Below are 55038 nucleotides of genomic sequence, written 5' to 3' on the forward strand. Positions count from 1 at the left end.
CGTCGGCCGCGCCCCGGCCGTAGAGGCGGCCGTCGCGCTCCACCGGCTCGAACGGGTCGGACTCCCACAGCGCCAGGTCGCCGACCGGCTGCACGTCGTGGTGGGCGTAGAGCAGCACGGTGGGCGCGCCGGCCGGGGCCGCCTTCGTCCCGATCACCGCCGGCTGGCCGCCGGAGCGGACGATCCGGGTGTCCAGGCCGCAGCCGCGCAGCAGTTCCGCCACCGCCTCGGCGGAGCGCTCCACGTGCGAGTGGTCGAAGCCCTCGAAGGCGATGCCCGGGATGCGGACGAGTCGCTCCAGGTCGGCACGGACACCTGGTAGTTCGCGCGCGACGGCGGCCCGTACCTCGGACTCGGAGATGATCGGAGTGGTCATGACCGGAATCGTATGCCGGCCTTACCCGGCCACACCGTCCGAGCCCGGTCGCCGCCCGGCCACGCCGTCCGAGCCCGGTCGCCGCCCGGCCCGCACGTAGTAGCGGTCCGGATCGTGCGGCACGTCGGGGGCGCCGTCGACGATCAGGTCCACCGCGGCCCGCGTACCGTCGGCGGCGAAGTGCGCCCGCTCCCCGGCGTGCCAGCGGCGCAGCTCGGGCAGCACCTGCGCGCCGTCGCGGGCGAGCGCCCGGGACAGCCGCAGCCCGGCCGGCGCGGTGACCAGCACGGCAAGCGTCAGCTCCGGGCGTACCGCGGCGCGCGCCGCGCTCACCCCCTCGACGATCAGCACCGGCGCGGCCGGCACCGGCACCACCCGGTCGGCGAAGCGGCGGCGGACCCAGCTGTACCGGCGGTAGCCGCCCGCCCGGCCGGCGCGCACCGGCCCGAGCACCCACTCCTCCAGGCGGTCCCAGAACGTGAGCTGGTCGTCCCAGCCGTCGAGCAGGTCGTCGGTGCGGACCAGCGGCGGCCGGCCGCCGCCCGGCACCGCCGCGAGCGCGTCCGCGAGGCGCGTCGCGAACACGCTCTTGCCCGCGCCGCTCGGCCCGTCGACCGCCACCAGTCGGGTACGCCCCAACCGTGCCGGCCCGGCCAGCACCCGGCGGGCCAACCCGGTGTACGCCTCGACCACCGCCACGTTCACCCGACCGACGTTAACGTTCCCCCGTCCGCTGGATCCTGCGACCCGGGCGGGCCGTTTCGCCAGGCGACGTGGCGGTGCCGCGGGCATGATCTGGGGGTGCTCCATGACGTGATGTGTCCGGGCGTCGACGCCCTTCTGGAACAGGCCCGCGCCGGTCTCCGCCGGCTCACTCCACACGAGACGGTCGAGGCGGTACGCGGCGGCGCGCTGCTGATCGACACGCGCACCGAGACGCAGCGTCGCGAGGAGGGTGAGCTGCCCGGCGCGATCGTCATCGACCGCACGGTGCTGGAGTGGCGGCTCGACCCGGCGAGCGCGTGGCGCATCCCGGAGGCGACCGGGTACGACCGGGAGATCGTGGTGGTGTGCCGGCAGGGCTACAGCTCCAGCCTGGCCGCCGCCAGCCTCCAGACGCTCGGCCTGCGCCACGCCACCGACATGATCGGCGGCGTGCAGGGCTGGCGGGAAGCGGGGCTGCCGATGTCCGACCGCCCGGCCGACGTGCGGCCCTGACCCCTCAGCCGGGTGCGCCGGGTGGCACGAACGGCAGGCCGGGTGGCGGGCCGGACTCGATCAGCCGCCACAGCGCGTCGGTGTCGAGGTGTTCCTCCACCAGGTCGCCGAGCAGGTCGAGCGTCCGCTCCCGGGCCGCCGCGAACGAGGTGTCCGGCGCGACCTTGAAGCCGGTCCGCCCGGCCGCACCGGCGACCTCGGTGAGGAACCGGCGACGGAACGCGTCGGACTCGAACGCGCCGTGCCAGTGCGTCCCGTACACCGTGCCGAGCCGGGCGCCCTCGCCGGCGCCGTCGGCATACCGCAGCAGCGGCGGCAGGCCCGGGTCGGCGGCGGAGACCCGACCGTGGTGGATCTCGTACCCGTGCACCGGCACGTCCGCGTCGCCGGCCGCCGTGCCCTCGGCCCGGCGTACCGTCTTGCGCCTGTCGAACGTGACCTCGACGGGCAGCAGCCCGAGGCCGGGGACGCTGCCCCGGCGGCTCTCCACCGGGTCGTGGATCGCCCGACCGAGCATCTGGAACCCGCCGCAGATGCCGAGCAGCGGGCGACCGGCGGCGGCGTGCGACCGCACCGCGTCGGCCAGTCCGGTCTCCCGCAGCCAGGCCAGGTCGGCAACTGTCGACTTGGAGCCGGGGAGCACCACCAGGTCGGCGGCGGCCAGCTCGGCCGGCTCGACGGTCAGCCGGACCCGCACGCCGGGCTCGGTGGCCAGCGCCTCGACGTCGGTGGCGTTGCTGATCCGGGGCAGCCGGACCACCGCCACATCGAGCCAGTCGGTGCCGCGCGGCGCCGCCGGTCGGCCGAGAACCCGCCCGTACGCGAGTGAGTCCTCCGCGTCCAGCCACAGGTCCAGCGCCCAGGGCAGCACCCCGTACGTGGGGCGGCCGGTGACCCGACGCAGCATGTCCAGCCCGGGCCGCAACAACCCGAGGTCACCGCGGAACTTGTTGATCACAAACCCGGCGACGAGCGCCTGGTCGGCCGCGTCGAGCAGCGCCACGGTGCCGAACATCGAGGCGAACACGCCACCCCGGTCGATGTCACCGACCACGATCGTGGGCAGCCCCGCCTGCCGGGCCAGCCCCAGGTTCACGTAGTCGCCGGCCCGCAGGTTGATCTCCGCCGGGCTGCCCGCGCCCTCACAGATCACCACCTCGTACTCGGCGCGCAGCTCGGCCAGCGCCGCGTACGCGGTGGCGGCCAGCCGGGGTCGCAGCGCGTGGTAGTTGCCGGCGGTGACCGTGTCGACCGCCTCGCCGAGCAGCACCACCTGGCTGGCGAGGTCGCTGCCCGGCTTGAGCAGCACCGGGTTGAACCGCAGGTCCGGGGCGAGCCCGGCGGCGGCGGCCTGCATCGCCTGCGCCCGGCCCAGCTCGCCGCCCCGACCGTCCGGGCCGACCACCACGGCCGAGTTGTTCGACATGTTCTGCGCCTTGAACGGGGCGACCCGGACGCCCCGGCGGCGCAGCCAGCGGCAGATGCCGGCGGTGAGCACGCTCTTGCCGGCGTCCGAGGTGGTACCGGCGACCAGCAGCCCGCCGCTCACCGCCCGCTCCCCCGACGCTCCGGCCGCCCTCCGACGCGGCCCGACCCGCCGTCGCCGGACGCGGCCCAGCCGCCGCGGGCAAGCGGGCGCAGCCCGCCGCGGGCGAGCGGGCGCAGCGCGGCGCGTGCGGTGGCGCCGGCCAGCCGGCCCACGGTGACTGGATAGAGCGCGGCCAGGCCGAGCGCGGCCAGGCCCACCGCGCCGGAGATCCGCGCCGCCCGCTTCAGGTGCCGCGCCTCCGGCCGGGGCCCGTCACCGAGGTACGGCCGCGTCTCGGACCGGCCGAAGTAGACGTTGCGCCCGCCCAGCCGCACGCCCAGCGCGCCGGCCATCGCCGCCTCGCACTGCCCGGCGTTCGGGCTCGGGTGGTCGGCCCGGTCCCGCCGCCACACGTGCCAGGCCGCGGCCCGGTCCCCGTGCGCGACCGGCGCGACGGCCACGGTGAGCAGCCCGGTCAACCGGGACGGCACCAGGTTCAGCAGGTCGTCCAGCCGGGCGGCCGGGGTGCCGAACCGCGCGTACCGGGGTGAGCGGTGCCCGACCATGGCGTCAAGCGTGTTCGCCGCCCGGTAGCCGAGCAGGCCCGGAAGCCCGGCGACCGCGCCCCAGAGCAGCGGCGCGACCACCGCGTCGGAGGTGTTCTCGGCGACCGACTCGACGGTGGCCCGGGCCAGCTCGGGTTCGTCGAGCGCGGACGGGTCCCGCCCGCAGAGGTGACCGAGGCGCGCCCGGGCGGCGGGCAGGTCGGCCCGGCGCAGCGCCCGCCCCATCACCCGGGACTCGTGCCGCAGCGTGCGCCCGCCCAGCACGGTCCAGGTGCCGGCGGCCACAAGCGCGAACCGGGCCACCGGATGACGCCGGGTGGCACGCGCGGCGGCGGCCCCGAGCAGCACCGGCGCACCGACCGCGAGCGCGGTGAACGCGACGCCCGCCGCCCGGTCGGGCCGGTAGATCCGCCGCTCCAGGGCACCTGCCGCGCGCCCGAAACCGGCCACCGGATGCCACCTGCGCGGGTCGCCGAGCAGCGCGTCGAGCGCGTAGCCCGCCACCAGCCCGGTCGCGTTCGCCATGGCGGTCGCCTGCCGCACCCGTCACCACCTCCGGCCGGCCAGCCTAGCCGTACCGGTGGTTCACCGCGGTCCGTCCGCGCCGCGGCGGGAACGGTCGAGCCACGCCAGGAAGCGGTCCCAGAGGACGGCGGGTTCCGGCATCTCGTTCGGGTTGAGCCGGTAGAGATCACCGACCGCGTCGTGCAGCAGCACCGCCAGGTAGACCGCCAGCCCGACCATGTCTCCCTCGTACTCCCGCAGCAGCGCGGCCCGCGCCGGCGCGCCCGGACACGTCACCTGGAGCCGGAGATCGCCGCAAGATCCACTCCACCTCGCCGAGGTGGCGGGATCAACGCCCCACCGATGCCACCACCTCGCCGAAGTGGAGTCGACCTTGCATCGTCGGCAGCGGGTGGACACGAGCGTTGGCCAGGCCGCGCGACATACGGGGACAAAACCACCGGCGGTTGTCGCCATGGCCGCCTGACTGGTCACACCCGGCGAACCTGCGACCACAACGCCCTAGCATCGAGCATCGGAACACGGCGTTTCGTGGAGGGGGTCCGATGCGACAGGCGCAGCGGCTGAAGAGTGTCCGGTACGACATCCGCGGCCCGGTGCTGCGCCGGGCGCAGGAGCTGGAGGCGGCCGGGCACCGGATCCTCAAGCTGAACCTGGGCAACCCGGCGCCATGGGGGCTGGCCACGCCGGAGCCGATCGTCGCCGACGTCGTGCAGAACATCGTGGCCGCGCAGGGGTACAGCGACGCGCGCGGCATCTATTCCGCCCGCGTCGCGGTGGCCCAGCACTACCAGACTCTCGGGGTGCCCGACGTGCAGCCGGACGACGTGCTGCTCGGCAACGGGGTCTCCGAGCTGATCGTGATGGTGCTCCAGGCGCTGCTGGACACCGGCGACGAGGTGCTGGTGCCGAGTCCGGACTACCCGCTCTGGACCGGCGCGGTGAACCTGTGCAGCGGTCGCGCGGTGCACTACCGGTGTGACGAGAGCGCGGACTGGGCGCCGGACCTGGAGCACATGGCGTCGCGGATCACCGACCGCACCCGCGCGCTCGTAGTGATCAACCCGAACAACCCGACCGGCGCGGTGTACTCCCGGGAGGTGCTGCTCGGCATGATCGAGCTGGCCCGCAAGCACGATCTGCTGATCTTCGCCGACGAGATCTACAACAAGATCGTGTACGACGGCGCGACGCACCACACGCTCGCCGCCCTCGCGCCGGACGTGCCGGTGGTCAGCATGGGTGGCCTGTCCAAGGTCTACCGGGCCGCGGGCTTCCGCTCCGGCTGGCTCGCCACCAGCGGCTTCAGCGGCGGCGACTCGGACTACCTGGACGGGCTGCAACTGCTCGCCAACATGCGCGTCTGCCCGAACGTGCCCGCCCAGCACGCCATCCAGACCGCGCTCGGCGGCTACCAGAGCATCGAGGAGCTGACCCGTGCCGGAGGCCGCCTGATAGAGCAGCGCGACCACGCCTGGCAGTCCCTCGTCGACATCCCCGGCGTCGACTGCGTGAAACCGGCCGGCGCTCTCTACCTCTTCGCCCGCCTCGACCCCCAGGTCCACAAGATCCACGACGACGAGCGCCTGGTGATCGACCTCCTGGAGCAGCAGCACCTCCTGATCTCCCACGGCACCGGCTTCAACCTCGACACCCCGGACCACCTCCGCATGGTCTTCCTGGCCGCCACCGACGTCCTCGACGACGCCGTCTCCCGGCTCCGCACCTTCCTCTCCACCTACCACCAGTAGCGCCGCGGCGCGGCACCCGTCGTACGTGCGGGGTGGCGGCGTCGGCGTCGCCACCCCGCACCCCCGTCGCACGTCCGGACGGTCAGGCGGGCACCGGGGTACGCCGCCGGCCGCGACGCACCGAGGCGGCCCGGCCGCCGACCGCCCCCTCGGCACCCGGGTCCGCGCCGGTCGACCCAGCACCCGCACGCCCCTCGACGACGGGCGGCTTCACCTCGGCCAGCTCGTCGTCCCCGGTGCTGACCGACTCGTCGCCCGTCTCGACGCCCAGCTCGTCCTCCTCCTCGGCACCCAGCCCGACGCCCAGCCCTTCACCCGGCCCGACGCCCGGCCCATCACCCGGCCCGACGCCCAGCCCTTCACCCGGCCCGACGCCCGGCCCATCGCCCGTCCCGATACCCGGCCCATCGCCCGGCCCGACGCCCAGCCGCCCGCCGAGCCGGATGCCCTCGCCGCCGGCCAACGCGCCGGACCGGACCGTCCCGTCACCGGTCAGGCCGCCGGACCGCATGCCACCACCGGATCGCACGCCGCCGGGCTGGTCGTCGAACGGGTCGAATTCGACCGTCCGGCCGAGCGAGCCGGCGAGGCCGACCCGCGCCGGCTCGAACTCCGGCGGCGGGAAGTCGTCGTCGAACGGCCGGTCGTCGAGCGTGGCCGGCGCCTCCTCGTCGGGCACCGCCTCGGTGAGCTCGCCGTGCACCCGCTGCTCCGCCTCGGCGTCCTCGACCGTGCTGGTGGTCGCGCGCGGCTGGTTACGCAGGAAGCGGGAACGCCCCCGGGACAGGTCGTGCCCGACCGCGACCGCCTCCAGCTCGTAGATCGTGCGGTGGTTGCCGGCCTCGTCGGTCCAGTCGCGGGTGTAGAGGCGGCCGGCGACGATCACCGGGTCACCCAGGGCCACCGAGGCGGCCACTCCCTCGGCCAGGCGTCGCCAGCAGTTGACGCGTACCCGAAGGCTGTTGCCGTCCACCCAGCGTCCGCTGTCGCGGTCGAGGCGGCGCGCGGTCGAGGCGACCTTGAAGTTGGCCACCAGCGTCCCGCTCTGGTTGGTCCGGCGCCACTCCGGCGCGGTCAGCACGTTGCCGACGATCGTGACGTAGGTATCGAACATCGCCCCTCCCAGGGATCGGCTTGTCCGGGTCAGCGTGGGCCGAGCCGACCGGCCGGGACCACCCGCCGGCCCCGAGCCTGTGGACAAGGACCGCTTTGTGGACAACCGCCTGATCAAGGCCCCGATGTGATACGGCGACGGCGGAGGACCCGATCGTGACCGGCGGAAGGCGTTCCGGAATCAGGTCGGTTGGGTAAGTAATGATCAACCGAGAGAAAGGGAGCGCCGATGCTTCTCCGAGACGTCCGCGAGGCCCGGCGATGAGCGCCGTGGCGAATCCCGCGACCGTGGCCGAGTGCCTGCGGGTCGGTGCCGGGTTCTCCCAGGGCGACCGGAACTGGATCGCCGAGCAGTTCGCGACCCTGGACGCGCGGCTCGCCAGCTTCCACGCCGACGCCACCGAGCTTGAGGTGACCGTCAAGGACCGCGAGGCCCGGGGCCAGAAGGTGACCCTGGAGTGCTGGGTCGCCGGCCGGCAGAAGATCGTCACCACCTCGACCGAGGAGGATCTGCACGCCGCGCTCAACGACGTCCGGGACGACCTGCGCCGCAAGCTCAACGACTCGAAGACCCGGCAGGAGCCGCGCAACAACAAGCACCTGCGCCCCACGGAGCAGCCCCCGGCCGTCCCGATCGAGGACGCCCTGCGCCAGGACGCCGAGACCGCCTGAGTTCCCCCGTACGCCCCCGCCCGCACGGTGCCGGCGGGCGGGGGTCCCGCGCGGCCGACTCACCTGTGTTAGGCGGGGGCCCCGCTTAACCGCCAGTGTTAAGCGGGGCCCCCGCCTCTACCGAATGCGTTAACAAGGGCCCCCTCCTTACACCCCTACCGTCGGGTAGCTTGGCGGCGTACCGTCGCGGTCGTGGAACCGGACGTGCTGGGAGCGCCCTACGAGCGGCGGACGATCGAGCTGGGCACCGACGACGAGGGACCGGTGGTCGCGACGCTGGTCCGCCGACGCGCCGACCGCCCGACCGGCCGCGCCGTGCTCTACGTGCACGGCTTCGTCGACTACTTCTTCCAGACCCACGTGGCCGACTTCTTCGCCGAGCGCGGCTGGGACTTCTATGCCCTCGACCTGCGCAAGTACGGCCGTAGCCTGCTCCCGCACCAGACCCCGAACTTCTGCCGCGACCTCAGCGACTACTTCCCGGAGCTGGACGCCGCCGCCGAGATCATCCGCGCCGACGAGGGGCACGAGACGCTGCTCGCCATGGGCCACTCCACCGGTGGCCTGATCATCTCGCTCTGGGCGCACGCCCGCCACGAGGCCGGCCTGGTCGACGGCATCGTGCTGAACAGCCCCTTCTTCGACATCAACGCCCCCTGGCTGGTCCGTCGACCCCTCGCCGCCGCCGTCTCCCGCCTGGGCCGTCGGGCGCCGCAACGCATCCTGCCGTTCGGCCTGGGCACGGTGTACGGCGAGAGCCTGCACGCCGACCACCGGGGCGAGTGGCGGTACGACCTGGCGTGGAAGCCGCTCGCCGGGTTCCCGGTCCGGGTCGGCTGGCTGGACGCGATCCGCACCGGTCAGCGCCGGCTGCGGGCCGGGCTCGACATCGAGGTGCCGGTGCTGCTGGCCTGCTCCACCCGCAGTTTCCGGGGCACGAAGTGGCACGACAGCGCCACCGGCGCCGACGCGGTGCTCGACGTGGAGCACATGGTGCGCTGGGCGCCCCGGCTCGGCCGGCACGTCACCCTGGCCCGCTTCGACGGCGGGCTGCACGACCTGACGCTGTCCAGTCCCGCCGTACGCGAAAAGGTGTTCGTGGAGGTCGGACGGTGGGCGGAGGGCTTCCTCCGCGCCGGCCCGACCGACCCGCAGCCCACGCCCCCGGCCCCACGCCAACCGGCCGACGAACCAGCCAACGCCACCGCCGACGGCTGAGCCGACAGTCCCGCCCGTCACCCCTTCGCCGCCGCCGCGCGGGCCACCAGCTCGGGTCGCTCGGCGCCGGGTAGCCGTCGGCCGACGCGGCGTCGCTCTGCGGCAGGCCGCTGCCGGCCGTCATCCGCCGGCGGTGGTGAGAAGGGGCCCCTTCTCTACCGGAGGCGTTAATTAACAAGGGCCCCCTCCTTTCAGACCTCGGCGAGCGCCGACCGGATCCGGTCGAACGTGGCGACCGGATGCCCGCCGTCGCGGGCCGGCAGCAGCACACCGAGGCAGCGCGGCGTCGGCGCGCCGTCCGCCCCGGCCTCGACCGTGAACACCGGCGCGCCCACGTACCCGGCTGGCAGCTCGGAGGTGACCCGCGTCCCGTCGCCGTCCCGGGCGACCCGCTCGACCACCGCCTCCAAGGGCCGCGACCCGTCCCCGCCCACGCCGAGGGCCAGCACGAACGCCGAGCCCGGCGCCGCGCCGATCCGGGCGACCGCGTCGGCCGGCGCGGCCAACGCCTCGGTCACCTGCTGGGTACGCCACTGCCAGCCCCGATCGTCGGCGTAGCCGTGCAGCCCGCCGGTGGGCATCGCGGCCACCCCCAGCTCCGGCAGGTGCAGCCAGTAGTCGGCGAAACCGGGCAGTTCGATCGGCTCGTCCGCCCCCTCGGCCGGCTCGGTGACGCTTGGCCGCAGCCCGATCTCCCCGTACTCCCCGTCGGTCAGCGCGTCGGCGGTGAGCAGCCACTCGTGCGCGAGTTCCCCGTCGTCGGCGGTGCCGACAAGCTCGCTGTAGAAGAATGCGGTACCGACTGTGCCGGCCGGCGCATCGGGTCGCGCCGAGCCGCTGAGCGGCAGAATCGACCGTCCGAGGCGCTGGCACAGCTCGAAGACGATCTCGTTTTCGATTTCCTGGTCGAGCAGCATCCGACGAGGGTACGGACCGGCGTGTGACGGCCGGGCTCGGACCCGCCGGAACTCAGATGCCGGGCCGGGCCCCGGCGTGGGACGCTGGCGGGCGACGCGGACGCGCCGACCCGTACCCTCGTCCGGGCCGGAGCCGGCGGTACCCTCTTGGCGCGACGATCGTCGACGCGCGCCCGTAGCTCAGCGGATAGAGCAGGGGACTTCTAATCCCAAGGCCGCAGGTTCGAATCCTGCCGGGCGCACAGGCACTTCTTCCGTCAGGCCGGCTTGCGTGGAGCTATTCGTGGAGCCATCGAGCTACTGTCAGCCTCGTGGCAGGCGTGAAGCGGCAGCGCGGCGAGATCATGAAGCTCCCCAGCGGATCACTCCGCGTGAGGGTCTACGCGGGCGTCGACCCGCTCACCGGTAAGCGGCACTACCTCACCGAAACGGTCCCGGCCGGGCGGACAGCCGAGCGAGAGGCGGAGAAGGTACGGACCCGCTTCCTCAACCAGGTCGACGAGAAGCGCAGCCCGCGCACCCGCGCCACCTTGAACCAGCTACTCGACCGGTGGCTTGAGGTGGTGGACATCGAGCCGACCACCCGCATGGGCTACGAGAACAAGCTCAACAAGCACGTACGGCCGGTGCTCGGCAAGCTGCCGGTCGGCCGGCTCGACGCCGAGACGTTGGAGTCGTTCTACGCGAGCCTGCGTCGCTGCCGCGACTGGTGCGGAGGCAAGGCGTACGTGAAGCACCGGGTAGAGGGCGAGCACACCTGCACGGCGAAGTGCCGGCCCCACGTCTGCAAGCCGCTCAGCGCCTCGTCAGTGCGGCAGGTCCACTGGATCCTTAGTGGCGCACTAAGCCGGGCCGTCCGGTGGCGCTGGATCGCCGTCAACCCCGCCGGGCAGGCCGAGCCACCTGCGCCGCCGCACCCCGACCCGCAACCGCCGAACCCTGCCGACGCCGCGCGAATCATCAACGAGGCGTGGCGCGATCCGGACTGGGGTGCGCTGGTCTGGCTTGCCATGACGACGGGCGCCCGGCGCGGCGAGCTGTGCGCGCTGCGCTGGCAGCATCTCGACCTGACCGCCGGCGTGCTGACGTTGCGCCGCAGCTCCTACCTGGACGAACACGGCGAGCTGCGGGAGAAGGACACGAAGACGCACCAGCAGCGTCGGGTAGCGCTCGACCCGGAGACGATCGAAGCGCTGCGCGAGCTGCACGGCCGGTACCTCGACCGCCTGGCCCAGCTCGATGCGGACGCCAGTCCCGCTGACTACGTCTTCTCCCCCGAGCCGGACAACAGCCGCGGCTATCGGCCCGACACCATCACCCAGCGGTACGGCCGGCTCGCCACCCGGCTCGGCATCGACAGCCACATTCACGCGCTGCGCCACTACTCGGCAACCGAGCTAATCAACGCAGGTGTTGACGTGCGGACAGTGGCCGGCCGGCTTGGTCATGGCGGTGGCGGGACAACGACGCTCAGGGTCTACGCCGCCTGGCTGTCGGAGTCGGACCAGCGGGCCGCTGGAACGCTAGCTGCTCGGATGCCACCGCGCCCCGTCGTGCCTACGCAGGGCACGGTGGAGAGCAGCCCTTACCGGGTTATAGCGGCAGAACTACGCGAGCAGATCGCAACCGGCACACTGCAGCCCGGTACACAACTTCCTGCGGTTGCCGACCTGGCCGCGACGCATGGCGTCTCAGTCGGCACCGCTCACCGAACTGTCGCCCTTCTGACTGCCGAGGGGTTAGTAAGAGTTTCCCGAGGTCGTCGAGCGACCGTCGCATGTGAATGAGCCGCAAACTCCTGGAACCTGCGGCTAGAGACCAAGATGGACGGTTCCGGAACGGCTCTGACTACGGCAGACTCGGAACGTCCATCGTTCGGCCTTTCATGATCTTGTGGGAGCCAAAGTTGACGGCGGTTAAGCGGATCTTGTGCCTCGCAAATTCTCGCAAACCGCAAGGGCGGTGCGTCGCAGGACTGGAACTAGATGGGGCTAGAGTTGTTGGGTGGATCCGACCCATAGGCAGCGGAGCCCAAGAGGCCGTATCGGAACGCGAGCGGCAATACGAGGACGGCAGTGAACCGCAAGTGCTGGACGTTATAGCTATCCCGTTACTTTATCCGCAACCACGAGGGCACCAGAAAGAGAATTGGATACTCGACCCGAATTCCCGTTGGAAGAAGGTCGGAAATATCGCCCCCAGTCAGCTTAGAGCACTGGCCGACGCTTCCGGTTCGCTCTGGAAGAACGGTTGCCATACTTACAACGGATTGCATGATTGCCTACCCTCGGAAGAGGCCGACGCCGCAGACGGCTCTCTAAAGCTGATCCACTTGAGACACGGACTGAAGCTGCGCGTTTTTACAACCGGCGAATCTTTCGGCAATCCAAAGCGGCGAGTTCAGGCCGACTTTTACTTCGGTGGCGTGCAGTATAATATTACGGTCACGGACCCAATAATAGAGGGCGCGTACCGAGACCGAGCAGAGGGCGAGTATGCGCTCGGCGCCAGCTATCTAACAATTAGCCTTGGCGAGAGATTTCGCGACGGGCGTTGCCATAAGTTCGTCGCCGCCATCATTGGAGCATAAGATGCCTGCGCACAAACTACAAATCTTCACCATTGGGCACTCCACCCACTCACTTGACAATTTTATCAATCTTTTACAGGTCGTGAAGATATCTGCCATAGCCGACGTCCGATCAGCTCCCTATAGTCGACACCAGCCTCACTTCAACCGCGAGGCGTTGAGGTCCTCACTGAAGAAGGCTGAGATGTCGTACGCTTTCCTTGGGCGCGAGTTAGGCGGACGTGGTGTAGGACCATCCGTGAGAGATCAATATGGCCGCGTTCGTTACGAGCGAATCGCCAACATGGATCTTTTCCGCGAAGGACTCAAGCGACTGCGGGAGGGCGCCGAACGCATGCCGATCGCGCTCATGTGCACCGAAGGCGAGCCGCTAAATTGCCATCGCGCAATCCTGATCAGTCGACACTTAGCGGAGGACGGCATGGAGGTAGCGCACATCCACGCCGACGGTAACCTTGAATTTCACTGCGACGCGGAGGACCGGCTCTTGCGTCTTACCGGCCTCCATCAGCCAGAGATGTTTAGAACTAGAAGCCAGATACTGGAAGAGGCCTACCAGCGCCAAGAGGAGCGCATAGCCTATGTAGCACCGCGCACCGAAATTCACGAAAGCATCCTGTCGTGAAAATTTATACAATCGGCTTTACGCGGAAGTCCGCTTCGCAATTCTTTGAAACTCTATGCACCGCGCAAGTCAAGCGGGTTGTCGACGTTCGGCTGAACAATGTTTCTCAGTTGGCCGGGTTCGCCAAGAAGCACGATCTAGAATACTTCCTCAGGAAAATCGGATCCATTCGGTACACACACGCTTTAGATCTTGCACCTACCCAGGAAATGCTGGATGCCTACAAGAAGGGGGCAGGCGCCTGGAGTGAGTACGAATCCCGCTTCATGGAGTTGATTCAAGGAAGACACATAGAAGCGGGCTGGGCTAACGAATTACGCGAAGGCGACTGCCTCCTTTGCAGCGAAGAAAAGCCGCAAAATTGCCACCGTCGGCTCGTGGCCGAGTACTTCGCACATCACTTCGGCGAGGTGGAGATACAACACCTTGGCTGATTAGGTTACATTTGCGCCAAGCTGCTGCCAAGAGACGGGCAGCTCGGCGAACCCCTGCACTTTGCGCCGAGGATCCCCGCCAGCAGCTTTCCGAGCGATGCTCCACCCTTCTCTCGAACAGTCCCTAAATGCCTAGATTGGGCGAGGCCTTCGCCCTCCAGCAATGCCGAAGCTCGCCTTGGTTGGTAAACCCTGACAGTCGACGTCAGGCCGGGTCTGCGAGCGGCTCCCTTGCGGGCTTTCCTGGCCGGGCAAGGCCGATTCGGCAGCTGACCGTTAGATTGGCATGATGTTCCCATGCGCTTGCTGGTGCTCATCGTACTGCCGCCCGGCTCCCGCAAGTCAGCTGTCTTCGCCGCCATGACTGGCCCCCTGCTCGCCGCCGAGAAGACCCTTGTCGAACGGACCAAGCCGGCGATCGTGGAAGCCGAACTCGCCGCCCGCGTCGCCGGGAAGACGGCGGAGAAAGCCGCCATCGCCGCCGCGAATGCCGACGCGTCCGGCCGAGACACCCTGCTCGCTGAAGCGACCGCTGCCGCGATGAACGCCGACGCCGTCACCGTCCCCGTCCTACCCCAACTGGTCGCCGACGACGTCACCAGTGAAGAAGCCGCGTCCCTGCTCGCCGAGCAAGGCGGACGCCTCGCCGTACTCTCCCCCGAAGGCGGCATCTTCGCCACCATCGCCGGCCGCTACTCCGGCACCCCCAACCTGGAGGTGTTCCTCAAGGGCCACGCCGGAGACATGCTGCGCGTCAACCGCCGCTCCCGCGCCCCCGAACACGTCGAACACCCCGCGCTCACCCTCGGCCTGGCCGTGCAACCCGACGTCCTACGCGACATCGCCGACATGCCCGGCTTCCGAGGCAAAGGACTGCTGGCCCGAATCCTGTTCAGCCTGCCCGAGAACACCGTCGGCCGCCGGAAGATCGGAGCCGACCCGGTACCCGAACCCATCGCCACCGCCTACACCGCCAACCTCGGCGCACTGGTCGCCACCCTCGCAGAATGGACCGACCCGCCGTACTCCCGCTCACCCCCGAAGCCAACGAACGGGTGTTGGACATCGAACGAGCCGTAGAGCCACGCCTCGCCCCCGGCGGCGCGTGGGGGCACGTCGTGGACTGGGGCAGCAAATACACCGGCGCAGTAGTCCGCCTCGCCGGACTGATCCACCTCGCCGAACACCTCCGCGACGGCTGGGGCAAGCCCGTGACCGCCGACACTGTCGAGCGAGCCGCGCTGCTCGGCGAATACTTCGCCGCTCACGCCCTGGCCGCCTTCGACGACACGGGCGCCGACAAGTCCACTCGCTGCGCCCGACTCGTGCTGGCGTGGATCGAGCGCACCGGCTCGACCAGCTTCACCAAGCGAGACGCCTTCCGCGCCCTCAAGTCAGCCCAGTTGCCTACCGCTGGCGACTTCGACGGCCCGCTTGCCGCTCTCGAAGCTCATGGCTACCTGCGCCAGCTTGATGCTCCTGAGCGTTCCCGATCCGGCGGACGCCCGCCCTCCCCGACCTACCTCGTCCATCCCGACGTGCACCGACAGGACGCGCCCATCCACGCCCTACCGAATGCTGCAAGGTCAGCCTGAACGCTCTCGCCAGAACTGCCACAACCGCCAGAACCAGCGAACTTCAGGGTTCTGGCGGTTGTGGCAGTTCTGGCGAGGCATCAGGTACGCGCCTCAACTTCACGTCATTGGTGACTGATTGCCGAGGTTTCACGCTGTCTTGTGCCCCGAACGTGCCCCAAGCCCAAGCGGCGGTACTTCCTCCACCGGCGAACACCCGCCCCGGCCATAACCCCGCCTACGGTGCTGAGAATCGCCTCATTGAACGGCCCTGGCTGGTCGACGTACCTCAAGGCGACCAGGAGGCCGACCCCCGCCACCATCACGCCGGCTCCCAGCAGAGTGAGGCACAGAAGGAAGCGGGGCCGCACGTCACCAGTAGAGCAGGCGATCACGGCTCCTCACCAGCTCGTGGGCTCACGGTTTAGGAAGGGTTCAGCGGCAGGCTGCAGCCCGGCGGGTTCTACCAGGCAGAACAGAACGGACGCCAGGAAGCGAGCCCTTGAGCATTCCGTGCCTGTTTCGGATCTTGTGATCGGGCCAGACTGCGCTGAGGTGAGGTGACCCCCGCGGGGGGATACGGTCTCAAGCTGTCGGCCGCTGCCGACGCATGGCGGCCCGCGTCAACGAGCAGGTGTCGGGCGTCGTCGGTTGCCGTTCGGATCCGACCCGCGCCAAAGATCGCGCTGCCTCATGCCTTGCTGCTTCCTGCCTGACGGCTCGCTCGCACAATAGGCGCTTGCGGCACCCTGACACAATACAGGCTATGGCTAATTGGAAGTGGTCGAGCCTGGCGACCGCGAGTGACGCACTTAATCGAGAATGGCGAAAGACAGGCAGGCCCCTGCAGATAATGGTAGTCATCTCATTTTCGCTGGGGGCGACTCTAGGCGCACTTGGGATAGCTGGCGACATTTTCGACTGGTGGGCAGAGCTCCCGTTCACTACAAATCTGGCCTCATCCGTGACGGGAGCGTTATTCGGAATCCCTCTCGCGCTAGTCTTCCTTCAGCGCCTATCGGCCCTACAAGGTGACCTGACGGAACGCGAGACAGCTAGACGGGAGGGTCGGACAGTTGCGCGGAGGTTATACGAGGCCACAACTGCAGTGGTGAGCGGCAGCACGCTGGAAGAACTGGAGAGTCAGCTCGAGACAGCGAGACGGAAATCGCCTGAGGTCGACCGATGGCTGACTCAGATATCGGGCGCAATACGCGCAGATATTTCTATGGCTAAGCGGATATACAACCCTGGCCATCTTACTCAATTCCAAGTCCTTGTCGACATTGGATTCACCTTGCGCGAAATTCGAAAGATTATCGCCGTCGACACCGATGAACTTGAGTCCGCCTGGGATGCGGTGTATGTGAATTCCCAATACTTGCATGAGGAGGTCAAGGGGCGATATCTCCGGCTGCTTGGATCATGGATTCCTGTCACGCTGGACAGAAGCCTAATAGGCCCCTTTTCTTTCCCGGACGCATCATATCCATATGAGGTCAACCAGTTGGCAAAAGAATCCTTTTGGCGCGAGGTCGAGGAATGCTTTGATGAACTGGGCACCGCCGCCGAGGACGCCCCTGGGTTGACGGAAGAAAACCTGACCTCGCTGCGGTTAGCGATGCAATCATACGTGAAGTACGCCGATTGGCGACTTGAGATTATGCGACTGGCAACCAAGGTTAGAGGTGCCGTTTATGAGATATAGGCCGCTAACGCCATCCTGCGATGACAGGGAACCCTCGCAGCCAGGCCCCGTCAGCCTGGGCCGGGAGAGCCATCCCATTGTTACTCCCCTCCATTCACCATCCCCGGCTAAAGTTCCCTAAAGCGCGGCGCGATCCAACCATCCCGGCTGCCGTCGACCCGCCTCCTGGGGAGCAGGCCGCCGCCCGGCCCGCCGCGTCCAGCGGACGTTGACGCAGGTTCGGAGGCTGGCGGGTCAGGCGGTGGTCTGCTCAGCTTGCCCGGGTCGATGGCAGGCGGGATGGCTACTGCAACCACCCACGCACCGCGACCCGCCGACGGAGCCCAGGCCATCCTGGAGCCGCCTCTACACCCCGAGCGGTCATCGTCAGCGTGCCGCGGTCGGGTCGCCCGGCGGCCCGCTTGAGCCCGATCTTCGCGTAAGTCCGCCGACATGGCACTACCTCGCTTGCCGCCTTCGTAGATAGCATCGACCGTCACAGAATCGGGAGGCAAGACGTGCCCATAATGGTTCCAAACGACCGGGTCTGGGTAGATGGCGTAGTTCTTTATCGAGACGACGTGGAGCGCCTCGCGCGCCTAGTCTGCGAACGCCTTCCTGAACAGATCCGAGTCGCCTCCGTTCGATACCGGGGGCACCGTGGGCCCATTGAGAAAGTTGCCCTCGAAGACGTTGACTTCAGGTCCGTTGCAGTTCTTGACATCGCTTTCGGGCGTGTAGTGGTTGACATAGAAGGGGGAAGGCTGACCTTTCGTCTTCCGCACGAACATCAAGACAGAAAGATACTCGGCGATTTCTTCAAGACTCTCGAGCGCATCAAACCACCAACTCGACTTCGATATTTGATTAGCAAACCAAACCCATATCGAATCGAGCTTTATGATCTTACGCGCGCCCAGGCAGGTCGCCTACATAAGCGGGATTTCGGCAAGCTTGCAGCTATTGGGGCAGGCATAGCCGGAATAGTCAGCGCGATTGCGGCGGTAATCACATTATTCCGCTGACGCACCTTTGCATCCGTCGACGGTTCACCATATAGGGAGCAGGCATGGCAGGCACTACACTAGCTATTCCAGTTGCTAGCGGAAGAACCCTGGACGACATTCTCCGTGATGTTTCCGGCCTGCGGCCAGACGGGACAGTCCCCGCAACACCTTTGTGGGAGTGGGACATGCTTACCCTCGCCTTGGAGCATGCTATAGGCCGGTACTCGTCGGCCCTGCAAGGGGGGCTCGGCCTTGAGGCCCGCATCGCAGTTGGTGAGGCACTGTGGTGGATAGCCGCAGCAGACGAGTTTCTGCGCCTACGGGTATCGGGGCTTGACTCCCGGCCCTACTACTCAGAGGTAGTGAAGACCGAAGAAGGGGAGCGCCTCTCGGGCCTCGTCTTTCTTCGGAACCGAGCAGGACATCAACTGGCGACAACCCTGGAGGTCCAATCATCGCCCGTCACCGTACCGTTCAAAGTACGCGATGCAGACGGAAACACCCAGACCCACCAAGTGACCGCAAAGTTGAGAAGAACGCTTGATCCGCACAGTAGATCGCCGCTAGAAGGCTTCTTTTTCCATGACCTTTCGAGATTACCCCCGGCAGCTTCGAGGTTCACGGAAAGGTTTGGTAGGGACGCATGCTATTCGGCTACAGCAGCCGGCCGCGACGTGGGCGAGGTGTTGCAGAAAGCCTCGGACTCACTTCGCGACGTATTAAGGGTTGAGCGTCAATCGCCCGGGAAGGTATCGGTAATAATCAGCGCACAAATATAGATCCAGGCCGCATGGTGACGGCCCGCCAGTTAGCCGCTAGGCCTGTGTCCAAGCTGGTCATGGCCAGTCGTTCAACACGGCGGGTCTTGAGACTCGGCATGGCGGCATGATCAGCGAGACCAGGGATGGCCGGTGGCCGGCTGCCTTGGCAGGCGGCGGGTCGGCAACCTCGGCGACCCTCGGCTCGCCATGGCGGTGGAGACTACAGCGAGTCACCGAATACACCGCACCCAGAACCGCCTAACCTGTCCAGCCGTGGAGCTATTTGTGGTGCGAAATGCGGGCTGCCAGAGAAAGCACGGATGGTTGGAGCAAGAGTTTTTGCAGCTAGCGGAGCTAGTGAAACCAGGGATCATGACCTAGATGCCACTTCTAATCCCAAGGCCGCAGGTTCGAATCCTGCCGGGCGCACAGGCACTTCTCTGATCCGCCCGGCTGGCGTGGAGCTATCCGTACTGCCAGGTCAGCGATGGCCCCACCATCGTCGGCGAGTATCACGGCAAGATCGACGGCGATCCGGCCCGGGTCATGCCCGCGCTGCCGCAGACCCGCAAGGGTGTGGCTGAATGCACTGTCAGGCCGGTCGCATCAGCCAGATCAGTGAGCAGCCGGCACCAGTGACCGACGACGCCCAGCCCGTCTCCGGTCACCATGATCTTCGGACGTGTTGCGGTAGCCTCCACCCAGCAAGCGCCTTCCGTGACAGGAACATCGAGCCCTCAGCAAGTCCAATTTGCACTGGTCATAAGGCACTTTCTCGTTTCCGGTCCACTCCTTGGGCAGCCCTTGACGAAGGACCGCAGTTAACCGCTCCATGCCTCCGGCACCCACTGGTACTGCTGGTCAGCCGAATGTAGGCGCCTGCTCATGATCATCGTGGGTTTTCCCGGACTTCCTTGCGCGAGCCTCCGAAAGGCCGACGGTCAGGAAAATGCATCCTGCTGCTAAAGAAACCAAGAAGAGCATGAGAATTCCCCACAGCCGATGCACGGGCATGGTGAGGAGTGCAATGATTCCTGCTACGACCAGGAAAAGCGCACCGACGCGGCTTTTGGCGTTAGACATGCGGCGCATCATAGCATTAACTGAGATGCCTCGGGGGTGGCGCAACCGCACCACCCCCGAGGCATAATCATCTGAGTCGGCTACAGATAGCTTGCCGAGGTCGACTTCCTCAGCTTGCTGCCGCCATTCGACTAGCTGATGCTGAAGACGCCCCAGCCTGCGCTTGCGCTGAAGCCGCCCGAGCCATCCTGGTTGTGCTCATACTGGAACTGTGCACCGAGCTTGGTGGAACCACAGCCACTAGCTCCCGTCTGACCGGTGTAGTCCGCCCCCGTGTAATCGGCAGCGTGCCGCACAAGAGACCCGGTGCGGAAGCAGCCACCGCCGAGGTTCGTCTGAATAGTCGCGACGTCATCGGGGTCACTACCATTGACGTAGTTGTCGCGGAAATTCCAAGAGCCGGTGACCACCCGGTTTAGGTACAGGTCATAGTTCAGGGTCATGGACACCGTGAAGGCGTCCGTTGGAACAGCATAGGCACGCGACGAAGAGGGTGCCGGCTTGGCCGCCTTCCTAGCGGCCAATTCACTCTGCGCCTCAGCCGCCGTGAGGTCCCGATCGATTCCGTTGATGCGAACCTGCATCGGGGCAGTCCGTACTTGGTCAGCAGCTTGTCGATCCCGACGTAGTCTGTCGGATGCTGCGCACTATACGTATCGATCTCAGCTTGGGCGGCGATGCGCCAGTCCTTAGCCATAGCGGCCGTCTGGCCAGACGCCGTAAAAGCAATCACGCCGAGTGCGGCAAACACCGCGCGCGTGCCGGTAGAACGAATATTCACTCCCTTGCCTCCCCACGATAGATGAGACCAAAGGGCCGAGCCGAAGCAACCAAGAGCGGTAGCCGCAGTGCATTAATGCGGCCACGTGGAACTGCGACTATTACTCCTTAATGCCAGATCGGGGACGGCGCGGATGGCGAGTTGGCGGGGGCAGCAGCGGTCGGTTTGACCGTCTTCCGCACCACGGAGCACAAGGACACCGGCCCGGGCTGGGGTGGGCCGGCTTTCGCCACCCTGGGCGACCTGCCCGCCATACTTCGAGAGCCGTCGAAGGTCATGGAGCCGGCCGAGTAGAGCGGTCAGTACAGCCAGACCACCGCCTGACGCCGATGCCCTCGACAACGACGGACAACTGACCAGGAGCGAAGCCCCCCGAACCAGCCATCCGCGATCTACTTCCGAGCCCGAGCCCGAGCCCGAGGCCGCAGGTATCGCTCGACCGCCGTCAAGCCGCTCTGCATCACGAAGATCGAGCGCCGGGCCACAGCGTCGCCTCGCTCGTCGAGCTGATACCCCTCCAGCCAGATCCAGCCGTCGAAGGTCGTCCAGTCCAGGACGCGGATAACGCGGAAGTGGAACGACTTCACGAACTGAGGGCTGGCAGCTCGCGTGATGTGCAGCAGGTCGCCGGCCTTCAGGGTCGCCACTGGTCGCAGACCTTGCGCCAGGCGCGGATGCGGGCGCGTGCGACGACGACGCGCGGACACCAGCCATAGGGACGACAACGCGAGCAGGTGTACGCGACGTGGTAGTCGATGATGGCCCAGGACAGCGCCACCAGGAAGGGCGTATCGGGCCTCACGACCCGCCGCCGTTACGACGCTTCTGGCTGCGACCTGACCGCACCGGGGAGGCATTGTTCGCTGCTGGCCGGACCATTGGCAGGACCTGGGCCTCGCCGTTCCGGTTGCCGATCTCGTCGGTCACACGAGGACGTTCGTTCGTGATCGGCCGTTGCACCACATCGACCGGTTCGTTGCTGCGTTGAAACCACTTCCAGCGGGGCATCGCGCACCTCCGGCGATTCGTCGGCCACCTCGTCCAGCACCCAACGTGGGGCCACGCAGCTCCCATCTGCAACGTCTCACCCAGCGATTCGAGGGAAAAGATTGACGGCGTGCCATGCGTGCGTGCAAGGTGGCTGGAATGAGACAGACGGGCATCTGAGGTGAGATTGGGGGCCAGATGGCTGAGACGGGATCGTCCGTCCCACGCCGGCAACTCGGGCGGCTGCTGAGGCAGGCACGTGAGGAAGCCGGCATCAACCTGGAGGCTGCGGCGACGACGCTGGAGTGGTCGCGGGCGAAGATGTATCGCCTGGAGGCCGGCCAGACAGCACTCCGGACCCACGACGTGAACCTGATGTGCCAGCTCTACGGCACCTCAGCGGACCTGACCGAAGTCCTCGTGTCTCTCGCCAGGGAGAGCAAGAGCCGAGGCTGGTGGCACGCCTACGGCGAAGTGGTCCCTGCGTGGTTCGAGCTGTACGTCGGCTTGGAAGCAGCGGCCTGCAATGTCCGGCACTACGAACCGAATCTGATCCCAGGGCTCATCCAGACGCCCGAGTACATGTCCGCGGTCTTCGAGACCAAACCCGGTCGTACGCCGGCGGAGTTGGCCCAAAAGGTCGCCCTGCGCATGGAGCGACAGAAGCTTCTGACTCGAAAAAGCCCGGCAGCTCCTCAGTTCGCAGCAATCGTCGACGAGTCCGTCCTTCACCGCCCCATCAGCGACGTGGAAGCCTGGCGGGCCCAGTTGGCCTACCTGGTCAACGCTGCCCAGGCCACAAACATCAAAGTCCGCGTCCTGCCCAGGACCGTAGGCCCGCACCGCGCGTCCGTCGCTGGCGCGTTCGTGATGCTTGACTTCCCCGCGAAGGGCACCCGTCCCGCAGAGCCCAGCACTGTCTACAGCGAATCCCTGACCGGCAGTATCTACCTCGACCGTCCCAGCGAGGTGGAGACGTACTCTTCGGTCTGGGAGACTCTGTGGAGCCTTGCCCTGGATGAACGCGCGTCCGAGGATCTCGTGGCCGCCCTGATCAAGGAGACGTACGATGACTGAGATGACCAAGGCTCACTGGCGCAAGAGCAGCTACAGCGCGAACGAGGGTGCCTGCGTCGAGGTTGCCGACAACCTTCCGGGCCTCGTGGGCGTGCGCGACAGCAAGGACATCGCCGGTCCGTCGCTGACCTTCGTCGCCGCTCAGTGGGGCTCCTTCGTCGAGTTCGTCAAGGACCGCACCCGCGACTGAGCTTCGCGATCCGGGGGGAAGGACCGGCGCAAGCGATAACCGTCACGGTCGCAGCGGCACCCGCCGGGGTGTCACCTTCCGATAGGCGATCCGCCATCCCGCAACCTCTCGGCGGACGATGTCCTCGTAGACCACGCTGCCGACCGATCCGTTGGACGTGACCCCGATCCCTTTCGACGTGGCCCGGACGGTGCCGTCCGGGCCTTCGGTCACGTAGACGTTCGTGACGTGGTGGCCCACCGGATTCCCGTCCCCAAGGGCCAGGGCTGCTTCTTTGATGGCCGCACCGCCGTGCAACTCGCCGGCTCCGAAGGCGGTCAGGTCGTAGACCACGTCGACGGTGAACAGCTCGTCCATCCTGTCGAGTTCGCCGGCGTCCATGAGATGCCCGTGCAGGGCTACCAGCTCGTGGATCGCCAACTTGTCTTCCGCCGACAGCGCCATCAGCGAACCCATCCCCGTAGAAGGACTGCGTGACCGAGGGGCAGGTTATCGCGACCCCGAGCCCGGTCAGCAGGAGAACGACGCCTACGGCCGCAACGCCGACAGAAGCAGATCCGCCACCATCCCGGGCCGCGTGACCATCGCCAGGTGGTCGGCGTCCACGCTCCGGACCCGGTATCCGCGCTCCGCCGCCTCCTCGGCCGTGGACTGGTATCCGGCGCTCAACCGCAGGTAGGTGCGGCGGGCGGCGTCCCATGCCCGTCCCGGCGCGGGCAGCACCTCGGAGACCACCGACCACGGCAGCTCGGGCAGGCCGTGCAGCACCCGTCGCCGCTGCTCGGGGTCGGGCAGGATGTCGGCGATGGAGGCGGCGGGGAACCAGGTGTCCCACGTGGGCAGCCGGCCGGCCACCGCCAGGTCCCGCAGCCACGTGGCCTGCTCCGGCGGCAGCGACCCCCACCAGCTCGTGCCCGGGTGCGGCAGGCGGGCGTCCAGGAAGACGACGTCCAGCCGGTCGCCACCGACCGCGTCGGCGATGCCGGGCAGGTAGGGACCGGCACGGCTGTGGCCGACGACGACCGTCGGCGTACCCCGAATGATGCCGGCCGCCGCCGCGCACGCCGCCGCGTGGAAGGAGGGCGACCCGACCAACGGGCGGAGGTCCAGGACCGTCACCCGCCACCCGGCCGCTTCGAGGTACGGACGCAGCGCGTCCCAGGTCGCCGAGGTGAGGAGCGGACTGTGGACGAGAAGCATCGTCGGTTCGGCGGGCACGGTGTGGTGGCGAGCCATCCCGTCAGTCACTGCCCGCCGGCACGCCGGCCTCCAGTTGGCCGATCACCGGCCCGAGCAGCTCGTGGAGTTCCCGCGCCAGCACGACGACCGCGCGCCGTGCCGCGGCTGCCACGGAGTCGTCCGGCCCGTCGGGGGCCGGTGGCAGGTCCCCGAGTGGGAGCGGCGCCTCGACCTGGAGCATCGCGCGCAGGTGCGGGCTGCGCGTCAGGTCCTGCTCGGTCGGCGTCGTGTACTGGCCGAACAACTGCGGCCAGTCCCGCCAGCCCCGGTCGCGCTGCCACTGCCGGGTCCAGGTGAGTTCGGCCGGCCACCGGGACACCACGGCCACGGCGCAGATCAGGCTGCCGTCCCACGGGCTCGGCGCGCACGTGGCCGAGACGATCCGCCGGTGCCACCGGACATAGCCGGGTGACAGCTCGGTGGCCAGCCGCCAGGCGGTCGCGGCGAAGGCGACGGGGGCGATGTCGCCCCACGTGTCGGCAAATTCGGCGGTACGCCGAAGCACCTCGTTCTCGTAGCGCCCGCGCCCGTCGGCGCCGTGCTCCCGGTCGAAGTTCTCGTCGATCCAGAAGGCCCGCGGTTCCACCATCGTCATCCCCCGTCCGCGTCCGTCACCCCGTTCACTATGGCACCGAGACCGTCGCCGGGATGTCCGAGCCCGCACCTGGACTGTCGGTCGCCACGGCTAGTCTCCGGCCATGGTGACCGAGACCGATCTTCGCCTGCCCGACGGCCGCACCCTGCACGTCTACGACACCGGCGGGGCGGGTCGGCTGCCCGTGTTCTGGCACCACGGCACGCCGAACGTCGGCGCCCCGCCCGCGCCGCTGTTCGCCGCCGCCGACCGCCTCGGCCTGCGCTGGGTGTCGCACGACCGTCCCGGCTACGGCGGCTCCACCCCGCTGCCGGATCGCGACGTCGCGTCGGCGGCGGCCGACGTGGCCGCGGTGGCCGACGCGCTGGGCCTCGACCGGTTCGCGACGATGGGTCACTCCGGCGGCGGCCCACACGCCCTGGCCTGCGGCGCGCTGCTGCCACAACGGGTGGTCGCGGTTCTGGTCGGCGCCGGGCTCGCGCCCTACGGCGCGGCCGGGCTGGACTGGTTCGCCGGCATGGTGCCGTCCGGGGTGGCGTCGCTGCGCGCCGCCGCCGCGGGGCGCGCGGCGAAGGAGGCGCACGAGTCCTCCGACGCCGAGTACGACCCCGGGTTCACCGACGCCGACCTGGCCGCGCTGCACGCCGAGTGGTCCTGGTTCGACAGCGTGGTCGGCCCGGCGGTCGCGGCCGGCCCCGGCGGGCTGATCGACGACGACCTGGCGTACGTGCGGCCGTGGGGTTTCGACCCGGCCCAGGTCACGCCGCCGGTGCTGCTGCTGCACGGCGACCGCGACGGCATCGCGCCGGTGGCGCACGCCGAGTGGCTGGCCGGGCGGTGCCCGTCGGCCGAGTTGCGCCGCTTCCCCGACGACGGGCACATCTCCGTGCTCCGGCACGCCGGGTCGGCCCTGGAGTGGCTGGCGAGCCGCGCGTAAACCGGATGCTGATCGTCCGCTTCTCGGCGACAGCAGAGCGACGCGCCGCGCACCGTGGGTGACCGGCCCGACAAAACGTGCTATTCTCCGGCGTCAATCTATGCCGTGCGGACCCGGTCGGGTCGCTGCCGGAAGGACACCTCCCCGATGCCGGTGGCTGTCGCCACGACCCTGCCACGATCCCCACTGGACCGTCCGGCGGGCGGCGCGTTCACGCTGATCTTCACGACCCTGCCGGCGCTGCTGCGGCTCACCTGCGGCCTGGTCGGCGCGGCGGTCGCGCTGTCGGTGCGGACGCCGCCGGTGCGGGTGGCGCTGCTGGTCCCGGCCGTCGTCGCGCTCACCGTGTGGTCCTGCTGGTATGCGGTCCGCGCGTTCCGGCACGGCGTCGGCGGCGCGCTCGTGGCCGGCGACGTGGCCCTGACCACCGCCGCCGCGCTCGCCGTCCCGTGGCTCGTCGCGCCGGAGGTGCTGCCGGGCGAGGGGAGTTGGGTCGCGGTGCTGGCGAGCACCACGGTGATCAACGCGCAGGCCACCGCCCCGGCCCGCTTGTCGGTGCCGGCCGGCCTGCTGGTCACCGCCGCCTATGCGACAGGCGCCACGCTTGCCGGCAACCCGGTCGAGGCGCGGGCGCACACCGGCACGCTGCTGGTGCAGACCGGCTGCACGGCGGTGATGACCGCGGTGATGCGCCGCTGGATCGGCCGGGGCGACGCCACGTTCGCCGACTACCAGCGGTTGTCGCACGAGGCGGTGGTGGCGCGCACCGCGCGCGAGGCCGAACGGCGGCACAACCGGGACCTGCACGACACCGTGCTCGGCACGCTGACGATGATCGGGCTCGGCGCGGTGCCCGGCTCCTCGGCGGCGCTGCGCGAACGGTGCGCCGCGGACCTGCGTACCCTCAGCGCCCTGGCCGGAGCGCGGACCGCGGGCGCGGCCGGCGAGGCCGACCTGGACGAGCGGCTGCGCACGGTTCTCGCCGGACTGCCGGAGGTGACGGTGACCGCGACGCTACCGCCGTGCCGGCTGCCGGCGGAGGCCGCGGCGGCGCTCGCCGACAGCGCCGCCGCCGCGCTGGCGAACGTGGCCCGGCACGCGCCGGGCGCCACCGCCGCGCTGCGCCTGGCCCGCGCGGGCGACGCCGTCGTGGTCGAGGTGGTCGACGACGGTCCCGGCTTCGACCCGACCACGGTCCCGGCCCACCGGTACGGGCTGCGCGAGTCGATCCACGGCCGGATGGCCACGGTACGCGGCCGGGCGGTGGTGACCTCCGCCCCTGGTGCCGGCACCCGGGTGCGGTTGGAGTGGTCGGATGGCGACTGAGTCCCCGCCGGCGGCCACCGGCGCGGCGCTGCTCCCCCGGCCCCGCCCGCCGACGTCGGTGCGCTCCGGGGCGGCCGTCACCCCGCCGCAGGCACGCGCCGTGGCGGACGCCTCGGACCGGGGCGCGCGGCTCGTCGCGGTCGTCATCGCGCTGGCCTGGCACCTGGTGATCGGGCTGCCGGCGGTGCTGGAGGCGGGGCCCGGGATGGCCGCCCCGGCGGTGGTGGCGGTCGGCTGGCTGGTGACCGCGCTTGTCGGCGTCGCCACCGGCGTACGCCTGCTGCGCGGCCGACTGCCCCCGGCCCGGCGGCTGGCCGTGGTGCTGTTGGTGGTCGACGCGGCGGTCTTCGCGGCGGCCGGTGAGCGGTTCCTGTTCACCAGCGCCGACTGGGTGTGGGGCGGCCTGGCCTGGTTCTTCCTGCTGGCGCTCTGGCGGCGACCGGTGCGGTGGCTGCTGGCCCTGCTCGCCGCGCACGCGACGATCGCGCTGGTGGCGGTGGTGCTGCACGGGGCGACCGCGCCGGCCGACCTGAGCCGCTACGCCATGTACGTCTACGGCACCTCCACGCTGCCGGTGGCGGTCTTCGCCGGCGCGGCGGCGCTCACCGCGCTGGCCCGGGACCGGGCCGGCACCGCCGCGGCGGTGCTTGCCGTGGCCGCGGAACGGGAGGCGGCCGAACGGGCCCAGGGCGAGCGGCAGGCCCGGCTCGCGCTCGTCAGCGGCACCGCCGAGGAGGTGCTCGCCGCGCTCGCGGCCGGCGACGCCGACCCGGCCGACCCGGCGGTACGCCGCCGCGCGGTGCTGGCCGCCGCCCGGCTGCGCCGGTTGATCGCCGAGTCCGACGACGTGCCCGACCCGCTGCTGCACGAGTTGCGCGCCGCCGCCGACCTGGCCGAACGGAACGGCCTGCCGATCGACCTGGTCGCGGTCGGTACGCCACCGGAGCTGCCGGTCGACGTACGCCGAGGGCTGGCCGACCCGCTCACGGCGGCACTTGCCGGCGCACACGGTTGGGCGCGGCTGACCGTGGTCGCCGGCCCCGACGAGGTGGTGGTGAGCCTGGTGACGCCGGAGCACGACGGCCCGGACGATCCGATGGCGCCACCCGGCGGGGACGATGTGGTGGCGCCACCCGGCGGGGACGGGCCGGTGGAACACCTGCACGAGCGGGACGGGGAGATCAGATGGACGCAGACCCGCTGGCGGCGGACGTGAACGCCGGGCACCCGATCGGCGTGGCGATCGTCGACGACCATCCCGTGGTGATCGACGGGGTGCGCGCCTGGCTGGCCACCGAGCCGCGGCTGCGGGTGCTGGCGACCGGCGACGACCCGGACGCGGTGCTGCGGGACGCGCCGGAGGCCGAGGTGGTGCTGCTCGACCTGCGCTTGCACGGGCGGATGGTGCTGGACAAGCTGGCCGAGCTGAGCGCGGCCGGGCGGCGGGTGGTGGTCTACTCCGAGCACACCGACCCGCAGACCATGCTTGCCGCGCTCGACGCGGGCGCGGTGGCGTTCCTGGCCAAGCACGAGGGGCGGGAACACTGCGTCGACACCGTGCTGGCGGCGGCGCACGACCGGCCGTACGTGCCGCCGGCGCTCGCCGGCGCGATGGTCGGCGACGCCCGTCCGGACCGGCCGGCCCTGTCCGACAAGGAACGCGAGGCGCTGCTGCTGTGGTTCCAGTCGATGTCGAAGGCGTCGGTGGCACGCCGGATGCAGATCAGCGAGCACACCGTCAAGCAGTACGTGGACCGGGCGCGGATCAAGTACACCCGGGCGGGACGTCCGGCGGCCACCAAGGCGGCCCTGCTCGCCCGGGCGATTGAGGACGGCCTCGTCCGACCGGAAGAGATCGGCATCTACCGGTCGCAGGCGTCGGCCGACCGGCCGACCCCCTAACGGGTGTCATGACAATCACCCCAGGAATCGTCCAGGATCACGGGTACCGCCAACCGTCGCCGGGAGGTCGTACCGTGCCGGAGGACGCCGCACCCTTCTTCATCGGGCCACACCGCTTCGACGCGGACGACGATCCCACCCGCCCCCTGCTCGACCGGCGCTACGCGCTGGTGCCCGAGCCGGGCGAGCGGCTGCTCGGCCAGCACCGCCTGCCGGTCGCCGGCCACCTGCTCGGCCCCACCGAGGACGTACGCTGCTGGGCGCTGCCCGACCCGGCGACGATCACCGTGACCGACCGACGGTTGGCGTACGTCTGCACCGGATCCGAGCTGTCCCTGGTCCCCGGGCGGGACAGCCCGACCGGCGCCCGGCACCGGCGTCCGGTCCGGCTGTCCCGCCTGGTCAGCGGTCAGATCCGCTGGCAGTGGCCGTCCCGGCTGGAGCTGGCCGAGGTCGACGGCGACGGCGCGGAGCTGCGCGTGGTCTGCGACGCGCTGCGCACCATCCGCCAGCCGGCGCTCGCGATCACCGGCCCGGCCGCCGTGATCACCGCGCTGGCCCGGCAGGTACGCCGCTCGGTGGCCGCGTACCGCCTGGCCCACCCCGACCTGGTGGACCTGTCCCCGCCGGAACGCGACGTCCTCGCCACGAGGGTGGCCGCCTCCCCCGGCCCGGTGTTCGGCGCGGTGACCCTGCCGGGATCCCTTCCGGTGGAGTTCCTGTCCCGGGACGACTACTACCGCCAGCCGGTGGCGGATTCGTCCCCCTGGCCGCAGCTCGACTCCCCGGCCCGCGACCAGCCCGGCTCCGCCTGCTGACCAGTTCGCCGGCAGCGCCGAGGACGGCGGCGTCCCCGCGGTGATCTGTGAGTGGGGCAGTCGAGAGGTTCGTGGTGTTGAGGGTTCGGGGCGCTGCCCAGCGGGTCAACTTCGTGATCATCCGGTCGGCAGAGCCCGTCCGGTGGGCGGGTCAACTGGGTGGGATCGGCCGCTTCGGCCGGCGATCAAGCCTGACGTCCCACCACTCCCACCCCGCCCATGGATGAACGGCATAGGTGCCAAGGCCCGGCGGGCTCCCCTCCTGTTCCACCACATGGGAGCACCCAGGTGATCAAGGAGTTCGCGTCACCGCGGAGATCGACTCCAACGCAAACTCCTTGATCACGCCAAAGAAGCCCACCGGAGGGCTCCCGAGGGGCTTCCGAAGGCCCTGAAGGGCTCCCGAGGGGCTCCCGAAGGGTGGTGATCATGAAGTTAACGGCGCTGTTGATCTCTGTTGATGCTGTCAAGTTCATGATCACCGGGGCGGGGCGCGGCGGCGCGGGGCGGGGCGGGGCGGCGCGGGGGCGGGGGCGGGGGCGGGGCGGGGGCGAGGGGGGCCTGTGGCCTGGTCAGGAGGTGCTGCGGGAGCGGCGGGCCGGTCGGTCCAGCTCGGCGGCCTGCTCCGGGGTGGGCGCGCCGCCGCCCAGGTGGGCCGGCAGCCACCAGGCGTCGTCCGGGCCGGCCGGCTGCTCCGGGTATTCCCGCTGGGCGCGGTCCACGAGCGCCGACAGCCGGGTGCGCAGCTCGGCGGTCAGGGCGGCGGAGTCCGGGTGGGTGGCCGGGTCGATCGGCTCACCCACGAGGATGGTGATCGGGGTGTGCCGGCGGGTCAGCGTGCGCGGGCGGCCCTTGGTCCACAGCCGTTGGGTCCCCCAGAGCGCGACCGGCAGCAGCGGCACGCCGGCCTCCTGCGCCATCCGGGCCGCGCCGTTCTTCAGGTCCTTGACGGTGAAGGAGCGGCTGATCGTCGCCTCCGGGAAGACGCCGACCACCTCGCCCCGGCGCAGCGCGCCGACCGCGGCGGAGTAGGACCCGGCGCCGGCAGCACGGTTGACCGGGATGTGCTTCATGCCGCGCATCAGCGGACCGGAGATCCGGTGCCGGAAGACGCTGTCCTTGGCCATGAACCGGACCAGCCGGCGGGACTTGTGCGCGCCGTAGCCGCAGAAGATGAAGTCGAGGTAGCTCACGTGGTTGGACGCCAGCACGGCTCCGCCGGTGGCGGGCACGTGCTCGCTGCCCCGCACGTCCAGGCGCAGGTCGAGGGCGCGGAACATCGTCTTGGCGGCGGTGATCACGGGCGGGTACACGAGCTCCGGCATCCGGCAACTTTACCCCGGGTAGGTTACGGAACCGTAGGGCCAATCTGCCCTGAGCAGACCGGGGTCGCGGACCGGCCGGGACGCGACCACGATGGGCCGATGACCGAACGCGGTGTGCTGCTCTGGATCCACGGTGGAGGGTGGCGGGCCCGCTCCGACGAGAACGGCGCCGCGCTCGCGCCGCTCGGGCTGCGGGTGGTCAGCGCGACCTACCGGTTCTCCCGCGAGGCGCGCTGGCCGGCGCAGCTCGACGACGTACGCGCCGCGGCGCGCGCCGCCCGGGCCACCGGGGGCGGGCTGCCGCTGCTGGTCGGCGGCGACTCGGCCGGCGGGATGCTCGCCCTGCATCTGGCCCTGCGCGGGGTGGACCGGCCCGGCGACGTGGCGGCGGCGCTGGCGTACTGGGCGCCGGTCGACCCGCTCGACGCGGCTCAGCGGCGCCCACGTCCTGCCGGCGACGATCCGTGGGCCGACCTGCTCGGGCATCCGCCGGTCGACGGCGACCCAGCCACCGCCGACGCCGCCGTCGCCAGTCATCTCGGCTGCGGCGTGCCGGTCCTGCTGGTGCAGGGCCGCGACGACGTCCCGGTGCCCGCCGCCCAGGCGGTCGAGCTGGCCGGACGGCTGCTGGCCGCCGGTCACCCGACCCACCTCTGGCTGACCCACGGCGGCCACGCGCTCGACCTGGCCCGCCCGGACCTGCGCGCGGTGGCCGCCGCGTTTCTCGACCACGTCCTGCCGGCGACGCCGGCGCACTAGGTTCGAGGCATGCCCGACATCGCCGCGATCGTCATCCACTGCCGCGATCCCTACCTGCTGGCCCCGTTCTGGAGTGCGGTCAGCGGGCTGCCCGTGGTCGAGCAGGACCGCGCGAAGCTCGCCGGCCGGACGCTCGCACCGACCGAGGCGGTGCTGCTGCGCGACCCGCACGGGCGTCGGCCGGACCTGTGGATCAGCCCGGCCGGGGAACTGCCCGCGCCCGGCCGGATCCACCTGGACCTGGTCGGCGACGCCGAGGAACGGGCCGCGGTGCTGGAGGCGGGCGCGACAGTGGTCCGCGAGCTGCCCCGGTGGACCGTGCTGGCCGACCCGGAGGGCAACGAGTTCTGCCTGCTGCCGCCGCACGAGGCGCACACCGTCGAGCCGCCGGCCGGCCACTGAGCCACCACGCCGGACCAGCCGGCCACTGAGCCACTCAGCCACCACCCCGGCCCGGTCAGCCGGCCAGGTTGTGCAGGTCCAGCCGGCCCCGGGCGAACGCGTCCACCCGCCCCCATCGGCCCGGAATGTCAAGCACCTCGATCCGCCCCATGCCCACCGGCAGCCGCGGGTCCACCGCCAGGTGCCCCTCGTGCGGCTCCAACCCGAGCATGGTCCGGATCAGCAGCAGCGGCGCCCCGGTCGACCATGCCTGCGGGGTGCACGCGGTCGGGTACTCGACCGGGAACTTGGTCAGCTCCCGCTGGTAACCGCCGAACGCCTCCGGCAGCCGTCCGTCGAAGTAGGTCGCCGCCTCCAGGATCCCGTTGGCGACGGTGGCCGCCTCCTCGGCGAAGCCGTACCGGCGCAGGCCCCAGGCGACGAACGAGTTGTCGAACGGCCAGATCGTGCCGTTGTGGTAGCCGATCGGGTTGTAGCGGACCTCGCCCTCGGCCAGGGTCCGCACTCCCCAGCCGGACCAGAGCCGCGGCCCGACCAGGTGCGCGGCGATCTGCGGGGCCCGTTCGTCGTCGACGATGCCGCTCCACAGCAGGTGGCCGATGTTGGAGCTGAGCACGTCGCACTGCCGCCCCTCGGGGTCCAGGGCGAGCGCGTAGAAGCCGCCCTCGGCGACCCACCAGTCGCGGTTGAACCGGGCCTTCAGCTCCGCCGCCTCCCGTTCCAACTGATCGGCGTACGCCGGATCGCCCCAGAACTTCCGGGCCAGCCGGGCGGCCCGCATCTTCGCGTCGTACGCGTACCCCTGCACCTCGCAGCTGGCCCGCGGAAACGGCGGCAGTGAGCCGTCGGCGTACGAGACGGAGTCCCAGGAGTCCTTCCAGCACTGGTTCTCCAGGCCGGTTTCGGTGTTGCGCCGCTCGTACCAGATGTAGCCGTTGCCGATCAGGTCGGCGTAGTCGTCGATCCACTTCAACGCCGCGCGGCACTCCCGTTCCAGCTCCTTGACCAGCGCGACGTCGCCGCTCCACCGCTCGTACTCGTCGAGCAGCACCACGAACAGCGGAGTCGCGTCCACCGAGCCGTAGGAGGGCGAGTGCGGTTGTTCCTCGAACGCGGCGGTCTCGCCGTAGCGCATCTCGTGCAGGATCCGGCCCGGGTCCTCCTCCCGGAAGTCGTCGAACCGGGTGCCCTGGAGGGCGCCGAGGATGCGCAGCGTGGTCCGGGACATCTCGGGGGCGAACGGCAGCACCTGGAGGCAGGTGAGGATGCTGTCCCGGCCGAACATGGTCATGAACCACGGCAGGCCGGCGGCGGGCAGCGCCTGTCCGCCGAGGGAGAGCGGTGAGAAGCGCAGCGCGGCGAGGTCGACCAGGCACCGCCGGTAGGTCGCGGCGATCCGCCCGTGCTCACTGTTGACCTTGGGGGCCCGGTCGATCCACTCCTGGAGGTCGTGCTGCAGGGCGAGGCGTTCCGTGCCGTGTGCCCGCAGTCCCATCCGCAGGTCCCGGCCACCGGGGCCGATGGCGAAGGTCTCCACCTCGATGGTGACGTCCCACTGCTCGTTGGGTTCCAGGTGGACCGTCCAGGCGAGGCCCCGGTTGTCGTAGTGGGCCGGCTGGTTCGCGGAGACGACCGTCTCCCGCTTGAAGTTCCCGCGCCGGTAGCCCAGCCGCAGCCGGTCCGGCTCGGCCTCGGCGTACAGCTCGCCCTTCTTGTTGAGGATCTCGTCCTTGACCTGGAAGAGGTCGGCGAAGTCGGCGCCGGCGTCCACCCGGATCTCCAGGTCGACCGCCTTCTCGTCGTGGTTCATGACGGTGAGCGTCTCCCGGAAACTGCCACCCACCACCCGCTCCCGGATGATCGACATCTTGGCGTCGACGTAGTGCGTGGCCAGGCCGGGAACCAGGAAGAACCGGGCCTCGTAGTACTGGATGTCGTCGTAGGAGAGGGCGTTGAGCCGTTCGCCGTCGACCGTGAGCACCCACTTCGACAGGTACCGGGTGTCGATCGAGAAGAGACCGGTCGGCTCGGTCGGCGTGGCCTCGATGTCGCCGGTCTCCTCGGAGACCACGAACGTGTTGCCGTCCAGGATCCGGACGGTGTTGCTCCCGGCCATCAGGCGCCCCTCCCGGAGAACGTGTGGCGCGGCCCGCGGGAATCCGGCGGGCCGGGGAAGACGCGCTCGATCTGGAGTACGAGCCGCAGGTCGCCGACGACCGTCATGTCGCCCCGCAGCAGCGCCGCGATGGCGTTCTCCCGGCCCTCGACGAGGTCGCCGAAGAACCGGGGCCCGGTGCCGACCACGGTGTCCGCCTCACCGTCCTCCGGCCGCACCCGCACCCGGCCCCGGTCGATCTCCAGCAGCCAGTGCGTGGACCGCGCGCCCTCGTGCAGGTCGAACCGGAGCGTTCCGGACGTCTTGACCAGCAGCGGCTCGAACCCCCGCCGGTCCAGGTCCTCGAAGAATCTCGTGGTCGTGTCCACCATCGCAGGTGACTCCTCCCGCGGTCAGCGGTCTCCTCGTCGACACGACGGGTCCCCGGCGGGTTCCGGGTCAACCTCGCCCGGATCGGGTGAGGCGGCGGACCGCGCGGACGCGAGACGCCGGCCCCCGAACCGGGGACCGGCGTCGTCGCGGCGGACGGGTCAGTTGTTGGGATCGTCGGCGCTGATGTCCGCCAGCACCGACTGGGGTTCCCGCTCGACCGCCAGGTCACCCATCGAGACCAGGCCGATCAGCCGTCCGTCCTCGATCACCGGGAGCCGGCGGACAGCGTACGTGCGCATCAGGTCGGCGGCGGCCACCGCGTCGTCGTACTGGCTGACCGTCACCACGTCCTTGCTGGTGATCTCGTTGAGCCGGGTGGTGGCCGGGTTCCTGTCCTCCGCCACACCGCGGACCGTGATGTCCCGGTCCGTCACGATGCCGACCACGTTGTCGCCGTCGGTCACCACCACGTCGCCGATGGCGCTGTCGCGCATCTCCTGCGCCGCCGCGGTGAGCGTGTCGTTGCCGTCCATCGTCACCAACCGGGTCGTCATGAACTCTCCGACCGTTGTCATGGTGCTCCCCTCTCGGTGTCGGCACGGCCGTCTACCCGCCGCCGGAGGCGGGGTAACGCCGGCCGCCCGGAGGGGTCAGCGCTCGGCGGCGACCAGCTCGGCGAGCTGCACGGCGTTGAGCGCCGCGCCCTTGCGCAGGTTGTCGTTGGCGCAGAACAGCGCCAGCCCGTGCGCGACGGTCTCGTCGGCCCGGATCCGCCCGACGTACGTCGGGTCTTGGCCGGCCGCCTGGAGCGGGGTGGGCACGTCGGACAGTGCCACCCCGGGTGCGCCGTCGAGCAGCTCCCGGGCCCGGGCCGGGTCGATCGGCCGGGCGAACCGGGCGTTGATCTGCAACGAGTGGCCGGTGAACACCGGCACCCGCACGCAGGTGCCGGAGACCTTCAGGTCGGGGATCTGGAGGATCTTGCGGCTCTCGTTGCGCAGCTTCTGCTCCTCGTCGGTCTCGTCGGAGCCGTCGTCGACGATCGAGCCGGCGAGCGGGAGCACGTTGAAGGCGATCGGGCGGGCGAACGAGCGCGGCGCCGGGAACGCGACGGCGGAACCGTCGAACGCGAGCGCGCTCGCGTCCTCGGCCACCTTGCGGACCTGCTCGTCCAGCTCGGCCACGCCGGCCAGGCCGGCGCCGGAGACCGCCTGGTAGGTGGCGACGACGAGGCCGACCAGCTCGGCCTCGTCGTGCAGTGGGCGCAGCACCGGCATGGCGGCCATCGTGGTGCAGTTGGGGTTGGCCACGATGCCGCGCGGCCGGTCGGCGATCGCGTGCGGGTTGACCTCGGCGACCACGAGTGGCACCTCGGGGTCCATCCGGAACGCCGACGAGTTGTCGATCACCACGGCGCCGGCCTCGGCGACCCGGGGGGCCAACTCCTTCGCGGTGCCCTTGCCGGCGGAGAAGAGCACGATGTCCAGGCCGCGATAGTCCGCGGTGGCCGCGTCCTCGACGGTGACCTCGCCGTCGCGCCAGGGCAGGGTGCGCCCGGCCGACCGGGCCGAGGCGAACAACCGCACCTGCTCCGCCGGGAACTCGCGCTCCGCCAACACCTGCCGCATCACGCCACCGACCTGGCCGGTGGCACCCACAATGCCGATCCTCATGCCCGCGAGGCTACCCAGCCGGGCCGGCCGGGCGGGAAGCGTTTCCCAGCGCGCGGGCCGGGGCGACGGGAATCACACGCCGTCGCCCCGGCCCGCCGCGTCACACGTGGTCGGCCACCTCGCCGACGCCGGAGGCCACCAGCTCGTCCCGGATCACCGCCGCGTCGCCCTCGACGACCATCGTCATCGCCTCCGGGTGCAGGTGCGCGGCAGCCGCCGCGGAGACCTCCGCGACGGTCGCCGCGAGCAGCGCCTCCCGCAGCCGGGCGTGGTAGTCGTCCGGCAGGTCGTGCACCACGAGCGTGGTGAGCGCCGACGCGATCGCCCGCGGGCTCTGCAACTCGACCGAGAGCTGGCCGGCCCGCCAGGACCGGGCCACCTCCAGCTCCTCCTCGGTCACCCCGGTCAGCCGGGTCCGCGACACCTCGCCCACGCACTCGACGAGCGCCGGCACGGTCACCGCGGTCTGGACCCCGGAGCTGACCCCGAACCGGCCGAACCGCCGGGACGAGGCGAAGTCGCCCCGGATCCCGTACGTGTAACCGCGCACCTCACGGATCAGGTGGTTGAGGCGGGAGGTGAACGCGCCGCCGAGCACGGTGCCGGCGAGCGTCATCGGCACGTGGTCGGGGTGGGCGCGGTGCGGGGACGGGTGACCGAGCCGCAGCGTCGACTGCACCGAGCCGGGCCGGTCGACCAGGATGATCCGCCGCCGGTCGGCGATCGGCACCTCGATCGGGCCGCCCCGGTCCACCGGGCCACCGCCGGTGCCGGCGAACGCCGCCGCGCCGAGCGCGTCCAGGTCGACCCGCTCCAGGTCACCGGCGACGATCAGGGTGCCGGGACGGATGAACCACTCCGAGTGGAAGACCGTGACGTCGTCGGCCTCCAGCGCGGCCACGCTGCCCGGGTCGCCGTAGAGCGGGCGGCCCCACCGGTGCTCGGCGCCGAACAGGTCGGCGCGCAGCACCGCGTCGGCGCGCGGGCCCGGGTTGGCCCAGTCCATCCGCAGCGCGGTCGCCTCGTCGTCGCGGACCCGCAGCACGTCGGCCGGGTCGAGCCGGGGCGTGCGGACCGCCTCCGCCATCAGCTCCACCGCCGCGCTCAGCCGGTCCACCGGGACCTGCACGCTGACCTGGAACGAGTCCCAGTCGAGCCCGGTCACCAGCTCGGTGCCGAGCGCCTCGATGGCCAGCGCGTACCCGGTGGCGTCCCGCTGCGCGGTGCCCTCCTCCAGCGCCTTGGCCAGCACCGCGCCGAGGCCCTCCTTGCCGACCGGTTCCCGGCCCGCGCCGCCGTCGAGCAGCAGCAGCGCGACGGCGAGGTTCTGCCCCGGCAGGTGCGCGGCCACCACCTGCCCCCCGGCCACCGCGCGCCGGACCACCTGCGGGAACCGGTAGGCGCGGGCGGCTCCGGGACCGGGCCGGGCGGCGATCAGCGTCATGAGGTCTCCTCGGGCAGGTAGGTCAGGATCACCCGGTCGGCGGCGCCGAGCAGCTCGGCGGCCTGCTCGGCGATCTGCTCGGCGGTGACGGCGAGCCAGGCGGGCAGCCGGTCGGCGGCCCGGGCCGGGTCGCCGAACTGGGTGGCGTACCGGCCGAGCGTGTCGGCCCGGCCGTCCACCGTGGACATCTGCCGCCACCACGAGGTGCTCAGCAGCGCCTTGGCCCGCTCCAGCTCGGCGGCGGTCACCGGCACGGTGGCCAGTTCGTCGACCACCTCGGCCAGCCCGTCGCGCAGCCGGTCGGCGGTCACGCCGGGGCGGGCGGTGGCGGTGGCGATCAGCGGAGCCGGCGCGTGCGCCAGGTCGACCCCGTACGCCCCGACCAGGTCCGGCTGGGCGATCCGCTCGCCGTCGGCGAGCCGCTGGTAGAGCCGGCTGCCCCGGCCGCTGCCGAGCACGGTGGCGAGCACGGTGGTCACGTCGTACCCGGGGGTGCCGAACGGGTGGGTGCGGTGCGCGAGGTAGACGCGGGCGGCGGGGACGTCGGAGGTGACGGTCTCCACCGCGGGCCGTCCGGTGGGCGGCACCGCGCGCCCGTCCGGCGCGGGCGGGATGTCGGCGCGCGCCCCGACGCCGCCGAAGTATTTGTCGGCGAGCGCGAACACCTCGGCCGCGCTGGTGTCGCCGACCACCGTGAGCACCGCGTTGTTCGGCGCGTAGTAGGTGTCGTGGAAGGTCTGGAAGGTGGCCAGGTCGGCGGCGTTCAGGTCGGCCATGGACCCGATGGTGGCGTGGTGGTAGGGGTGGCCGGGCGGATAGAGCAGCGGCAGCAGCCGCAGCCAGGCGTCGCCGTACGGGACGTTCTCGTAGCGTTGCCGCCGCTCGTTCTTCACCACGTCGCGCTGGTTGTCGAGCGTCTCCTGGGTCAGCGCCGGCACCAGGCCGCCCATCCGGTCGGCCTCCAGCCAGAGCGCCAGCTCCAGGTGCTCGGCCGGGACGGTTTCGAAGTAGTTGGTCCGGTCCGGGTTGGTGGTCGCGTTGAGCGAGCCGCCCGCGCCCTGGATCAGCTTCATGTGCTCGGTCTTCGCCACGTGCATCGAACCCTCGAACATCAGGTGCTCGAAGAGGTGGGCGAAACCGGTCTGTCCCGCCGGTTCGTGGCGGGAACCCACGTCGTACCAGAGGTTGACCGCCACCGCCGGGGCGGTGCGGTCCTCGCTCACCACCACGCGCAGGCCGTTGTCCAGTCGGGTCGTCTCGATCGGCCAGGGGAAACCGCTGTCGGGCATGGCACCCACGCTAGCCGAGGACGGCCGCCCGGCACCGGATCGCCGTCCCCGCCACCGCGACCCACCCGTCCACCCCGGTGTGATGTGGATCACCGCGTGGCCGTGAGCCGGACCCGGGCTGACAGATCGGCCATCCATCGCTCACTATGACTGCCGTCCGGCCACTGCGGACGGTCCGCCCGCGCCGGCCGGCGACCCGCACGGCGCGACCGCGCCGCGACAGCGACAACGGGGGAACAACATGTCCCAGTCCCACCCGGTCCGCACCGGGGCCCGGATCCTGGCGGTGGTGAGCGTGGTCGCCGCGCTCTCCGCCGCCGGCCGCGCCCCGGCGGTAGCCATCTCCGGCGGCGCACCCGTGCCCTCCGGCCAGGACGTCCACAGCGTCCGGCTCACCATCCTCAGCCCCGGCGCCCCGGGCGCCCGGGCCTGCTCCGGGGCGCTCGTCGCACCCCGCTGGGTGCTCACCGCCCGGACCTGCTTCACCTCGGGTGACCTGCCCGGGCCGGTCACCGCCACCTTCGCTCCCGACCAGGACGGCCACACGCACCGCATCCCGGTGCTGGCGGTCCGCTTCGACGACGCCCGCGGCCTGGCCCTGGCGAACCTGTCCCGGGCCGAGACCACGGTCAGCCCGGTGCCGGTGGCCGCCACCGGCCCGCACACCGGCGACCAGCTCCGGTTCGTCGGCTTCGGCCGGACGGCCACCGAGTGGGTGCCGGACGCCCCGCACAGCGCGACCTTCACGGTGACCGCCGCCGGCACCGACTCGGCCGATCTCACCGGCACCGGCGGCCTCTGCCGGGGCGACGGCGGCGCGGCGGGGCTGCGCACCGGCTCCGACGGCCAGCCGGAGCTGGTGGCGGTCGCGACCGGTTCGGGGCAACTGGGGTGCCTCGGCGAGACCGACACCTCGAACCAGGCCACCGCCGCGGTGGCGAGCGGCCTGACCGGCCTGTTCGGCGGCCGACCGTTCGGCCGCTTCGCCGTCACCCCGTCCGACGGGGGCCTCCCGGCCGCCGCGGGCGCGCGGTTCGGCGCCGCGACGGCGACCGGCGACTTCAACAAGGACGGCTACCCGGACCTCGCCGTCGGCGCCCCGGGTGACACGGTGAACGGGCAGACCTCGGGCAGCGTCACCGTGTTCCCGGGCGCCGCCGGCGGCAGCCTCGGCGCCGGTCACCGGTTGATCCAGGCGGACTTCGGCGCCGCGGACGAGGCCGGGGACGGCTTCGGCGCCGCGCTCGCCGCCGGCGACTTCAACAAGGACGGGTACGCCGACCTGGCCGTCGGCACCCCCGGCGAGGCGATCGGCACGGTCAAGGCGGCCGGCGCCATCGCGGTGTTCCCCGGCGGCCCCTCCGGACTGGCCCGGGGCAAGGGCTACGACCAGGGGGACATCGGGCGCGGCGACGAGACCGACGACCGCTGGGGCGCGGCGCTCGCCGCCGGGGACTTCAACAACGACGGGTACGCCGACCTGGCCGTGGGCGCCCCGAACGAGGCGGGCAGCGACAACGTGCACAGCGGCGACGTGAGCGTCATGCGCGGCAACAGCACGGGCACCCTCACGTACGCGTACAACCTCGACCAGACCAACGCCGGCGGCGCGAACGAGGCCGGCGACCGCTTCGGCGCGGCGCTGGCGGCCGGCAACGTGACCGGCTCGGTCCACGCCGATCTCGTGATCGGCGCACCGGGCGAGGCGCCGGGTACGCTGCCCGCCGCCGGCAGCATCTACGTCGTGCCGGGCGCCGCCGGGGAGGTCACCACCGGCTTCGGCCGCAGTCAGGGCACGTCCGGCGGGGTCAACGAGGCCGGCGACAACTTCGGCGCCGCGCTCGCGGTGGGCAACTTCGACGGCGACGGTTACGCCGACATCGCGGTCGGCGTGACCGGCGAGGCGCCGGGCAGCGAGGCGAAGTCGGGCGCCCTCGCGGTCTACCCGGGCGCGTCCAGCCAGGTGGCCGCCGGCTTCAGCGTCACCGAGCTGGCGTTCGGCCGGACCCCGGGGGCCGACGACCTCTTCGCCTCCGCGCTGGCGACCGGGGACGTCAACGGCGACGGCCGCGCCGACCTGATCGTCGGCGCCCCCGGCGCGACGGAGGGCGGGGCCAAGGGAGCCGGTTTCGTGGCCGTGCTCACCGGTCGGGCCCGCACCACCTCGCAGCCGACGTCGCTGGTGGCCAGCCGGCTGATTCGGCAGCCCGACGTGCAGGGCACCAGCGAGGTCGGGGACGCGTTCGGTGGCGCGGTGGCCCTCGCCGACCTCGACCGGGACGGCCGGGCGGACGCGTTCCTGGGCAGCCCCGGCGAGGCGGTGCCGGGCGAGCCGGCCGCCGGTGTGACCGTCGCGGTCCTCGACGTCGCGACGCCCTGACCCGGCCCGCGCCGGCCCCGCACGTCGCGGGGCCGGCGCGGCACGGCGCCACCTACCGGGGGTCCCGCCGGGGCCGGGGCGTGACGCTCAGTCGGGCGGCTCGACGGGGTTGACGGTCTCGGCGGAGCTGCGGTGCTCCAGCACCGTGTCCGGGGCGGCGTTCCGGTCCTCCTCCCGGAGGTCGGATTCGGCGAGGATCGCGTCGGCCTGGGCCTGCGCGTCGTCGCTGCCCGCCGCCGCCTCCTCGGGCAGCAGGTGCGCGCGGGAGGAGATCCGGTCCTGGTCGCTCTGGTCGTGGCTCATGGCTGTTCCCATACCCCGCGTCCCGCTTCGCGGAACGGCGCGGGCGTTCGCGGGCGCGTCCGGGTACGCTGGCCGGCGTGACGCGGTCGTATCGATGGTTTAGGCAGCCGGCTGGAGGAGCCGGTGACTCGACCGTGAGCTGACGTCACCACCTCTTCGAGCCGGCCGGGCAGGGATGGTTCCCTGCCCTTTCGCATGCGAGCTGCCGGCTCGGTCCCCGGGCGCCGGCCCCGGGGCACGGTCGGCGAAAGGAAACCCACCGTGACCACGTCCCCGGATGCCCGCCGGGTCATCGACCAGCGGATCGACCGCGTCGTGCCGTTGACCACCCCGGCCCTGCTCCACCACCACCTGCCGCTTGACGCCGCCCTCGCCGAGGCCGTCGTGGCCGGCCGGCGCGCGGTCGGTCGGGTGCTCGACCGCGCCGACGACCGGCTGGTGGTGGTGGTCGGCCCGTGCTCGGTGCACGACCCGGCCGCCGCGCTGGAATACGCCGGCCGGCTGCGCGAGGCCGCCGACCGGGTCGCCGACGACCTGCTCGTGGTGATGCGGGTCTACTTCGAGAAGCCGCGCTCGACCGTGGGCTGGAAGGGCCTGATCAACGACCCGGCGCTGGACGGCTCGGGCGACGTGAACACCGGCCTGCGCACCGCACGTGCCCTCCTGCTCGACGTGCTGCGGCTGGGCCTGCCGGTGGGCTGCGAGTTCCTCGACCCGATCACCCCGCAGTACATCGCGGACACGGTGGCCTGGGGCGCGATCGGCGCCCGGACGGTGGAGAGCCAGGTGCACCGGCAGCTCGCCTCCGGCCTGTCCATGCCGATCGGCATGAAGAACCGCCCCGACGGCAGCATCGCCACCGCCGTGGACGCGATCCGGGCGGCCGGGGTGCCGCACGTCTTCCCCGGCATCGACGTGTCCGGCACTCCGGCGATCATGCACACCCGGGGCAACGCCGACGGCCACCTGGTGCTGCGCGGCGGGGGCGGCCGACCCAACTACGACGCGGAGTCGGTGGCCGGGGCGCTGGACCTGCTGCGCGCGGCGAGCCTGCCCGAGCGGGTGGTGATCGACGCCAGTCACGCCAACAGCGGCAAGGACCACCGCAACCAGCCGCGGGTCGCCGCGGACGTGGCCGCGCAGCTCGCCGCCGGCCAGCGCGGCATCGTCGGGATCATGCTGGAGAGCTTCCTGCGCTCCGGTCGGCAGGACCTGGACCCGACCCGGGAGCTGGAGTACGGCCGGTCGATCACCGACGCGTGCATCGGCTGGGACACCACCGACGAGGTGCTCGACCACCTGGCGCAGGCGGTCCGCGCCCGCCGCGCCACCCTGCCCGCGCCGGCCTGAGCCGGGGTCGGGGTGGCGTTTGACCGGTTCGGGGCCGGGTAGGTGGTCGGCGTGACAGACGACGCGCCCGTGACCGAGCAGCCGGACACCAGGCCGCTCGACGACCTGCTCGACCACCTCTACCAGGGCCAGGAGCGGATCAGCCAGGCGGACATCTACCGCCGGGCGGTGGCCGCCCAGCTACCGGCGGAGCTGCTCACCCGGATCGCCGCGCTGCCACAGGGCGAGTACGCGGTGGACGAGGTGACCGACATGCTCGGCGGCACGGTCGCCTGAGCCCCCGTCGACGAGAGGACGCGCATGACCGACCGCGAGCCCGACCACGAGCACCTGGCGGCGCTGGGCCAGCCCCCGGAGGGCACCGACACGCTGCCGGAGCCGGACTTCGCCAACGAGCACGACCGCACCGCGGTGGACCGGGACATCATCACCGGGGAGGACGAGCGGGAGTCGGAGACGTCACGGGGCTGGGCCGGCGAGGACCACGGCACCACCCCCACCTGACCCCGGGCGCGAGCGAAGCGGGGCCGGCGCGCACGCGCCGGCCCCGTCGTTCGTCGGCTCACTCCTCCTGGTGGCCGCCCTCGGCCGCCCGCTGGGCCACCGCGTAGCCCATCTGGAGAAAGTCGGAGGCGGCGACCGCGGTCAGCGCGGTGGCCACCAGCCGGGTCAGTCGGGGCGCCAGCACCAGGCCGCCGGTGAGCCCGGTGGCCACCCACACCGCCAGGCAGAACGGGCAGCTGACCAGCTCGCCGAGCGCGTGCCGGGTGGGGCTGCCCTCGTCGCGGACCTGCTCCATCACCTCGCCGCTGCCGCCCGGGTGGTCGTAACGGGTGAACGGCGCCCGCAACGGGCTGGTGATCGCGTCCTTGGAGATCAGCCGGCTCAGCTTGTGCGTGGCGATGGAGAGCAGCACCACGTCCCCCGGGGTGGGCCGCTCGGGCACCGGGCGGCCGGTCGCCCGGACCACCCCGACCAGGGCCGCGGTCACCCCGGCGTATGTGCCCATCGCCTTCAGGTAGCCCTCCAGCGGTCGGTGCTCGTGCGGCGCGTACGCCTGGCGCAGCCGCGCCACCTTCTGCTTCAGGCCACTCCCGGTCAACCCGGCCTCCCTCGTCGTCGTACCGGCCGGCATCAACCGGCGGTCAGGTTGTCGGCCACCTCGCGGTCGAGGTTGGCCAGGATCTCGTCGGCCAGGTCGTGGTCCGGGCCGGCCAGGTCCAGCCGGACCCGGGCGCCGCCGGCGTCGGCCGGCTCCACGTCGATCTCCGCCGACCAGTCGGCGCTGCTCCACCTGGCCCGCATGTCCTCGGCGTCGAGCACCTCCACCCGGCAGGTGCCGGAGCGGCGCAGTTCCTCGGGCAGCCAGGCGGAGGAGCGGTCCGGGTCGGTCGCGGTGTTGAACACCACCTCGGGCGGCGCGGACATGCCGCGCTCGGCGTGACTGGCCATCAGACGTCCCGCAGCCGGTGCGGGTCGACCTCCCGGCCGGGGTGCCGGGCCAGGTACTCGGTCTCCAGTTCGGCGGTGCGGCGCAGGTGGTTGGCGAGCGCGGAGTCGGTGGCGTGCCGCAGCGTGTCCAGCCGGGTCCGGTGCAGGCTGCGTACCTCCCGGATGAGGTCGTCGTCGCCCAGCTCGGTGGGGTCCACGCCGGGAAGCTCCTCGTCGACGGTCCCGGCGCGGGCGTGGTCGCCGTCCCACTCGGTGACCCGCTGCTCCGGGCTGGCGTCCCGGCTTGCCGATTCGGTCATCGTCGCCCCCTCGTCTCGTTCGGGCTGGCGACTAGACGGTTGCCCAGCGGGGGTGCCACCAAACCACGCCCACCTACGACACCGCGTCGGAGACGGCCGGCGTCCCCGGTACCCTCGATGGCATGCAGCGGCTCCGGACACCGGCGTGGATCGTCCGCCACGTGGCCATGGTCGTGCTTGTGGTGGGCTTCCTCGGGTTGGGCTGGTGGCAGGTCACCCGGGCCGCCGGGGGCAACTCGTTGAGCTTCGGTTACGCGATCGAGTGGCCGGTCTTCGCCGGCTTCGTGGTCTTCGTCTGGTGGCGCGAGGTCCGGCAGGCGCTGCGGGCCGAACCCGGGCAGCCGGCCGAGCCCGCGCCGCCGGTGAGCGCGGCCGGCGCGCCGGTCGCCGCCGGGACCCCGGTGGTACGCCGGCCGGTGCGCGCCGTCCGGGTGCCGGTGGGCCCGGTCGACGGGGCGGACGACGGCGATCTGGCCGCGTACAACCGCTACCTTTCCTGGTTGAACGCCAATCCGGGCGCGCGGCCCGGCGACTATCCCGGCTGAGGCCGGTCGGAAGGACGGACGACGGTGGGCGGAGCCCTTACCCGGTACCGCGTGATCGCCTGGATCGTGGGCGTGGCGCTGGTGGTGCTGGTCCTGATCGGCATGCCGCTGAAGTACGGCTTCGACAATCCGAGCGTGGTGGCCGTGGTGGGCGTCGCGCACGGCTGGCTCTACATGCTCTATCTGGCGCTCACGTTCGACCTGTCCCGCCGGGCCGACTGGCCGTTGAAGCGGATGCTGCTGGTGATGCTGGCCGGGACGGTGCCGTTCGTCTCGTTCTACGCCGAGCGGCGGGTGAGCCACTGGGTGGCGGCCGAGCGCCGGCCCCGGACCCCGGAGCCGGTCGCCGGCTGACCACGGCTCAGCGCGCCGGCCGCCACGGCCCGGCGCCCGGCGGGTCGGTCCAGCCGCCGAGGCGGGCTCCTTCCCGGGCGCGCCCGAGGGCGCGGGCGACCTGGCCGAACTGGCGCTCGTCGTCGCTGCTGAACAGCAGCACCTCGGTGCCGCGGATCCGTCCCCACAGCTCGTGCGCCGGGGGCCGCCAGCGGTCGCCGGCGAGCACGAGCAGCAGCGGCAGCAGGCCGGCCGCGCCGAGCGTGAGGTACGCCCCGGCGGTGAGCCGGTGCAGGCCGCCGGTGAAGCCGAGCAGCACGCCGACGGCGGCGATCAGCGCGGCGGAGACGCCGACCGCCCGGACGGCGAGCCGGTCGTGCGGTCCGCGGGCGGTCCGGAGCTGGGTGATCTCGGCCACCGGCCAGCTGCTGCGGCCGACGGTGAAGCGTTCGCCGGTGACCACGATGCCGGGCCGGGCGTAGAGCAGGGTGGGGGCGGGCGGATGGGTGGAGGAACGATCGGTCTGCACGGTGGCCTCCCGGGATCGGGGTCCCGTGGTGGGATTCCCGGATCCGCGTCCCATTGTGTGGCCGGTCCGCCACCCGACCTCGGGTTTTCGCCTTCGGCACGAACCGTCGGCACGGCATCCGCCCAGAACGACGAATGGGGCGAGCCTCACCTTTTACGCAGAGGAGCCCGACGCGAGGCCATTCGGTTCGCGAAACGGTCACAGACCGTTGAACGTCATCATTGTCACTTTCCGACACTTTGCCAACTTTCGCCCCTGCTTGAACTCCCGACAACTCCGATCACGGGTTAGGTTGTCCAGGTCGGTCCGGTCGACCGCCGTCCGCCCGGACGGCGCCGGGTCGGTGTCGACGGGTCGCGCAGGCGTCCCCGCCGACCATGGAGAGGAGCTTTCCGCTCTTGTCGTCCTTACGGATGCTGCTCCGCTCGCTCGCGGTGGCCGGCCTCTCGGCCGCGCTGCTCGCCCCGGCGTCGGTGGCTCGGGCCGAGCCCACCACCGCCGAGCTGACGAAGCAGATCGAGAAGTCCTCGACTGAGCTGGAGCGAATCGTCGAGTCCTACAACAAGCTCAACGAGGACATCAAGGCCAACAAGGCCGAGGCGGCCTCGTTGCAGGCCCGGATCGGCCCCTTGCAGGAACAGGCCGAGCGCAGTCGCGCCGACGTGGCCGTGCTCGCCGCGACGGCGTACAAGACCGGCGGCATGCGCACCGCCGCGGCCCTGCTGGAGCCGGGCGGCACGGCCGCGCTCCCGGAGCGGCTGGGCACGCTCGACCAGCTCACCCGCCAGCGGCAGCGCACCATCACCGGCTTCACCGCCGACCAGCGCCGGCTGATCGACCAGAAGACCAAACTGGACGTCACGCTGGCCCGGGAGGCGGCACAGGTCAAGCAACTCAAAGCCGGGAAGAAGCGGATCGAGGCGGACCTGTCCCGCCTCTACGAGATGCGCCGCAAGGCGTACGGGCGGGCCACCGAGGCGCCGGCCAAGGCGAGTTCGGCGGGCAAGCCGCCGGCGGTCTCCGGCGATGCCGGGATCGCGGTGCGGTACGCCTACGGCGCGGTCGGCAAGCCGTACGGGTACGGCAACGACGGTCCCGGCAGCTACGACTGCTCGGGCCTGACGATGGCCGCGTGGCGGGCCGCCAACAAGTCACTGCCGCACAACGCGGCAAAGCAGTGGAAGGCCACCACCCGGATCAGCCGCAGCCAGCTGCAACCGGGAGACCTGGTGTTCTACTCCGGGCTCGGGCACGTGGCGATCTACGTCGGCAGCGGCCAGATCATCGACGCGCCGAGCGCGGGCCGCAACGTCAGCAAGCGGGGCATGAACATCATGAGCATCGCCGGCTACGGCCGGGTCTGACCCCGGACAGGCGAACGGCCGGCGTCCCCCTATCGGACGCCGGCCGTTCGTCGTTTCAATTACTACCAGGTCAGGCCGCCTGCAAGCCCTCCGCGCGGGCCAGCTCACGGAGCCGGCCGAGGGCCTGGATCTCCAGCTGGCGGATCCGCTCCCGGGAGAGCGAGAACCGGGAGGCGACCTCGGTCAGCGAGTGCTCGCGGCCGTCCTCCAGGCCGTAGCGGGCCCGCATGATGCCGGCCGACCGGTCGTCGAGGTGGTTGAGCAGACCCTCGATCCGCTGCCGCTCCAGGCCGGTCAGCACGATCTCCTCCGGCGACGGCGCGTCGCTGTCGGCGACCAGGTCACCGAGGTTGGTGTCGCCGTCGTCGCCCACCGGGGTGTCCAGCGAGACGGTGTCCTGCGACCAGCGGACCAGCTCGTTGACTCGCTCGACGGTGACGCCGAGCGCGGTCGCGATCTGCTCCGGCTCCGGGTCGCCACCCAGCTCGCGGGTGAGCTGCCGGGCCACGTTGCGCATCCGGTTGACGTCCTCCACCAGGTGCACGGGCAGCCGCACGGTCCGCTCCTGCTGGGCGATCGCCCGGCTGATGGCCTGGCGGATCCACCAGGTCGCGTAGGTGGAGAACTTGAAGCCCCGCTCGTAGTCGAACTTCTCGACGGCCCGGACCAGGCCGGTGTTGCCCTCCTGGATCAGGTCCAGCATGGGCATGCCGGAGCGCACGTAGCGGCGGGCGATGGAGACGACCAGCCGCAGGTTCGCACGGATGAACAGGTCCTTGGCCCGCTCACCGTCGACGACCACGCGCTCCAGCTCCTCCCGGGTGGCCCCGTCGGGAATCCGCTCGGTGTCGATCAGGTGCTCGGCGTAGAGGCCGGCCTCGATCGACTTGGAGAGTTCCACCTCCCGGGCGGCGTCCAGCAGCGGCGTCCGGGAGATCTCGTGCAGGTAGACGCCGACCAGGTCCCGCTCCTCGGCGACCTCGTCGGTACGCATGCCGATGTTCTTGTCCACGATTGCCACGGTCCCCTCACTCGCGCCGGTTGCCCGGTTCCTTGCCATCCCCACGTTCATCAGCCCTCCCCGTAACCTCCGCTGTGCCCGTAGGTGCTGACACCTACACAACAGATGTGACGTGTCGGGGATTCCATGTCGTGAGTCGAAACTGTCACGAATGCCTGAGTGGTAGCTGAGAGCCCGGTCCATGTTTGCTGTCAGGACCCCTACCCGGGTGGCCCACGGACGCCCTGGTGAACGGAGTCCGCAGCAGCGGAATCACCGTCCGCCCATGGAATGGCACCATTGCCCGTTCCATGAACACAGCGAGCCGCGTCACCACGTATCTGCGATCCTGGTCACTGCGTGATACGAGCCCGCGGACCGGTCGGTTCAGCCACCGTGAAGGATTACCCTCCGCCTCGTTGAACAATCCGCCCGGTCAGAGCCGTCCCCTCCCGCCACGTGATACGCGTCGCACCCGCCGGGCGGATGCAGCCGGCGGGTGCCGCGCGGGAGGGTCGGACCCGGGCGTCAGGAGGCGAGCAGGGCCAGGGCGCCGCGTACCTGGTCGGCGGCCCGGGCCAGGGCGGCCCGGGCGGCCGGCACCTCGGCCCCGGAGACCAGCGTGACCAGGGCGGTCTTGAGGTCGCCGTCGGTCTGCTGGAGGGCGACCCGGCAGACCTCCTCGGCGCAGCCGGTGGCCTCCACCAGGATCGAGATCATCCGGCCGCGCAGCTTCGCGTTCGTGGCGACCATGTCGATCATCAGGTTGGAGTAGACCCGGCCGAGGCGCACCATCACGGCCGTGGAGAACGTGTTGAGCACCAACTTCTGCGCGGTGCCGGCCTTCATCCGGGTCGAACCGGTGACCACCTCGGGTCCGGTGTCCACCCCGATGAACACGTCCACCGAGCCGGCGGCCTCGGCCTCCGGATTGGCGCAGAGCAGCACGGTCCCGGCACCCTGCGCCCGGGATGCGGCGAGCGCCCCGAGGACGTACGGGGTGCGCCCGCTTGCCGCCAGGCCGACCACCAGGTCACCGGGGCGTACGCAGTCGGCGGCCTCGGCGGCGCCGGTGCCCTCGTCGTCCTCGGCGTCCTCGACGGCCCGCCACATCGCCTCCGGGCCGCCCGCCAGGTGCGCGCAGAACCAGTGCCGTGGCGAGTTGAACGTGGGGGCCAGCTCGGCCGCGTCGAGCACTCCGAGGCGACCGGAGGTGCCGGCGCCGAAGTAGTGCACCCGGTGCCCGTCACGCAACGCGGCGACGGCGAGGTCGACGGTCTCGGCGATCTCGTCGAGCACGGCGGCCACCGCGGCCGGCACCCGCCGGTCCGCCTCGTTGATCACGGTGAGCACGTCCCGGGTGGACATCAGGTCGAGGTCGACGCTGTGCGGGTTGCGCCGCTCGGTCGGCGCGCCGACGCGCACCACCGGGCGCACGGCGGCCACCTCGTCGCGCTCCACCCGACCCGGCGTCATGCCCGCCTCCGCCCCGGGCCCACCCGGCGTGACTGGACGGCCTCGGCGGTGGCCTCCAGCGCCTTCTTCGTCCGGGCCCGGCTCCGGGCGGCCACGCCGACGAAGAGGCAGTCCACCACGGTGAGCTGGGCCAGCCGGCTGGCCGTCGCGCCGGACCGGTAGGTCGTCTCCCGGGCGGCGGTGGTGAGCACGTGGTCCGCGACCTCGGTGATCGGTGAGCGGGGGAAATTGGTGAGCGCCACCGTGGTGGCCCCGCGCGTGCGGGCCTGCTCCAGCACCTCGATGACGTCGGACGTGGTGCCGGTGTGGGAGATGCCGATCGCGACGTCGCCCCGGCCCAGCAGCGCGGCGGAGGTGAGCGCGGTGTGCACGTCCGGGAAGTAGAACGCGACCCGGCCGATGCGGTGCAGCTTCTGCTGGAAGTCGGAGGCGACGAAGCCGCTGGCGCCGGCGCCGTAGACGTCGATCCGGCCGGCCGCGCCGATCGCCTCGACCACCTGCGCGCAGACCGCCGGGTCGAGCTGCTCGGCGGTCTCCTCGACGGCCCGTGCGTCGTTGAACGCGATGGTGGCGATGATCTGGGCCAGGTCGGCGCCGGGCGGGATGTCGCCGCCGACCACCCGGGCGTCCGGCGGCTCGATCCGGCGGGCGGCCTCGGCGGCGAGCCGGATCCGCAGTTGCGGGTAGCCGTTCATGCCGACCGAGCGGCAGAACCGGATGACTGTCGCCTCGGACGTCTCGGCGGCGGTGGCGAGGTCGGTGATGGTGCGCCGGGCCGCGTCCGCGGGATCGGCGACGACCAGCCGGGCGACCCGCTGCTCGGCCGGGGACAGCGAGGGCAGGAGGCCGCTGATGTGGACGATCAGTCCACCGGGCTCGTGACTCGCAGAAATCTTCGGACTCTTCGCCACGGATGAAACTTACTTTCAGTAAGGCGGGAGCGTCAACCATGACACCGCGTATCGGGAAATTTACCGCCTTCCGCGCCTGATCCCCGCGTTCAGGGTCCCATCACCGCAGCCCCACCGCCTCCCCCGGTCCGGTCGACTCGCTCCCGCCGGCCGGCCATCCGGCGAACGGGCGCGACCGGCGGCTAGCGTGAGCGGCATGGTGGATCGCACGGTGCTGGTGACCGGAGGCACGGGTGGGCTCGGCGGCGCGGTCACCGCCGCCTTCCTCGGCGGAGGGTGGCGGGTGGTCGTGCCCGGTCGGGAGGCCGGGGAGACGACGCCCGACGGGCCGGTGCGGGTGACGGCGGACCTGCTCACCCCCGAGGGCGCCGCGCGGGCGGTGGCAACGGCCACCGGCGAGCCCACGGCGCCGCTGCGGGCGGTGGTCAACCTCGTCGGCGGGTACGCCAGCGGCGGGCTGGTGCACGAGACCCCGGTCGAGGAGTTCGAGCGGATGCTGCGGATCAACCTGCGCCCGACCTACCTGGTGACCCAGGCGGCGCTGCCGCACCTGGTCGCGGCCGGCGGCGGCGCGGTGGTCTGCGTGTCGGCCCGGGCGGCGGCGGCCCCGTTTCCCGGCGCGGCCGGCTACGCCACCGCGAAGGCCGGGGTGCAGGCGTTCGCCAACGCGGTCGCGGTGGAGTACAAGCAGCGTGGGGTGCGGTGCAACACGGTGCTGCCGAGCGTCGTCGACACCCCGGCCAACCGGGCCGCCCAACCCGACGCGGACCACCGGCGATGGGTGCCGCCGGCCGAGATCGCCGCGGTGATCCGCTTCCTGGCCGGCGACGAGTCCGCACCGACGAGTGGCGCGAGCATCCCGGTCTACGGGCGGGCCTGAGCCGGCACCGGGCCGTCCCGCCCGCCGCCGGGCGGACGCGGCGGGCCGCCCCCGCCCGGTTCGGCCAGGGCCGCCGGGTCGTCCGGCAGCCACTCGCTCAGGTGCGCCCGGATCCGCCGGGACACCTCCTCCGGTGAACCGCCGCCGTCCACCACCACGAAACCGGGATACTCCGGCAGCGACCGGTACGCGGCGGCGGCGGTGGTCAGCCACCCCATGCTCTCGTGGTCGGTGCCGCGCTGCTCGATCCGCCGGTACGCCTCGGCCGGGTCCACGGTCAGCAGGAAGGTGACCCGCGGCGGCGGGAAGACCCGGTAGCCGGCCCGGGCCAGCCGTTCCCACCGGTGCCCGCCGTGCGCCCGGATGCTCGCGTACTGGCAGGCCGACCAGCGGTCCATCACCGCCGTACGGCCGGTGACCAGGCAGCTGAGCAGCGCGAGCGCGATGGCCAGCCAGCGCAGCACGGACTCGACCGCGAGCAGTCCGTCGCGCCCGACCAGGCGCTGTGCGTCCGGCCGGCCGACGCGCTTGGCGATCCGGCCGAGCCACCGGCGACCGCCGGCGTTGCGGTGGTAGGTGGCCGGATGCCCGGCGGCGGTGAGCGCCTCGGCGAGCCGGTGGGCCTGGGTGGTCTTGCCGGAGCCGTCGATGCCGATCAGGGCGACGGCGCGTAGTCGGGGTCCGCCGCGCCGCGTCCGCAGTGAGCTGGCCACCTCACCCAGGTTATCCGGTGCATGCTCACACCGGCGCTTTGTCGCTTTCCTCCCCGAGCGGACCCAACAGGTGTGGCCGGGGCGTCCGCCGGGTACGCACCCTAATCTCACCGCCCACGACGACGACGGGAGACCTCAGATGGCCGAGCGCGGGGACGAGACCCTGATGCACACGCTGAAGAAGGTCGCCGCCGTGCTCAAGGAGTCCGAGATCCCGTTCGCGCTGGGCGGCAGCTTCGCGGTGTACGCGCACGGCGGCCACTCCAGTGAGCACGACGTCGACTTCCTGATCCGGGAGTCAGACGTCGACCGGGCGCTTGAGGCGCTCGTCGACGCCGGCTTCACCGCCGAGCGTCCCCCGGAGGACTGGCTGGTCAAGGTCTACGACGAGGGGCGGATGGTGGACCTCATCCACCGGCCGATCGAGACGCCGGTGACCGAGGAGACCTTCGCCGACACCATCGAGCGGCCGGTCGACGCGATCCGGATGCCGGTGCTGTCGGCCAGCCAGCTCATGGTGCACAAGCTGCTCAGCTTCTCCCAGCACTACTGCGACTTCGCCCGCGCCCTGCCGCTCGCCCGCTCGCTGCGGGAACAGATCGACTGGGAGCGGGTACGGAAGGAAACGCAGCACTCGCCGTACGCGGAGGCGTTCCTCGTGCTGCTCGATCGGCTGGACGTGCTGCCCGGCGGCGTGCCCGGCGGAAGGGAGATCCCGTGACCGGACAGCCCGGCGACGTGCCCCCCGACGAGTACGTCGAGGCGGAGATCCAGAGCATGCTGGCCGAGGACCCGTCCGTGGCCGAGCAGGGCATCACCGTGGTGCGCCGCGAACGCGGCCTGGTCCTCTACGGCGAGGTGGAGAGCGCGCACCGGCGTGCGGAGATCCTGCGGCGGGTGGCCGAGCGCTTCCCGCACACGCCTGTGACGAGCGACATCGGAGTGATCCGTGCGCAGGCGCCCACCCAGGTCGAGGAGCTGCCATGAGGGAGGTTCGATCGTGATCCGGATCGCCGCCGTCGGCGACGTGCACGTGGACGAGGACGTGGTGGGCCGGTTCCGCCCGGCCCTTGAGGAGCTGCCGGACTGCGCCGACGTGCTGCTGCTCGCCGGCGACCTGACCCGGCACGGCACCGAGGCCGAGGCGCGCTGCGTGGCGCGGGAGTTCGGTGACCTCGGCGTGCCGGTGATCACCGTGCTCGGCAACCACGACCACCAGTGCGACCAGGTGCCGCAGGTGGTCAAGGTGCTGGAGGACGCCGGGATCACCGTGCTGGAGGGCACCGGCACGGTGCTGGAGTGCGAAGGTGGGCGGCTCGGCGTGGCCGGGGTGAAGGGGTTCGGTGGCGGATTCGCCGGGCGGTGCGCCAGCGACTTCGGCGAGCCGGAGATGAAGTCGTTCGTGCGGACCACCCGGGAGAGCGCCGACTCGCTTGCCGCCGCGCTACTCGCGCTGGACTGCGACGCGCTCGTCGCGCTCACCCACTACGCCCCCGTGCCGGACACGCTGGCCGGCGAGCCGCCGGAGATCTATCCGTTCCTCGGCTGCTACCAGCTCGGGCAGGCGATCGACTCGGCGCCCACCGCGCTGGCGCTGCACGGGCACGCCCACCACGGCACCGAGCGCGGCACCACCCCGGGCGGGGTGCGGGTCCGCAACGTCGCGCACCCGGTGATCAAGCAGGCGTACAGCGTCTTCCACCTGGGAGATCAGCTCGACTGAGCGGGAGGTTTCCCGGCACCGAGGTCCGGGTATCCAGCCAACATGGAGCTGATTCTCTGGATTCTCGCAGTCGTACTCGTGGTCGCCGGAATTCTTGCCCTCTTCCGTCGGCAGATCCTCTGGGGCATCGTCCTGATCGTCGTGGGCCTGCTGGTCGGCCCGGGTGGCGTCAGCATCTTCAACACGTAACCCCCGCCCGCACCACCGATGACCCGCCGGGGTCGTCGGGTCCGGCGCTCTGTCCTCCCAGACCCGAGCGCACCGATCCGACGGCTCCGGCGTTTCGCGTCCGGCGGCCGGCTGCCTGCCGTTTGCGCCACGCCGGGCCGGGCATCACAGCGGTATGACGATCTCCGGAAGCATCCGGCGGGCCCGCGGCGGCCGGCGCTGGTGGGCTCTGCTGGGGTTCGGCGCCGCCACGTTCGCCGCCGCCGCGATCGGCGGGCTGGGCGTCCGGGGCACCTCCGCCGAGTACCAGAGCCTGGAGCAACCTGCCTGGGCTCCGCCGTCGTGGCTGTTCGGCCCGGTCTGGACCGTGCTCTACGCGTTGATCGCGATCGCCGGCTGGCTGGTCTGGCGCCGGGTCGGATTCGGCCCCGCGCTCGGGGCCTGGGTCGCGCAACTGGTGCTCAACGCGATCTGGACCCCGCTCTTCTTCGGCGCCGGCCGGTACGGGTTGGCGTTCGCCGAGATCGTGCTGATGTGGCTGGCGATCGGCGTGACCGTCGCGCTGTTCCGCCGGGTCTCCCGGCCGGCGACGCTGCTGATGCTGCCGTATTGGGCGTGGGTCACGTTCGCCGCCGCGCTGAACTTCGCCATCTGGCGGATGAACGCCTGACCGGCTCCGGGCGCGGGAGCCGTCGCCCCCGCGCCCGGTCCGGTCAGCAGCGGGGCACGCCGGGA

General features: G+C 71.3%; 59 protein-coding genes, 1 tRNA gene and 5 pseudogenes (2 of these 65 running past the window's edge). 32 read left to right on the top strand and 33 right to left on the bottom strand.

Annotated elements, in window-relative coordinates; all coding sequences use genetic code 11:
* Positions 1–376 carry the 5' end (the start) of a dipeptidase gene (locus tag O7613_RS19305; RefSeq protein WP_281587028.1) on the bottom strand. It extends 977 nt beyond the left edge of the window, so 376 of the gene's 1353 nt are visible here — the first part of the coding sequence; the start codon lies at positions 374–376; its stop codon lies off the left edge, out of view.
* 21 nt (positions 377–397) lie between these two features.
* On the bottom strand, positions 398–1258 hold the full coding sequence (locus O7613_RS19310) for a hypothetical protein (RefSeq protein WP_348775382.1): 861 nt from the start codon (positions 1256–1258) through the stop codon (positions 398–400).
* On the opposite strand from O7613_RS19310, the gene O7613_RS19315 reads away from it, so the two are divergent.
* Positions 1193–1594 (top strand): rhodanese-like domain-containing protein, encoded by a 402-nt coding sequence (locus O7613_RS19315; RefSeq protein WP_281590119.1) that lies wholly within the window; start codon positions 1193–1195, stop codon positions 1592–1594. The genes O7613_RS19310 and O7613_RS19315 overlap by 66 nt on opposite strands.
* Before the next feature lie 4 nt (positions 1595–1598).
* Here the strand turns inward: O7613_RS19315 and O7613_RS19320 are convergent, their stop codons facing one another.
* The 3 genes and pseudogenes from O7613_RS19320 to O7613_RS19330 all read right to left on the bottom strand — a co-directional run bounded on the left by O7613_RS19320 (position 1599) and on the right by O7613_RS19330 (position 4489).
* A complete protein-coding gene (locus tag O7613_RS19320) occupies positions 1599–3143 on the bottom strand; it encodes a cobyric acid synthase (protein ID WP_282289504.1) in 1545 nt (514 codons plus the stop codon).
* Between the two features lie 140 nt (positions 3144–3283).
* A pseudogene (locus tag O7613_RS19325) lies at positions 3284–4213 on the bottom strand (cobalamin biosynthesis protein); the annotation flags it as partial.
* 60 nt (positions 4214–4273) lie between these two features.
* On the bottom strand, positions 4274–4489 hold the full coding sequence (locus tag O7613_RS19330; protein ID WP_282289505.1) for a hypothetical protein: 216 nt from the start codon (positions 4487–4489) through the stop codon (positions 4274–4276).
* A 269-nt stretch (positions 4490–4758) separates the two neighbouring features.
* Here O7613_RS19330 and O7613_RS19335 point away from each other — a divergent pair, with 269 nt between their 5' ends.
* The gene (locus O7613_RS19335; protein WP_282289506.1) at positions 4759–5964 is read left to right on the top strand and encodes a pyridoxal phosphate-dependent aminotransferase; all 1206 of its coding nucleotides are present in this window, start codon (positions 4759–4761) and stop codon (positions 5962–5964) included.
* Positions 5965–6589: 625 nt separating this feature from the next.
* Here O7613_RS19335 and ssb read toward each other — a convergent pair.
* Positions 6590–7078: pseudogene (gene ssb / locus O7613_RS19340) on the bottom strand (single-stranded DNA-binding protein); the annotation flags it as partial.
* Between the two features lie 260 nt (positions 7079–7338).
* Between ssb and O7613_RS19345 the strand changes: the two are divergent.
* Together O7613_RS19345 and O7613_RS19350 are read left to right on the top strand one after the other, a co-directional pair.
* Positions 7339–7749, top strand: coding sequence for an HPF/RaiA family ribosome-associated protein (locus O7613_RS19345; protein WP_281587023.1), 411 nt, complete (start codon positions 7339–7341; stop codon positions 7747–7749).
* A 192-nt stretch (positions 7750–7941) separates the two neighbouring features.
* Entirely contained in the window at positions 7942–8967 is a 1026-nt protein-coding gene (locus O7613_RS19350; protein WP_282289507.1) for an alpha/beta hydrolase, read from the top strand.
* 191 nt (positions 8968–9158) lie between these two features.
* Here the strand turns inward: O7613_RS19350 and O7613_RS19355 are convergent, their stop codons facing one another.
* A complete protein-coding gene (locus O7613_RS19355) occupies positions 9159–9884 on the bottom strand; it encodes a hypothetical protein (RefSeq protein ID WP_282289508.1) in 726 nt (241 codons plus the stop codon).
* Between the two features lie 169 nt (positions 9885–10053).
* On the opposite strand from O7613_RS19355, the gene O7613_RS19360 reads away from it, so the two are divergent.
* From O7613_RS19360 to O7613_RS19385, 6 genes and pseudogenes are all read left to right on the top strand, one after another.
* Positions 10054–10126, top strand: a tRNA-Arg gene (locus O7613_RS19360).
* A 69-nt stretch (positions 10127–10195) separates the two neighbouring features.
* Positions 10196–11671 (top strand): tyrosine-type recombinase/integrase, encoded by a 1476-nt coding sequence (locus O7613_RS19365; protein ID WP_282289509.1) that lies wholly within the window; start codon positions 10196–10198, stop codon positions 11669–11671.
* Between the two features lie 804 nt (positions 11672–12475).
* Complete coding sequence (locus tag O7613_RS19370) at positions 12476–13099, top strand: DUF488 domain-containing protein (RefSeq protein WP_282289510.1); 624 nt, start codon at positions 12476–12478, stop codon at positions 13097–13099.
* On the top strand, positions 13096–13533 hold the full coding sequence (locus tag O7613_RS19375) for a DUF488 domain-containing protein (RefSeq protein ID WP_282289511.1): 438 nt from the start codon (positions 13096–13098) through the stop codon (positions 13531–13533). Before O7613_RS19370 ends, O7613_RS19375 begins: the two co-directional genes overlap by 4 nt.
* 297 nt (positions 13534–13830) lie before the next feature.
* Positions 13831–15128, top strand: a pseudogene (locus tag O7613_RS19380) (YfjI family protein).
* 1090 nt (positions 15129–16218) lie between these two features.
* Complete coding sequence (locus O7613_RS19385; protein ID WP_282289512.1) at positions 16219–16815, top strand: hypothetical protein; 597 nt, start codon at positions 16219–16221, stop codon at positions 16813–16815.
* A 2218-nt stretch (positions 16816–19033) separates the two neighbouring features.
* Here O7613_RS19385 and O7613_RS19390 read toward each other — a convergent pair.
* The 6 genes and pseudogenes from O7613_RS19390 to O7613_RS19415 form a co-directional block, all read right to left on the bottom strand.
* Positions 19034–19233, bottom strand: a pseudogene (locus tag O7613_RS19390) (IS1380 family transposase); the annotation flags it as partial.
* Positions 19234–19423: 190 nt separating this feature from the next.
* A complete protein-coding gene (locus O7613_RS19395) occupies positions 19424–19645 on the bottom strand; it encodes a hypothetical protein (protein WP_282289513.1) in 222 nt (73 codons plus the stop codon).
* Positions 19646–19776: 131 nt separating this feature from the next.
* Positions 19777–20229 (bottom strand): hypothetical protein, encoded by a 453-nt coding sequence (locus O7613_RS19400; RefSeq protein WP_282289514.1) that lies wholly within the window; start codon positions 20227–20229, stop codon positions 19777–19779.
* A gap of 589 nt (positions 20230–20818) precedes the next feature.
* Positions 20819–21073, bottom strand: a complete 255-nt coding sequence (locus tag O7613_RS19405; protein WP_282289515.1) for a hypothetical protein — start codon at positions 21071–21073, stop codon at positions 20819–20821.
* The gene (locus tag O7613_RS19410; RefSeq protein WP_282289516.1) at positions 21061–21204 is read right to left on the bottom strand and encodes a hypothetical protein; all 144 of its coding nucleotides are present in this window, start codon (positions 21202–21204) and stop codon (positions 21061–21063) included. The genes O7613_RS19405 and O7613_RS19410 overlap by 13 nt, the downstream gene beginning before the upstream one ends.
* Positions 21205–21224: 20 nt before the next feature.
* Entirely contained in the window at positions 21225–21434 is a 210-nt protein-coding gene (locus O7613_RS19415) for a hypothetical protein (protein WP_282289517.1), read from the bottom strand.
* 177 nt (positions 21435–21611) lie between these two features.
* On the opposite strand from O7613_RS19415, the gene O7613_RS19420 reads away from it, so the two are divergent.
* Together O7613_RS19420 and O7613_RS19425 are read left to right on the top strand one after the other, a co-directional pair.
* Entirely contained in the window at positions 21612–22490 is an 879-nt protein-coding gene (locus O7613_RS19420) for a helix-turn-helix transcriptional regulator (protein WP_282289518.1), read from the top strand.
* Positions 22483–22680: a DUF397 domain-containing protein gene (locus tag O7613_RS19425; protein WP_282289519.1), complete on the top strand. Its 198-nt coding sequence runs from the start codon at positions 22483–22485 to the stop codon at positions 22678–22680. The genes O7613_RS19420 and O7613_RS19425 overlap by 8 nt, the downstream gene beginning before the upstream one ends.
* 42 nt (positions 22681–22722) lie before the next feature.
* On the opposite strand, the gene O7613_RS19430 is transcribed toward O7613_RS19425, so the two are convergent.
* The 3 genes from O7613_RS19430 to O7613_RS19440 form a co-directional block, all read right to left on the bottom strand.
* Positions 22723–23124, bottom strand: a complete 402-nt coding sequence (locus O7613_RS19430; RefSeq protein ID WP_282289520.1) for a nuclear transport factor 2 family protein — start codon at positions 23122–23124, stop codon at positions 22723–22725.
* Positions 23125–23208: 84 nt separating this feature from the next.
* Positions 23209–23916, bottom strand: a complete 708-nt coding sequence (locus O7613_RS19435; RefSeq protein WP_282289521.1) for a hypothetical protein — start codon at positions 23914–23916, stop codon at positions 23209–23211.
* A gap of 4 nt (positions 23917–23920) precedes the next feature.
* Positions 23921–24514, bottom strand: a complete 594-nt coding sequence (locus O7613_RS19440; RefSeq protein ID WP_282289522.1) for a hypothetical protein — start codon at positions 24512–24514, stop codon at positions 23921–23923.
* Positions 24515–24617: 103 nt separating this feature from the next.
* On the opposite strand from O7613_RS19440, the gene O7613_RS19445 reads away from it, so the two are divergent.
* The 5 genes from O7613_RS19445 (at position 24618) to O7613_RS19465 (ending at position 29497) form a co-directional block, all read left to right on the top strand.
* A complete protein-coding gene (locus tag O7613_RS19445) occupies positions 24618–25451 on the top strand; it encodes an alpha/beta hydrolase (protein WP_282289523.1) in 834 nt (277 codons plus the stop codon).
* Between the two features lie 147 nt (positions 25452–25598).
* Positions 25599–26777, top strand: coding sequence for an ATP-binding protein (locus O7613_RS19450; RefSeq protein ID WP_282289524.1), 1179 nt, complete (start codon positions 25599–25601; stop codon positions 26775–26777).
* A complete protein-coding gene (locus O7613_RS19455) occupies positions 26767–27993 on the top strand; it encodes a hypothetical protein (RefSeq protein ID WP_282289525.1) in 1227 nt (408 codons plus the stop codon). The genes O7613_RS19450 and O7613_RS19455 overlap by 11 nt, the downstream gene beginning before the upstream one ends.
* Positions 27963–28679, top strand: a complete 717-nt coding sequence (locus O7613_RS19460; protein ID WP_281587008.1) for a response regulator transcription factor — start codon at positions 27963–27965, stop codon at positions 28677–28679. The genes O7613_RS19455 and O7613_RS19460 overlap by 31 nt, the downstream gene beginning before the upstream one ends.
* A gap of 74 nt (positions 28680–28753) precedes the next feature.
* Positions 28754–29497 carry a hypothetical protein gene (locus O7613_RS19465; RefSeq protein WP_282289526.1) on the top strand — a complete coding sequence of 248 codons (744 nt, stop codon included), beginning with the start codon at positions 28754–28756 and terminating at the stop codon, positions 29495–29497.
* A gap of 572 nt (positions 29498–30069) precedes the next feature.
* Here the strand turns inward: O7613_RS19465 and O7613_RS19470 are convergent.
* Entirely contained in the window at positions 30070–30822 is a 753-nt protein-coding gene (locus O7613_RS19470; protein ID WP_282289527.1) for a lysophospholipid acyltransferase family protein, read from the bottom strand.
* Positions 30823–30921: 99 nt separating this feature from the next.
* Between O7613_RS19470 and O7613_RS19475 the strand changes: the two genes are divergently transcribed.
* Both O7613_RS19475 and O7613_RS19480 read left to right on the top strand, forming a co-directional pair.
* Entirely contained in the window at positions 30922–31581 is a 660-nt protein-coding gene (locus tag O7613_RS19475; protein ID WP_282289528.1) for an alpha/beta hydrolase, read from the top strand.
* 9 nt (positions 31582–31590) lie between these two features.
* A complete protein-coding gene (locus tag O7613_RS19480; RefSeq protein ID WP_281587004.1) occupies positions 31591–31983 on the top strand; it encodes a VOC family protein in 393 nt (130 codons plus the stop codon).
* 55 nt (positions 31984–32038) lie between these two features.
* Here the strand turns inward: O7613_RS19480 and O7613_RS19485 are convergent, their stop codons facing one another.
* The 6 genes from O7613_RS19485 to O7613_RS19510 all read right to left on the bottom strand — a co-directional run bounded on the left by O7613_RS19485 (position 32039) and on the right by O7613_RS19510 (position 38877).
* Entirely contained in the window at positions 32039–34099 is a 2061-nt protein-coding gene (locus tag O7613_RS19485) for a glycogen debranching N-terminal domain-containing protein (RefSeq protein ID WP_282289529.1), read from the bottom strand.
* Positions 34099–34470 (bottom strand): SCP2 sterol-binding domain-containing protein, encoded by a 372-nt coding sequence (locus O7613_RS19490; protein WP_281587002.1) that lies wholly within the window; start codon positions 34468–34470, stop codon positions 34099–34101. The genes O7613_RS19485 and O7613_RS19490 overlap by 1 nt, the downstream gene beginning before the upstream one ends.
* 159 nt (positions 34471–34629) lie before the next feature.
* Complete coding sequence (locus O7613_RS19495) at positions 34630–35046, bottom strand: CBS domain-containing protein (protein ID WP_281587001.1); 417 nt, start codon at positions 35044–35046, stop codon at positions 34630–34632.
* A gap of 75 nt (positions 35047–35121) precedes the next feature.
* Positions 35122–36144: an aspartate-semialdehyde dehydrogenase gene (locus O7613_RS19500; RefSeq protein WP_281587000.1), complete on the bottom strand. Its 1023-nt coding sequence runs from the start codon at positions 36142–36144 to the stop codon at positions 35122–35124.
* A gap of 100 nt (positions 36145–36244) precedes the next feature.
* On the bottom strand, positions 36245–37588 hold the full coding sequence (locus O7613_RS19505) for a pitrilysin family protein (protein ID WP_282289530.1): 1344 nt from the start codon (positions 37586–37588) through the stop codon (positions 36245–36247).
* On the bottom strand, positions 37585–38877 hold the full coding sequence (locus tag O7613_RS19510) for a pitrilysin family protein (RefSeq protein WP_282289531.1): 1293 nt from the start codon (positions 38875–38877) through the stop codon (positions 37585–37587). The genes O7613_RS19505 and O7613_RS19510 overlap by 4 nt, the downstream gene beginning before the upstream one ends.
* Before the next feature lie 241 nt (positions 38878–39118).
* On the opposite strand from O7613_RS19510, the gene O7613_RS19515 reads away from it, so the two are divergent.
* Positions 39119–41257, top strand: coding sequence for a trypsin-like serine protease (locus O7613_RS19515; RefSeq protein WP_282289532.1), 2139 nt, complete (start codon positions 39119–39121; stop codon positions 41255–41257).
* Between the two features lie 87 nt (positions 41258–41344).
* Here O7613_RS19515 and O7613_RS19520 read toward each other — a convergent pair whose 3' ends face one another.
* The gene (locus O7613_RS19520; protein ID WP_281586996.1) at positions 41345–41560 is read right to left on the bottom strand and encodes a hypothetical protein; all 216 of its coding nucleotides are present in this window, start codon (positions 41558–41560) and stop codon (positions 41345–41347) included.
* A 195-nt stretch (positions 41561–41755) separates the two neighbouring features.
* On the opposite strand from O7613_RS19520, the gene O7613_RS19525 reads away from it, so the two are divergent.
* From O7613_RS19525 to O7613_RS19535, 3 genes are read left to right on the top strand one after another with little or no spacing between them, the layout of a single operon-like run.
* Positions 41756–42910, top strand: coding sequence for a 3-deoxy-7-phosphoheptulonate synthase (locus tag O7613_RS19525; RefSeq protein ID WP_282289533.1), 1155 nt, complete (start codon positions 41756–41758; stop codon positions 42908–42910).
* A gap of 51 nt (positions 42911–42961) precedes the next feature.
* Positions 42962–43186 (top strand): hypothetical protein, encoded by a 225-nt coding sequence (locus O7613_RS19530; protein ID WP_282289534.1) that lies wholly within the window; start codon positions 42962–42964, stop codon positions 43184–43186.
* Between the two features lie 24 nt (positions 43187–43210).
* Entirely contained in the window at positions 43211–43414 is a 204-nt protein-coding gene (locus O7613_RS19535; RefSeq protein ID WP_281586993.1) for a hypothetical protein, read from the top strand.
* Positions 43415–43472: 58 nt separating this feature from the next.
* Here O7613_RS19535 and O7613_RS19540 read toward each other — a convergent pair whose 3' ends face one another.
* From O7613_RS19540 to O7613_RS19550, 3 genes are read right to left on the bottom strand one after another with little or no spacing between them, the layout of a single operon-like run.
* Positions 43473–44012, bottom strand: a complete 540-nt coding sequence (locus O7613_RS19540) for a DUF1360 domain-containing protein (RefSeq protein ID WP_282289535.1) — start codon at positions 44010–44012, stop codon at positions 43473–43475.
* A gap of 32 nt (positions 44013–44044) precedes the next feature.
* Positions 44045–44362, bottom strand: coding sequence for a hypothetical protein (locus O7613_RS19545; protein ID WP_281586991.1), 318 nt, complete (start codon positions 44360–44362; stop codon positions 44045–44047).
* Positions 44362–44661 (bottom strand): DUF6158 family protein, encoded by a 300-nt coding sequence (locus O7613_RS19550; protein WP_281586990.1) that lies wholly within the window; start codon positions 44659–44661, stop codon positions 44362–44364. The genes O7613_RS19545 and O7613_RS19550 overlap by 1 nt, the downstream gene beginning before the upstream one ends.
* Positions 44662–44783: 122 nt before the next feature.
* Between O7613_RS19550 and O7613_RS19555 the strand changes: the two genes are divergently transcribed.
* The gene (locus O7613_RS19555; RefSeq protein WP_282289536.1) at positions 44784–45206 is read left to right on the top strand and encodes a hypothetical protein; all 423 of its coding nucleotides are present in this window, start codon (positions 44784–44786) and stop codon (positions 45204–45206) included.
* A 24-nt stretch (positions 45207–45230) separates the two neighbouring features.
* Complete coding sequence (locus O7613_RS19560; protein ID WP_269690258.1) at positions 45231–45560, top strand: DUF3817 domain-containing protein; 330 nt, start codon at positions 45231–45233, stop codon at positions 45558–45560.
* A gap of 7 nt (positions 45561–45567) precedes the next feature.
* Here O7613_RS19560 and O7613_RS19565 read toward each other — a convergent pair whose 3' ends face one another.
* Complete coding sequence (locus O7613_RS19565; protein ID WP_281586988.1) at positions 45568–46068, bottom strand: DUF6232 family protein; 501 nt, start codon at positions 46066–46068, stop codon at positions 45568–45570.
* 398 nt (positions 46069–46466) lie between these two features.
* Between O7613_RS19565 and O7613_RS19570 the strand changes: the two genes are divergently transcribed.
* Positions 46467–47432 (top strand): C40 family peptidase, encoded by a 966-nt coding sequence (locus O7613_RS19570; protein ID WP_281586987.1) that lies wholly within the window; start codon positions 46467–46469, stop codon positions 47430–47432.
* Between the two features lie 70 nt (positions 47433–47502).
* Here O7613_RS19570 and O7613_RS19575 read toward each other — a convergent pair whose 3' ends face one another.
* The 3 genes from O7613_RS19575 to O7613_RS19585 form a co-directional block, all read right to left on the bottom strand.
* Positions 47503–48492: a sigma-70 family RNA polymerase sigma factor gene (locus O7613_RS19575; protein WP_281590118.1), complete on the bottom strand. Its 990-nt coding sequence runs from the start codon at positions 48490–48492 to the stop codon at positions 47503–47505.
* A gap of 468 nt (positions 48493–48960) precedes the next feature.
* Positions 48961–49908, bottom strand: a complete 948-nt coding sequence (locus O7613_RS19580) for an N-acetylmuramic acid 6-phosphate etherase (protein WP_281586986.1) — start codon at positions 49906–49908, stop codon at positions 48961–48963.
* Positions 49905–50819, bottom strand: a complete 915-nt coding sequence (locus O7613_RS19585) for a MurR/RpiR family transcriptional regulator (RefSeq protein WP_282289537.1) — start codon at positions 50817–50819, stop codon at positions 49905–49907. The genes O7613_RS19580 and O7613_RS19585 overlap by 4 nt, the downstream gene beginning before the upstream one ends.
* 196 nt (positions 50820–51015) lie before the next feature.
* Between O7613_RS19585 and O7613_RS19590 the strand changes: the two genes are divergently transcribed.
* On the top strand, positions 51016–51699 hold the full coding sequence (locus tag O7613_RS19590) for an SDR family NAD(P)-dependent oxidoreductase (protein WP_282289538.1): 684 nt from the start codon (positions 51016–51018) through the stop codon (positions 51697–51699).
* Here O7613_RS19590 and O7613_RS19595 read toward each other — a convergent pair.
* Positions 51684–52412, bottom strand: a complete 729-nt coding sequence (locus tag O7613_RS19595) for a dTMP kinase (RefSeq protein WP_282289539.1) — start codon at positions 52410–52412, stop codon at positions 51684–51686. The two genes, O7613_RS19590 and O7613_RS19595, sit on opposite strands and share 16 nt — an antisense overlap.
* Positions 52413–52551: 139 nt before the next feature.
* On the opposite strand from O7613_RS19595, the gene O7613_RS19600 reads away from it, so the two are divergent.
* The 5 genes and pseudogenes from O7613_RS19600 to O7613_RS19620 all read left to right on the top strand — a co-directional run bounded on the left by O7613_RS19600 (position 52552) and on the right by O7613_RS19620 (position 54973).
* Complete coding sequence (locus O7613_RS19600) at positions 52552–53133, top strand: nucleotidyltransferase (RefSeq protein WP_282289540.1); 582 nt, start codon at positions 52552–52554, stop codon at positions 53131–53133.
* 56 nt (positions 53134–53189) lie between these two features.
* A complete protein-coding gene (locus O7613_RS19605; protein ID WP_281590117.1) occupies positions 53190–53399 on the top strand; it encodes a hypothetical protein in 210 nt (69 codons plus the stop codon).
* Between the two features lie 10 nt (positions 53400–53409).
* Positions 53410–54187 (top strand): annotated as a pseudogene (locus O7613_RS19610) (metallophosphoesterase).
* Positions 54178–54324, top strand: a complete 147-nt coding sequence (locus O7613_RS19615) for a GPGG-motif small membrane protein (RefSeq protein ID WP_013288160.1) — start codon at positions 54178–54180, stop codon at positions 54322–54324. The pseudogene O7613_RS19610 and the gene O7613_RS19615 overlap by 10 nt, the downstream one beginning before the upstream one ends.
* Positions 54325–54478: 154 nt before the next feature.
* Positions 54479–54973: a TspO/MBR family protein gene (locus O7613_RS19620; protein ID WP_281586981.1), complete on the top strand. Its 495-nt coding sequence runs from the start codon at positions 54479–54481 to the stop codon at positions 54971–54973.
* A gap of 43 nt (positions 54974–55016) precedes the next feature.
* On the opposite strand, the gene O7613_RS19625 is transcribed toward O7613_RS19620, so the two are convergent.
* On the bottom strand, positions 55017–55038 hold the 3' end of the coding sequence (locus O7613_RS19625) for a peptidoglycan DD-metalloendopeptidase family protein (protein WP_282289541.1). The gene runs 755 nt beyond the window's last position; only the last 22 of its 777 coding nucleotides appear in the window; the start codon falls outside the window, past its right edge — the gene reads right to left on this strand; it ends in the stop codon at positions 55017–55019.

It is taken from the genome of Micromonospora sp. WMMD975, assembly GCF_029581215.1.
Classification (GTDB): Bacteria; Actinomycetota; Actinomycetes; order Mycobacteriales; family Micromonosporaceae; genus Micromonospora.

Coding starts and splice junctions, on each gene's coding strand:
- O7613_RS19315 (WP_281590119.1), top strand. CDS start 1,193: ATGTGTCCGGGCGTCGACGCCCTTCTGGAACAGGCCCGCGCCGGTCTC.
- O7613_RS19335 (WP_282289506.1), top strand. CDS start 4,759: ATGCGACAGGCGCAGCGGCTGAAGAGTGTCCGGTACGACATCCGCGGC.
- O7613_RS19345 (WP_281587023.1), top strand. CDS start 7,339: ATGAGCGCCGTGGCGAATCCCGCGACCGTGGCCGAGTGCCTGCGGGTC.
- O7613_RS19355 (WP_282289508.1), bottom strand. CDS start 9,884: ATGCTGCTCGACCAGGAAATCGAAAACGAGATCGTCTTCGAGCTGTGC.
- O7613_RS19370 (WP_282289510.1), top strand. CDS start 12,476: ATGCCTGCGCACAAACTACAAATCTTCACCATTGGGCACTCCACCCAC.
- O7613_RS19395 (WP_282289513.1), bottom strand. CDS start 19,645: ATGTCTAACGCCAAAAGCCGCGTCGGTGCGCTTTTCCTGGTCGTAGCA.
- O7613_RS19400 (WP_282289514.1), bottom strand. CDS start 20,229: ATGCAGGTTCGCATCAACGGAATCGATCGGGACCTCACGGCGGCTGAG.
- O7613_RS19415 (WP_282289517.1), bottom strand. CDS start 21,434: ATGCCCCGCTGGAAGTGGTTTCAACGCAGCAACGAACCGGTCGATGTG.
- O7613_RS19420 (WP_282289518.1), top strand. CDS start 21,612: ATGGCTGAGACGGGATCGTCCGTCCCACGCCGGCAACTCGGGCGGCTG.
- O7613_RS19425 (WP_282289519.1), top strand. CDS start 22,483: ATGACTGAGATGACCAAGGCTCACTGGCGCAAGAGCAGCTACAGCGCG.
- O7613_RS19430 (WP_282289520.1), bottom strand. CDS start 23,124: ATGGCGCTGTCGGCGGAAGACAAGTTGGCGATCCACGAGCTGGTAGCC.
- O7613_RS19435 (WP_282289521.1), bottom strand. CDS start 23,916: ATGGCTCGCCACCACACCGTGCCCGCCGAACCGACGATGCTTCTCGTC.
- O7613_RS19440 (WP_282289522.1), bottom strand. CDS start 24,514: ATGACGATGGTGGAACCGCGGGCCTTCTGGATCGACGAGAACTTCGAC.
- O7613_RS19445 (WP_282289523.1), top strand. CDS start 24,618: ATGGTGACCGAGACCGATCTTCGCCTGCCCGACGGCCGCACCCTGCAC.
- O7613_RS19450 (WP_282289524.1), top strand. CDS start 25,599: ATGCCGGTGGCTGTCGCCACGACCCTGCCACGATCCCCACTGGACCGT.
- O7613_RS19455 (WP_282289525.1), top strand. CDS start 26,767: ATGGCGACTGAGTCCCCGCCGGCGGCCACCGGCGCGGCGCTGCTCCCC.
- O7613_RS19460 (WP_281587008.1), top strand. CDS start 27,963: ATGGACGCAGACCCGCTGGCGGCGGACGTGAACGCCGGGCACCCGATC.
- O7613_RS19470 (WP_282289527.1), bottom strand. CDS start 30,822: ATGCCGGAGCTCGTGTACCCGCCCGTGATCACCGCCGCCAAGACGATG.
- O7613_RS19475 (WP_282289528.1), top strand. CDS start 30,922: ATGACCGAACGCGGTGTGCTGCTCTGGATCCACGGTGGAGGGTGGCGG.
- O7613_RS19480 (WP_281587004.1), top strand. CDS start 31,591: ATGCCCGACATCGCCGCGATCGTCATCCACTGCCGCGATCCCTACCTG.
- O7613_RS19485 (WP_282289529.1), bottom strand. CDS start 34,099: ATGGCCGGGAGCAACACCGTCCGGATCCTGGACGGCAACACGTTCGTG.
- O7613_RS19490 (WP_281587002.1), bottom strand. CDS start 34,470: ATGGTGGACACGACCACGAGATTCTTCGAGGACCTGGACCGGCGGGGG.
- O7613_RS19495 (WP_281587001.1), bottom strand. CDS start 35,046: ATGACAACGGTCGGAGAGTTCATGACGACCCGGTTGGTGACGATGGAC.
- O7613_RS19500 (WP_281587000.1), bottom strand. CDS start 36,144: ATGAGGATCGGCATTGTGGGTGCCACCGGCCAGGTCGGTGGCGTGATG.
- O7613_RS19505 (WP_282289530.1), bottom strand. CDS start 37,588: ATGACGCTGATCGCCGCCCGGCCCGGTCCCGGAGCCGCCCGCGCCTAC.
- O7613_RS19510 (WP_282289531.1), bottom strand. CDS start 38,877: ATGCCCGACAGCGGTTTCCCCTGGCCGATCGAGACGACCCGACTGGAC.
- O7613_RS19515 (WP_282289532.1), top strand. CDS start 39,119: ATGTCCCAGTCCCACCCGGTCCGCACCGGGGCCCGGATCCTGGCGGTG.
- O7613_RS19520 (WP_281586996.1), bottom strand. CDS start 41,560: ATGAGCCACGACCAGAGCGACCAGGACCGGATCTCCTCCCGCGCGCAC.
- O7613_RS19525 (WP_282289533.1), top strand. CDS start 41,756: ATGCGAGCTGCCGGCTCGGTCCCCGGGCGCCGGCCCCGGGGCACGGTC.
- O7613_RS19535 (WP_281586993.1), top strand. CDS start 43,211: ATGACCGACCGCGAGCCCGACCACGAGCACCTGGCGGCGCTGGGCCAG.
- O7613_RS19545 (WP_281586991.1), bottom strand. CDS start 44,362: ATGGCCAGTCACGCCGAGCGCGGCATGTCCGCGCCGCCCGAGGTGGTG.
- O7613_RS19550 (WP_281586990.1), bottom strand. CDS start 44,661: ATGACCGAATCGGCAAGCCGGGACGCCAGCCCGGAGCAGCGGGTCACC.
- O7613_RS19555 (WP_282289536.1), top strand. CDS start 44,784: ATGCAGCGGCTCCGGACACCGGCGTGGATCGTCCGCCACGTGGCCATG.
- O7613_RS19575 (WP_281590118.1), bottom strand. CDS start 48,492: ATGGCAAGGAACCGGGCAACCGGCGCGAGTGAGGGGACCGTGGCAATC.
- O7613_RS19580 (WP_281586986.1), bottom strand. CDS start 49,908: ATGACGCCGGGTCGGGTGGAGCGCGACGAGGTGGCCGCCGTGCGCCCG.
- O7613_RS19590 (WP_282289538.1), top strand. CDS start 51,016: ATGGTGGATCGCACGGTGCTGGTGACCGGAGGCACGGGTGGGCTCGGC.
- O7613_RS19600 (WP_282289540.1), top strand. CDS start 52,552: ATGGCCGAGCGCGGGGACGAGACCCTGATGCACACGCTGAAGAAGGTC.
- O7613_RS19605 (WP_281590117.1), top strand. CDS start 53,190: ATGCTGGCCGAGGACCCGTCCGTGGCCGAGCAGGGCATCACCGTGGTG.
- O7613_RS19615 (WP_013288160.1), top strand. CDS start 54,178: ATGGAGCTGATTCTCTGGATTCTCGCAGTCGTACTCGTGGTCGCCGGA.
- O7613_RS19620 (WP_281586981.1), top strand. CDS start 54,479: ATGACGATCTCCGGAAGCATCCGGCGGGCCCGCGGCGGCCGGCGCTGG.